At 35.1% G+C, this 40,800-nt stretch carries 40 protein-coding genes and 2 tRNA genes; 14 read left to right on the top strand and 28 right to left on the bottom strand.

Annotated features, from left to right (window positions below):
* Positions 1 to 10: 10 nt before the first annotated feature.
* The 6 genes from Q0W25_RS05220 to tgtA all read right to left on the bottom strand — a co-directional run bounded on the left by Q0W25_RS05220 (position 11) and on the right by tgtA (position 5,488).
* Positions 11 to 1,048 carry a hydroxymethylglutaryl-CoA synthase gene (locus tag Q0W25_RS05220; protein ID WP_298519751.1) on the bottom strand — a complete coding sequence of 346 codons (1,038 nt, stop codon included), beginning with the start codon at positions 1,046 to 1,048 and terminating at the stop codon, positions 11 to 13.
* Positions 1,049 to 1,192: 144 nt separating this feature from the next.
* Positions 1,193 to 1,266 (bottom strand) — tRNA-Gly (locus tag Q0W25_RS05225).
* A gap of 8 nt (positions 1,267 to 1,274) precedes the next feature.
* Positions 1,275 to 1,348, bottom strand: a tRNA-Gly gene (locus Q0W25_RS05230).
* 53 nt (positions 1,349 to 1,401) lie between these two features.
* Positions 1,402 to 2,829, bottom strand: coding sequence for a flippase (locus Q0W25_RS05235; RefSeq protein ID WP_298519756.1), 1,428 nt, complete (start codon positions 2,827 to 2,829; stop codon positions 1,402 to 1,404).
* A 9-nt stretch (positions 2,830 to 2,838) separates the two neighbouring features.
* On the bottom strand, positions 2,839 to 3,501 hold the full coding sequence (locus Q0W25_RS05240) for a class I SAM-dependent methyltransferase (protein WP_298519758.1): 663 nt from the start codon (positions 3,499 to 3,501) through the stop codon (positions 2,839 to 2,841).
* Between the two features lie 7 nt (positions 3,502 to 3,508).
* Positions 3,509 to 5,488: a tRNA guanosine(15) transglycosylase TgtA gene (gene tgtA / locus Q0W25_RS05245; RefSeq protein WP_298519761.1), complete on the bottom strand. Its 1,980-nt coding sequence runs from the start codon at positions 5,486 to 5,488 to the stop codon at positions 3,509 to 3,511.
* A gap of 236 nt (positions 5,489 to 5,724) precedes the next feature.
* Here tgtA and Q0W25_RS05250 point away from each other — a divergent pair, with 236 nt between their 5' ends.
* The gene (locus tag Q0W25_RS05250; protein ID WP_298519764.1) at positions 5,725 to 6,948 is read left to right on the top strand and encodes an MnmC family methyltransferase; all 1,224 of its coding nucleotides are present in this window, start codon (positions 5,725 to 5,727) and stop codon (positions 6,946 to 6,948) included.
* Here the strand turns inward: Q0W25_RS05250 and Q0W25_RS05255 are convergent.
* The 16 genes from Q0W25_RS05255 to aepX all read right to left on the bottom strand — a co-directional run bounded on the left by Q0W25_RS05255 (position 6,933) and on the right by aepX (position 23,256).
* Positions 6,933 to 8,930 (bottom strand): hypothetical protein, encoded by a 1,998-nt coding sequence (locus Q0W25_RS05255; RefSeq protein ID WP_298519767.1) that lies wholly within the window; start codon positions 8,928 to 8,930, stop codon positions 6,933 to 6,935. The genes Q0W25_RS05250 and Q0W25_RS05255 overlap by 16 nt on opposite strands.
* A gap of 387 nt (positions 8,931 to 9,317) precedes the next feature.
* Complete coding sequence (gene glmS / locus Q0W25_RS05260; protein WP_298519770.1) at positions 9,318 to 11,102, bottom strand: glutamine--fructose-6-phosphate transaminase (isomerizing); 1,785 nt, start codon at positions 11,100 to 11,102, stop codon at positions 9,318 to 9,320.
* A gap of 4 nt (positions 11,103 to 11,106) precedes the next feature.
* Entirely contained in the window at positions 11,107 to 11,823 is a 717-nt protein-coding gene (gene cobA / locus Q0W25_RS05265) for a uroporphyrinogen-III C-methyltransferase (protein ID WP_298519774.1), read from the bottom strand.
* Between the two features lie 9 nt (positions 11,824 to 11,832).
* Positions 11,833 to 12,477 (bottom strand): phosphoribosylformylglycinamidine synthase subunit PurQ, encoded by a 645-nt coding sequence (purQ, locus tag Q0W25_RS05270; protein ID WP_297825849.1) that lies wholly within the window; start codon positions 12,475 to 12,477, stop codon positions 11,833 to 11,835.
* A 9-nt stretch (positions 12,478 to 12,486) separates the two neighbouring features.
* Complete coding sequence (gene purS / locus Q0W25_RS05275; RefSeq protein ID WP_297825852.1) at positions 12,487 to 12,753, bottom strand: phosphoribosylformylglycinamidine synthase subunit PurS; 267 nt, start codon at positions 12,751 to 12,753, stop codon at positions 12,487 to 12,489.
* 11 nt (positions 12,754 to 12,764) lie between these two features.
* Entirely contained in the window at positions 12,765 to 13,496 is a 732-nt protein-coding gene (gene purC, locus Q0W25_RS05280; protein ID WP_297825855.1) for a phosphoribosylaminoimidazolesuccinocarboxamide synthase, read from the bottom strand.
* A gap of 118 nt (positions 13,497 to 13,614) precedes the next feature.
* Positions 13,615 to 13,899 carry a hypothetical protein gene (locus Q0W25_RS05285; protein ID WP_298519778.1) on the bottom strand — a complete coding sequence of 95 codons (285 nt, stop codon included), beginning with the start codon at positions 13,897 to 13,899 and terminating at the stop codon, positions 13,615 to 13,617.
* Between the two features lie 6 nt (positions 13,900 to 13,905).
* The gene (locus Q0W25_RS05290; RefSeq protein WP_298519781.1) at positions 13,906 to 14,277 is read right to left on the bottom strand and encodes a hypothetical protein; all 372 of its coding nucleotides are present in this window, start codon (positions 14,275 to 14,277) and stop codon (positions 13,906 to 13,908) included.
* Between the two features lie 328 nt (positions 14,278 to 14,605).
* Positions 14,606 to 16,093, bottom strand: a complete 1,488-nt coding sequence (locus Q0W25_RS05295) for a sodium-dependent transporter (protein WP_298519784.1) — start codon at positions 16,091 to 16,093, stop codon at positions 14,606 to 14,608.
* 159 nt (positions 16,094 to 16,252) lie between these two features.
* Positions 16,253 to 17,089 (bottom strand): phosphorylcholine transferase LicD, encoded by an 837-nt coding sequence (locus tag Q0W25_RS05300; protein WP_298519787.1) that lies wholly within the window; start codon positions 17,087 to 17,089, stop codon positions 16,253 to 16,255.
* A 13-nt stretch (positions 17,090 to 17,102) separates the two neighbouring features.
* Complete coding sequence (aepY, locus tag Q0W25_RS05305; RefSeq protein WP_298519790.1) at positions 17,103 to 18,221, bottom strand: phosphonopyruvate decarboxylase; 1,119 nt, start codon at positions 18,219 to 18,221, stop codon at positions 17,103 to 17,105.
* Between the two features lie 9 nt (positions 18,222 to 18,230).
* Positions 18,231 to 19,412, bottom strand: coding sequence for a saccharopine dehydrogenase NADP-binding domain-containing protein (locus Q0W25_RS05310; RefSeq protein WP_298519793.1), 1,182 nt, complete (start codon positions 19,410 to 19,412; stop codon positions 18,231 to 18,233).
* Positions 19,412 to 20,185, bottom strand: coding sequence for a DUF6564 domain-containing protein (locus Q0W25_RS05315; RefSeq protein WP_298519796.1), 774 nt, complete (start codon positions 20,183 to 20,185; stop codon positions 19,412 to 19,414). The genes Q0W25_RS05310 and Q0W25_RS05315 overlap by 1 nt, the downstream gene beginning before the upstream one ends.
* A 2-nt stretch (positions 20,186 to 20,187) precedes the next feature.
* Entirely contained in the window at positions 20,188 to 21,198 is a 1,011-nt protein-coding gene (locus Q0W25_RS05320; RefSeq protein ID WP_298519799.1) for an NAD(P)-dependent oxidoreductase, read from the bottom strand.
* Positions 21,199 to 21,209: 11 nt separating this feature from the next.
* On the bottom strand, positions 21,210 to 21,941 hold the full coding sequence (locus Q0W25_RS05325) for a metallophosphoesterase (RefSeq protein ID WP_298519803.1): 732 nt from the start codon (positions 21,939 to 21,941) through the stop codon (positions 21,210 to 21,212).
* A 7-nt stretch (positions 21,942 to 21,948) separates the two neighbouring features.
* Positions 21,949 to 23,256 carry a phosphoenolpyruvate mutase gene (aepX, locus tag Q0W25_RS05330; protein WP_298519805.1) on the bottom strand — a complete coding sequence of 436 codons (1,308 nt, stop codon included), beginning with the start codon at positions 23,254 to 23,256 and terminating at the stop codon, positions 21,949 to 21,951.
* A gap of 125 nt (positions 23,257 to 23,381) precedes the next feature.
* Here aepX and Q0W25_RS05335 point away from each other — a divergent pair, with 125 nt between their 5' ends.
* Genes Q0W25_RS05335 through Q0W25_RS05345 form a run of 3 tightly spaced genes read left to right on the top strand, consistent with a single transcriptional unit; the run spans position 23,382 to position 25,903 of the window.
* Positions 23,382 to 24,215, top strand: coding sequence for a phosphorylcholine transferase LicD (locus Q0W25_RS05335; RefSeq protein WP_298519808.1), 834 nt, complete (start codon positions 23,382 to 23,384; stop codon positions 24,213 to 24,215).
* Between the two features lie 20 nt (positions 24,216 to 24,235).
* Positions 24,236 to 25,204, top strand: a complete 969-nt coding sequence (locus Q0W25_RS05340; protein ID WP_298519811.1) for an NAD(P)H-dependent glycerol-3-phosphate dehydrogenase — start codon at positions 24,236 to 24,238, stop codon at positions 25,202 to 25,204.
* Complete coding sequence (locus Q0W25_RS05345; RefSeq protein WP_298519814.1) at positions 25,205 to 25,903, top strand: 2-C-methyl-D-erythritol 4-phosphate cytidylyltransferase; 699 nt, start codon at positions 25,205 to 25,207, stop codon at positions 25,901 to 25,903.
* A gap of 10 nt (positions 25,904 to 25,913) precedes the next feature.
* Here Q0W25_RS05345 and Q0W25_RS05350 read toward each other — a convergent pair whose 3' ends face one another.
* Positions 25,914 to 26,996: a phosphorylcholine transferase LicD gene (locus Q0W25_RS05350; protein ID WP_298519818.1), complete on the bottom strand. Its 1,083-nt coding sequence runs from the start codon at positions 26,994 to 26,996 to the stop codon at positions 25,914 to 25,916.
* A gap of 127 nt (positions 26,997 to 27,123) precedes the next feature.
* Between Q0W25_RS05350 and Q0W25_RS05355 the strand changes: the two genes are divergently transcribed.
* Positions 27,124 to 28,113, top strand: coding sequence for an acyltransferase (locus tag Q0W25_RS05355; protein WP_298519821.1), 990 nt, complete (start codon positions 27,124 to 27,126; stop codon positions 28,111 to 28,113).
* 92 nt (positions 28,114 to 28,205) lie between these two features.
* The gene (locus tag Q0W25_RS05360) at positions 28,206 to 29,711 is read left to right on the top strand and encodes a hypothetical protein (protein WP_298519824.1); all 1,506 of its coding nucleotides are present in this window, start codon (positions 28,206 to 28,208) and stop codon (positions 29,709 to 29,711) included.
* Between the two features lie 31 nt (positions 29,712 to 29,742).
* On the opposite strand, the gene Q0W25_RS05365 is transcribed toward Q0W25_RS05360, so the two are convergent.
* Complete coding sequence (locus tag Q0W25_RS05365; protein WP_298519827.1) at positions 29,743 to 30,258, bottom strand: flavodoxin family protein; 516 nt, start codon at positions 30,256 to 30,258, stop codon at positions 29,743 to 29,745.
* A gap of 5 nt (positions 30,259 to 30,263) precedes the next feature.
* Positions 30,264 to 30,725, bottom strand: a complete 462-nt coding sequence (locus Q0W25_RS05370) for a flavodoxin (RefSeq protein WP_297825906.1) — start codon at positions 30,723 to 30,725, stop codon at positions 30,264 to 30,266.
* 174 nt (positions 30,726 to 30,899) lie between these two features.
* Here Q0W25_RS05370 and Q0W25_RS05375 point away from each other — a divergent pair, with 174 nt between their 5' ends.
* From Q0W25_RS05375 to Q0W25_RS05400, 6 genes are read left to right on the top strand one after another with little or no spacing between them, the layout of a single operon-like run.
* The gene (locus Q0W25_RS05375) at positions 30,900 to 31,670 is read left to right on the top strand and encodes a uroporphyrinogen-III synthase (protein ID WP_298519830.1); all 771 of its coding nucleotides are present in this window, start codon (positions 30,900 to 30,902) and stop codon (positions 31,668 to 31,670) included.
* On the top strand, positions 31,663 to 32,766 hold the full coding sequence (locus Q0W25_RS05380) for a glycosyltransferase (RefSeq protein WP_298519833.1): 1,104 nt from the start codon (positions 31,663 to 31,665) through the stop codon (positions 32,764 to 32,766). The genes Q0W25_RS05375 and Q0W25_RS05380 overlap by 8 nt, the downstream gene beginning before the upstream one ends.
* A 5-nt stretch (positions 32,767 to 32,771) precedes the next feature.
* Positions 32,772 to 33,866, top strand: coding sequence for a UDP-galactopyranose mutase (gene glf / locus Q0W25_RS05385; RefSeq protein WP_297825914.1), 1,095 nt, complete (start codon positions 32,772 to 32,774; stop codon positions 33,864 to 33,866).
* Positions 33,867 to 33,874: 8 nt separating this feature from the next.
* The gene (locus Q0W25_RS05390) at positions 33,875 to 34,144 is read left to right on the top strand and encodes a signal recognition particle subunit SRP19/SEC65 family protein (RefSeq protein ID WP_298519837.1); all 270 of its coding nucleotides are present in this window, start codon (positions 33,875 to 33,877) and stop codon (positions 34,142 to 34,144) included.
* 5 nt (positions 34,145 to 34,149) lie between these two features.
* Complete coding sequence (gene recJ, locus Q0W25_RS05395) at positions 34,150 to 35,556, top strand: single-stranded-DNA-specific exonuclease RecJ (RefSeq protein WP_298519840.1); 1,407 nt, start codon at positions 34,150 to 34,152, stop codon at positions 35,554 to 35,556.
* A gap of 57 nt (positions 35,557 to 35,613) precedes the next feature.
* A complete protein-coding gene (locus tag Q0W25_RS05400; protein WP_297825921.1) occupies positions 35,614 to 36,417 on the top strand; it encodes a winged helix-turn-helix transcriptional regulator in 804 nt (267 codons plus the stop codon).
* Here the strand turns inward: Q0W25_RS05400 and Q0W25_RS05405 are convergent, their stop codons facing one another.
* Complete coding sequence (locus Q0W25_RS05405) at positions 36,418 to 37,698, bottom strand: DEAD/DEAH box helicase (protein ID WP_298519843.1); 1,281 nt, start codon at positions 37,696 to 37,698, stop codon at positions 36,418 to 36,420.
* 40 nt (positions 37,699 to 37,738) lie between these two features.
* Complete coding sequence (locus Q0W25_RS05410) at positions 37,739 to 38,608, bottom strand: radical SAM protein (RefSeq protein ID WP_298519848.1); 870 nt, start codon at positions 38,606 to 38,608, stop codon at positions 37,739 to 37,741.
* Between the two features lie 300 nt (positions 38,609 to 38,908).
* Between Q0W25_RS05410 and cas4 the strand changes: the two genes are divergently transcribed.
* Together cas4 and Q0W25_RS05420 are read left to right on the top strand one after the other, a co-directional pair.
* Positions 38,909 to 39,598 carry a CRISPR-associated protein Cas4 gene (gene cas4, locus Q0W25_RS05415; RefSeq protein ID WP_298519851.1) on the top strand — a complete coding sequence of 230 codons (690 nt, stop codon included), beginning with the start codon at positions 38,909 to 38,911 and terminating at the stop codon, positions 39,596 to 39,598.
* A complete protein-coding gene (locus Q0W25_RS05420) occupies positions 39,525 to 40,079 on the top strand; it encodes a thermonuclease family protein (protein WP_298519854.1) in 555 nt (184 codons plus the stop codon). The genes cas4 and Q0W25_RS05420 overlap by 74 nt, the downstream gene beginning before the upstream one ends.
* Here the strand turns inward: Q0W25_RS05420 and Q0W25_RS05425 are convergent, their stop codons facing one another.
* Entirely contained in the window at positions 40,080 to 40,718 is a 639-nt protein-coding gene (locus Q0W25_RS05425) for a hypothetical protein (RefSeq protein ID WP_298519857.1), read from the bottom strand. It lies immediately after the preceding gene.
* Positions 40,719 to 40,800 lie beyond the last annotated feature (82 nt).

Raw genomic sequence — 40,800 nt, forward strand, 5'->3', positions numbered from 1 at the left:
TTAAGCCCCCTTACATTTTAATTTTGCCTTTGAATTTAGCATAAACAGCATAATCAATATAAGTCTTTTTGTCAATGATATCCTGTGTTTTTGGAGCTAAATCTCTTCTTTCTTCAATTTCATCTTTTACAGTAATTGTGAATCCATCACTTCCTGCACCGGATCCGTATGAAACAACAAATATTTTGTCTCCAGGTTCTGCAACATCCAGGATATTGGACAATGCAAGAGGTACGGCACCGGAATAGGTATTTCCAATATTAGGAGTGAGCAATCCTTGCTTGATTTGCTCTGATGAGAAACCTAATTTTTTACCTGCCCTCAAGTAAAACTTACCGTTAGGCTGATGGAAACAAGCATAATCATAATCTTCAGGTTTTGAGCCGGTTTCTTCAAACAGCATTTTTGCTGCGCTTAAAACATGCTTGAAGTAAGCAGGTTCTCCTGTGAAACGTCCGCCGTGAGACGGATAGTTCTGGCCTTCTCTTCTGTAAAAGTCAGGAGTGTCTGTTGTAAAACTGACGGTTGTATCGATATCAGCTATTGTATTTTCCTTACCGATAATGTAAGCAGCACCACCGGCGGATGCAGTGTATTCAAGCGCATCTCCAGGGGCTCCCTGAGAAGTATCGGCACCTATAGCCAATGCATATTCAACCATTCCAGAATCGACAAGTCCCATAGACATTTGAATGCCCGCAGTTCCTGCCTTACATGCGAATTCCAAATCCGCAGCAGTTAACTTAGGAGTTGCGCAAACTGCTTCAGCTACAATGGAAGCTGTTGGCTTAACTGCATAAGGGTGTGATTCTGAACCTACATAAACAGCACCAATCTTACTTGGGTCAATTTGAGCTCTTGCTAGAGCGTATCTAGCAGCGGTTACTGCAATAGTTGCAGTATCTTCATCAGCAGAAGGAACGGATTTTTCATTAACGATTAATCCTCTTGATAAAGCTACAGGGTTATCCCCCCACACTTTAGCGATTTCCTCTACCTTTATTCTATATGATGGCACATATGCCCCATATCCTACTATTCCTACCATTAAATCACCTTAAATTTAAATATTTAAAGACATTAAAAATTAATTTAATTGCATATATTCTATTTTTATTATTATATAAAATTAACTAAAAAATAGCTATTTATTAAACAAAACAAGAATTTTAAAAAAAGTATTTTTCAAAAATGCAGTCGCCGGGATTCGAACCCGGGTTGTAGGCTTGGAAGGCCCAAGTAATAACCAGACTATACCACGACTGCATAAAAAATGCGGCGTCCGGGATTTGAACCCGGGTCTCTAACGTGGCAGGCTAGAGTCTTAACCAGGCTGGACTAACACCGCATGAAAACTAACAACAAATAAACTTATGTTTTAATGATATATAAAGGTTTGCATTATTTACCGATTATTTGTTTTATAATCAATTTATCTTCCTGATCAACCGTTTTAATCAAAAGAATGACTGCAAAGTAAACAATGATTGAAACAGGCATTGCAATCCACATGTTTAAGTTAAAGAAGTATAAAACAATACCTAAAACACCTGATGCGAAACAAATTTTTATAAGATCATATATTAAATGCTTATCTGGAAGCTGACCAATCTTTTTAATCATATACAACTCTAAAACTAAAATCAGAATTTCACTTAATACTGTTGCAATTGAAGCTCCATAAACGGAATATTTTGGAATCAATATCAAATTTAAAACAACGTTAAATATAGCAGCCAATGAATAGATTTTAGTTACTGAATACTCTTTATGTGATGCATTAAGAATTAATGTACATGCCCCATTAATAAATAAGAAACATACAGTCCAAATCAAAATTTTTATTACTCCTCCAGCTTCTATATACTGAGCACCATAGATTCCAATTATATCATAACCATATATGCAAGTAAATACAGCTATAGGTATTGTAACTAAAGACAAATATTTTATAGATTTTACAAAACTTAAATTCAATAAATCTTTTTCGTCCTTGAACAACTTACTCATAACAGGGAAAATCACTGCTGTATAAATTGTATAAAACAGAGATAACACACTTATTAATTTATATGCAGAGTTATAAAGACCTGTAGCATATGTGGTTGAAAACTGAGTAATCATCACAATATCAATAGAATAGTAAATTGTATAGAACAGACTGGATAGTGCAAAAGGAATCCCTGCCTTGAGCAATACTTTGTAAAATGAAAAGTCAAAAGCCAATTTAGGTTTAATGATATGTCTGCGCAATGCAAATAAAGCATAAGCCAATGCAGCAAGATTTGCTAAAATATAGGCAAATGTAATTCCTAACAATCCCCAATTTGTATAAATAACTGTTAGAATAAAAACAAAAGTTAATCCATTCAACACAATATTTGTAATAGCTTGAAACTTGATTTGTTCATGTGCCTGAAATGATGAAAAAATAACATCATGAAATGACTTGATTAAAAATTCAAAAGCATACAAAAGACATATGCCAATAACATACCTATTCCATCCAAGTAGTGTCACTACAACAAATACAACGAATAAATAAAAAATCGCTAAAAATATCTTTAGACCCAATGTATTATTCAGATATTTAGCTTCGTTTTCAACATCCGTTGAAATCGCCCTTACAAGATAATTAAATATACCAAAGCTAGCAAAAACACCTAACAAAGTTGAAATGGACACTGCAGCCCCAAAAATACCGTAATCTGATGGTCCCAAATATCTTGCCATCAATACTGTCCAAATAAATGCAAGTACACTGGTAAGGACTTGAGAAATCATCAACCAGCTCATATTTGCAAATATCGTTTTAACTTTACTAGCCATAGTTAAACCTTAAATCTTAATTGCAGTAACACAAATCCAATCGTTTTCATCATTTATATAAGCTTTGAAATCTTTAAAGCCTGTCTTTTCCAATGATTCTTTCAATACCTCTTCGGAGTAGATTTTCATGTCAAGCAGTTCGACCAAATCATCGTATTTTTCCATCTCGCCTTCCCTATAGACTGCTTCATTACAGAAAAACACCATTCCTCCTTTTTTAAGAACTCTATTTACTTCTTCCAGGTCATTGATAAAGTCAGGCCAGAAATATATTGTTTCAAATCCTGTTACAATATCAAATGTCTCATCATAAAACGGCATGTCTGAAACGGAACCCTGCAAAACATTGACGATTCCCTTATCAATGGCATCTTTATTCAGCTCAATTGATTTTTCAACGCTTACTTCTGAGTAATCGATACCGACAACTCTTCCGTTTTCAGATATCTGCTCAACAAATCTTTCAATGTTTCTTCCTCCGCCACAGCCGATGTCGAGAATCTTAGAGTCTTCATTTATTTCAAAATGACTTACTCCCCATTGAGCCATTGACTCATGGGACTTGTTCATTCTATCCAGAATCTTGTGGCCAAGCTCGCCAACAGGCTTTCTGGCGTTTTTAATCAGTTCCTTATCTTCCATATTATGGCCAGTATTTACCTTTTCACTCATAATATCACTATTTTTTCATTCCTTTACGTGTCTTAATAGCTTGTCCAGTTTGGAATTCCTTAATTTCACATGCCCCAAGCAATGCCTTACCATAGGCCAGGAGCTTGTCTTCCTCATTTACTATTAAAACCTCATCATTTGATCTTATATCATCATCACAGTCAACGACAAACTTGCAGAATACGCTTTTTCCATCAAGAGCAAAAGGCTCTGAATCCTTATTGACGACAACCCTATTTTGAGGATACGGCATTGCATTGTGAAGCCTTTTTGCACCTTCTTTTGATAGAACCAAAAAGGAATCTGATGCCCTCATATTTACTAAAAGCACTTTGCCGTCATAGATATGTCTTATCTTTCCGGTTTTCTTACTTTTTTCTATATTAATGTTTCCTTTAAATAACGCTTCACCGGCTCCAACGCCGAACTGGTAATCCGCAATAGCTTTAACCTTTTTGATGTCATCTTTTTGATATCTGATTTCATCTGAAGAGATGCATTTATTGTATAATCCAATTTGCAAGTCTTTAATTACTCTTGAATGAATCAATACCTGTTCATAGTATTCAACAAATTCTGAGATGAAATCCTCCACAAATTCAATGCTGTCAACATCACGAGTTTTTGGAGCGTCATTTTGGCTTAATGGGTAAACCTCATCAATTTCCAATGGAATCAAACCGAAAGGAATATCCAAAACCATGAAGTCTGTGTTGTCCAAATCGATTTCCTGTTCCGCTCCGTAAATGTAAAATTCCCCAAGCTTTCCTGAAATGAATTTGGAGTACGGCTTTCTTGTTGGGGGCAAAATAATCAAATCTCGTTTTTTAGGCATTTCACGTAATTTCTGCATGTGCCTTAAGACTTCAGACCTGCACAGGGATTCAGGACCTGTATAGAAAAACGCTGACTTTTTGCTTCTCGGGTCATATTTTTCCAAAACTTGTGAATAGTTTCCAAGCTGCCTTACTGCTTCAAGAAGTGCAGGATGAGCTCTGCATCGCTCTTCGACAAGTTCCATCAAACTTCCTTCATAGATTGCCTGTCTGATTAATCTTAACTCTGCAAATGAAACATGCAGGTTGTGTTGAGCAATCAAATCTCTTCTCTGCTCTTTCGGCATTGCCCTTAACTCATCAGGAGTGTATTTGCAGCACACTTCACATGAACACGGCATCTCCTGCAGGTTTTCCAGTTTGTAGGTTCCTCTTGTTGATAAAAGCCTGTCATCTTCAGCATACAATATGTAAGCTGCAGAATCGAACAAATCACAGCCCATTGCAACACATAACGCAAATATCATAGGGTGTCCTGCACCCATCAAATGGCGAGCTGTGCTGTCCGGCAATTCCTTCATGGAATTCATTACAACATCAACCAAATCCTTGTAGTGATATGACTCCATCAAAGGAACGACTGCACCAATCGGATACAAATCCGCATCCAGCTTTGAAAGTTCACGTGCACACTCTCTTCTCAAATCGAGAAATGTTGACCCCTGAACAACTGAATTCAGAAGCATTTCCATATTCTGGTCTTTTTTATATTCAACTGCTTCACGAGCCCTTTCAAGGGTGATTTCCAAATCGCTTTCAGCTTTCTCACGTTCAACAAAAGGAGCGGTAGGAATGTCAAGGCTTGTTCCGATGTCTGTATTGATTAATTCCTGAAACTCAATGACCTCCTTGTTTGTAATTTCCACATCACCATAGACTGAAAGCTGAAATGAACCTGAATCCGTCATGATTGGACCATCGAAATGAATCAATTCATGTAAACCCTTTTCAACAGCTTCCTTTTTTAAATCGTCATCTTTATAAATTAGATATGCATTAGTAATTACAATATCCGCACCATATTTAGCTACGTCGATTGCTTGTTTGCGCGGATGAATAACGGGCATCAATGCTGGTGTTTTTACATTTCCATGCTTGGTTTTTAAAACGCCAACCCTACCCATATTATCTTTAGCTTTAATTTCAAACATTTATTTTACCTACAAACTTTAATTAAATTAACTTTAATTTAAAAATTATATAAATTTTACTTATTTTATAAATAATAATTAAAAAACTTATGAATTAAACTATTTAAAATATAAAATTAATTTATTCTTAAAAAATAATATTTTAAACTCATTTAAGTAGAAAATAAACAATTAATTAATTTTTAAATATTTACAATATTTTATAAAATATAAACCTTATATAATTATTTGATACAATGAGTTATGAAAATGATGCAAGAATAATAAATGATGATGTCTTTGACCTAATCAACTCATGTTTCGATGAGGAAAGAAGTAGTCGAAATAATGAAGGAAGGGTCAATTTTTTTAATACTTATAATGAATACTTTGTTTTAACAGATGACGGATCTTATTCTATTAATTCTAAGGAAATAAACAATAAAATTGAAACGCTCCATACATCTACAGGAGCAATAAGTGAGTCATTTGAGAAGTTTATCAAACCAATGAAGTTTGACTACACAAAAGATATTGCCATTCTGGACATCTGCGCAGGAATGGGGTACAATTCATCAGCCGCTATTGATGACTTTTTAAAGAAGGAATCCAATTCAAATTTAAAGATAGATATGGTGGAAATATCTCATGCCACACTTGCATGTGGTCTTTTGGTTCCATCACCAATCAAGGCTCATGATATAACCAAAAAAGCCATTGAAGAGGAACTTATTCGTCAAGACTATGCAACATTAAGTTTGGAGGAATGTGAAATTCCGGAAAACATCGATATCGATGTCTATATCGAGGATGCACGCCAAACCGTACAGAAACTGGAAGACAATACATACAATGCGATATTTCTTGATCCGTTTTCACAGAACATGGCTCCAGAACTGTTTTCACTTGATTTCTTCAAGGAGTTCCGGAGAGTCATAAAGGATGACGGCATCGTTGCAACCTACACTTCAGCAGCTCCAATCAGGGCGGCATTTATCGAAGCAGGATTTTTTATCGGCCAAGGCCCTATTTTCGGTAGAAAGCAAGGCGGAACACTCGCAAGTCCAAATCCATTGATGCTAGATACTGCCCTTCCGAAAAATGATGAGATACGAATTGCATTGTCCGATGTTGGAATTCCGTTCAGGGATCCTAATCTAAACAATACAAGCGAATACATCCTTGATGCAAGGACAGAAGAAAGACATGATGCCCGCCACAACACAAAAATATCATCAGCCGTTAAAACACCAATATTTTTAGCCAGTGAAATGGATGATGAAAAGCTGAAAAGGCGTGTTGAACGTAATCTGAAAAAAATGAATATACCATCAACAACATCTCCTGAAGCTTATTATATCGTTGAGTGTGAAAATGACTACACAAAAAAACAGGACGCTGAAAACAACTCAACAAATAGAATTCTGGAAATGTCTAAAAGATTAAAAAAAGTAAAATCTGGAAATTATGGATGTACATAATTTCCGCTTTTCAATGTATATGCATCTGCTTTTGTCGAATGGATAGGATCTGATACCGGAGTTAAATCTCCTCCACTATCACCACGATTTTGTCCAAATATGGACCAATCACAGTCACAGTCGGCACAGAAAATTCCTCCTTCAGCAGAAGAACCTTCATGATGGCCTGTTGCAGGGAAAACACCAACATTAGTATATTCGTTTCCTGCCCAGAAAATGCTCCAGTAAAGATTATGTCCGCCACAGTAAGGACATTCCCTTATGAATTCTCTCTGATAGAATGTATATCCATACACATATTCTTCACCCATACCTGAAGGTCTTCCGATAGCCAGTATAGTATACCCATCACTGGAAATACCATATTTATTATATCTCATACCTTTACTATCTTTCAAAGTATGGATTTTGGTAGTCTTAGTGAATCCGGTAGTCAAATCTGTGATTACTACAGTATGATCACCATATTTCAGGTTTATTGGCACAGATGCTGTACCATATACATTGGTACTGGTTGTGTATGTCTTATCGTCAATCTTGATTTGCACTTTAGCATGACTTGCACGTTCACCCTCTAAATCTAAAAGGTCAACATAATACCTGCTGGAAATGCCTTGCCTGGTATACATGTCACCTGCCAGGATTGTCTGTGAGCAGACAATGATTTTTGCAGCACCTGAACATCCAGTATACGGATCAACAACCTTTAATGCATGGGTGCCTTTAGCCAATTTATATTTAAGGGTTGCAACACCTTTATCGTTTGTTTTAATGGTGAATGTTTTCCCATTTAAATGAATTTCAACATTTTGGTCTTTTATTAGATTTTCATTTTTGTAAAGGGTCACCTTAAAGGAAGATGTTTGGCCGGAAGGTGCATAAGAAGTTTTGGTAAAGTATATTGTGCGGAACACTTTTACAGTTTTTGTCACTTTTTCACCAGTAACCGGATTTGCGATATTGACTTTGTAAGTACCCGGATTCAATCCTATGCCCATATATGCTACCCCATTAGCATTGGTCTTTTTAGTATAAGTCTTTCCATTGATTATGAAATTGACATTATGATTAGCTAAGAGCTTATTTGACTTATCATAAAAGGTAGCTGGCAAACTTTTACTGCTTTTATAATGTTTGCTTAAGTCCTCAGACACAATAGATGAATGTATATCGATTTTATTCAGGACTTTATAACCTGTAGGATGAACAGAATATACTGAATGAGTCCCAAGGCTTAAATCAGATACGCTGAAAGATGCGACACCATTACTATTTGTTTTTGCTGAACGTTCCTTTCCGTCAACTATGAATCTGACAGCAGCATTGTTCAATGGTACACTTTTACCAATGAATTTTGCTGAAAAAGCAGCGTTTGATTTGTAAGATGCAACAAGATCCTTTGCTATTATTGGAACTAAAACATTGACTTTGTTAGTTGTTTCAACTCCACAGCAGTAGGCAGAAATAATATAAAAACCAGTGTTTATATTAAGCTGAATAGATGCCTTACCACTAGAATCTGTTACTCTTTTGTAAGTAGCACCATTAATTTTAATAGCGACAGTTTTACCGCTTAAAGGTTTTGAATCCTTAAGCAAGGTTACCTCATAACCGGAACCGTCCTTGTAATACATTTTTACATCTTTACCACTGATTGAATAAACAGGAGTGGCAGATAATATTTCATTAACATCTCCGTTATTAACGGATAATACATCATCACTAACGTTATCATCGTTAGTGGCTGATAACACATCACTAGCGTTATCGCTATTGCCGGATGAAACCTCTTGGGAGATTGAATCTTCACTAACTGAAGACAACTCTTCATTTGAAATTACTTCAATTGAATTCGAAGGAGGCTCATCCTCCACATCACTAACTGTCAAGTCGTCACTTGAATTTGTTTCAACTGCAGCAACTGCAGAAACGGACAACATGAAAATTAGAGTTATTAAAAATAAAATTTTCTTATTAAACATAACGTTAACCCCATTTAACATTTTGTTCTCACTTAATCATATTACTCTTTTTCTATAAAAAGCTTTTTATTATCTAAAAAAGCATAAATAAGTCCGATTTATAAAAATTAAGCCAAAATATGTTTATAAATAATATAAAAAGATTAAACTAATTGAAATTTAGATTAAAAGACAATATCCTATTAAAACCCAATTCATAAAAATTAACTAAAATGAATAAATAGCTTAAAGGTCCACAACGATTAAGATTAAAAAATAATTAATAATCATGATTAAAATGATAAAATACAAATTATAAAATATTTAATCAAAAAAACAATAAATTTAATATTTATAATTAAAAATTAAAGCTTAAATAATAAAAAAAGAGTAAGGTTTGAAAAAACCCTATTCCACTGTTACACATTTAGCTAAATTCTTAGGCTTGTCAGGGTCATGACCCTTTTCAAGAGTGATGTAATATGCTATCAGTTGCAGAGGTACAATATATACCAGAGGTGCAATGATTTCCTTAACATCACCGTTGATTGCAATCACATCATTTGCTTTAGCTTTCAATGATTCATCATCAGCTGATCCTATAGCCAATACATAGGCTCCACGAGATTTGACCTCTTCCAAATTACTCATTGTTTTCTTGTAATTGTCTCCAGGAGGAATTACAACAACAACTGGAATTCCTTCATCAATCAAAGCCAAAGGACCATGTTTCAGCTCACCTGCAGCATATCCTTCACCATGGATGTATGTAATTTCCTTGAGTTTGAGCGCACCTTCAAGTGCTGTCGGATAGGAATATCCTCTTCCAAGATAGAAGAAGTCATCTGCAAAGTTGTATCTTTTTGAAATGTCTTTAATGTATTCAACATCTTGCAAAGCTTCATCAATGAAATCAGGAACCTTTTCAAGCTCTTTAAGCAATTCCGCATTTTTGGAAATCAATACTGAGAACAGATAAATTGCAGTAAGCTGTGCAACATAGGTTTTTGTTGCTGCAACCCCAATTTCGGGACCTGCTTGGGTTTGAATTACATACTGGGCCCTTCTTGTTATTGATGAACCAGCCACATTAACTATTCCTAAAGTTTTGGAAGTTTCATTAGCCACATCCAATGCCTTAAGTGAATCTGCAGTTTCACCGGATTGTGATATGAATATCACCAAAGTCTTATCGTTTAATGTATTTGCGGAATATTTGAACTCTGAAGCAAGAATAACATCTGTTGGAATTCCCGCTAAGGATTCAATTAAGTATTTTCCGGTTAATGAAGCGTGATAAGATGTTCCGCAGGATACAAAGCATATCCTTTGGATATCCTCAATGTCATCAATGATTTCCTGAATATTTTCTTTTTGGGTTAATGTATTTCTGACTGCGGTTGCCTGTTCATTTATCTCTTTTATCATGAAATGGTCATATCCTTCCTTTTCAGCCATTTCTGGTGTCCAGGTGATAGTGTCGATTTCCTTGTTTACAACATTATCGAATTCATCATGAACAACAACTCCATCTTTATCCAAAATAACAATTTCCCCTCTTTCAGGATATATTATATCACGAGCATATTTTAAGATAGCCGGAGAATCTGATGCTAAGTAATATCCATCTTCTCCAAGCCCTACAATCAATGGAGAATCTTTACGGGTTGCAACAATTTTATCAGGTTCTTTTTTAGAAATAGCTGCAATTGCATATGCTCCTTCAAGAATATCGATTGTTTTTCTGACTGCATGTTCAAGATCGAATTTTTCATCCATGAATTTCTGAATCAAATGAGGAATGACCTCTGTATCAGTATCTGACTTGAAAACATGTCCTTCAAGAATTAGTTTTTCCTTGATTTCCAGATAATTTTCAATGATACCATTGTGAACAACAGCAATACTGGTATCTTCATCAACATGAGGGTGTGAATTCAATTTTGAAGGATCCCCATGTGTTGCCCAACGCACGTGTGCGATTCCGAAGTTTCCAGGCATATCCTTGAGGTCCAATTTTTTATCTACCTCTATAATCTTTCCTGCATCCTTTTTAATATGTATCTTATCATTGTCAAATGTGGCCAAACCAATTGAATCATATCCTCTGTATTCTAATTTAGAAATACAATCGAAAAGGATTGGTGCCACATCATCATCGTTTTTTAAAATGCAACCAACAATTCCACACATCTAATCACCTTTGATAATCGTAAATATCTTTATAGAGATTTACAACATCTCCAATTATTAAAATAGCCGGAGTGTTAATTTTCTTATCTGAAATATCAGCTAATGTTCCAAATACAAGATTTTCATCAGGCAATGTTCCGCTTTCAACGACACAAACAGGGGTGTCGGCCGGACGATATTTCATGATTTCAGTTGTATTTTCCTTGATATTTCCTATTCCCATTAAAATAATTAATGTATCAGCAGTATAGTCCCAATGCACTTGACTTTCAGGTTTTGTCGGATCTTCGTGGCCAGTGACAATAGTAACGGATGTTGCTACTGCCCTGTGGGTTACAGGTAGTCCTAGGGAAGTTGGTGCTCCAATAGCTGAAGTTACACCTGGAATTACTTCAAATTTGATATCATGTTCCATTAAAGCCAATATCTCTTCTCCTCCACGACCGAATACAAAAGGGTCTCCTCCTTTCAGTCTAACTACATTTTCATGACATTTGGCCTGATTGATGATTAACTCATTGATTTCATCTTGAGTTTTATAATGTTCTCCTGCTTTTTTACCGACATATATTCTTTCTGCATCTTCAGGAGCATGTGCCAATATTTCTTCATTAGCCAAATAATCATATAAAACAACATCAGCTTTATTCAATGCTTTTACTGCCTTAAGAGTTATTAAATCAGCATCTCCAGGTCCTGCACCAATTAAATAAACTACCATTTTATCACTTTATAAAAATCCTTTGAAAAAGTTTAAACCGTCATCTGAACCGAACAATTCTTCACAAGCCCTTTCAGGGTGAGGCATCATAGCGCAAACAAGGCCAGATTCATCACAAACGCTTGTAATTGCTTCCATAGAACCGTTAGGATTTTTACCTTCAAATTGTAAAACAATCTGGTCTTGGTCTTTCAATAAATCAATGTCTTCTGTATAAAACCTTCCTTCAGCATGTGCGATAGGAAGCTTGATTGTTTGATTAGTTTTAAACGCTTTGGTAAATGGAGTCCTGTTTGTGGCTACTTTCAATTCAACCCATTCGCAGTTGAATTTAGGATATTCATTGGTGATGAAAATTCCTGGAACAAGTCCTATTTCACCTAAGATTTGAGCTCCATTACAGATACCTAAAACCGGTTTTTCCTCTTTAACCAATTCTTTAATTCCATCAATAACAGGAGTGATTGAAGCCATTGCTCCTGCCCTTAAGTAATCTCCATAAGAAAATCCACCAGGAATGACAATACCGTCATAGTCAGTTAAGTTTTCTTCGCTCCACCATACGTATTCCGGTTCAAGACCTGCCAATTCGCAGGCTTTGGCAACATCCCTATCACAGTTAGTTCCCGGAAATCTAATTACACCGATTTTCATTTTCTACACCTATTTACCGCATGCCATATTCTGTGGAATAACATTTATTTTGTAATCATGGATTACAGGATTACAAAGTAATCTTTCGCACATGTCTACAACATTTTCCCTTATGACTTCTCTGTCTTCACCTTCAATTTGGAATTTGATGATTTCAACAGTTTTTACGTTTTGTACTTCGTAACCGAGCAAATCTAGAGATCTTTCGATTGTTGTAGCTTCAGGGTTTAACATACCACTTTTAAGGGAGATTTTTACTTCAATATCAAATAACATCTAAAACACACCTAAAAATCAAATTTTTCATCATCTGGAATAACTCTATTGTAAACTTCAACATAAGCGTTCATGACTTCATTATCTTTGCCTTTTCTGAACAGTTCCTTATCTAGCATGTCTAAGGTTTCGCTGTCCCATAATCTGCATCCGTCTGGAGATATTTCATCACCCAAAAGGATTTTTCCGTCTTTATCCTTACCGAATTCGACTTTGAAATCAACCAAGATTATTCCTGCATCAGCGAAGAACTTGGTTAAAACTTCATTGATTTTCAATGCCTTTTCGATTAAAATGTCGACTTCTTCCTGGGTAGCTATGCCCAATGCTTGGATAAGAGAAAAGTTAAGCATAGGATCATGATAGTCGTCATCCTTATAATCCATTTCAACAACCGGAGGCTCTAATCTGATACCTTCCTGAATCGGGTATTTTCTAACCAGACTTCCTGTTGCTATGTTTCTAACAATGACTTCGATTGGAATCATTTCAAGTTTTTTTGCAATCATGACATTAGGTTCCGGTAAATCAACGAATTGGGTTTCAATGCCGTTTTCTTCCAATACTTTAAATATTTTTGATGAAATTATGGCATTGTAGGAACCTTTCTTGTCCATTACCTCTTTTCTTGCACCGTCTCCCGCAGTCATATCGTCCCTAAACTCGATTATGACTTCGTCATCGTTATCTGTAGTGAATACACTTTTTACTTTTCCAGAATTAATTAACTCTTTTTTGTTCATGATATCAACAAAACTATTAAATTAGTATATTATAATTTTTAGTTTAAATATTATATAAAAGTAGTTAATCTTTTAATATGCAGTTAAAATTAATTTAAAAAAATAAGAAAAAAAGTAGTTATAAACCGTTGATGTATTTGACATCATCGCTGGTTTGGCCGAATTTCATCCCATTCAAAGAACCATTTGGCAGTTCTGACATCACTATGAGAGGATATTCTTCATTTGGCTTAATAAACAGCTGATGAACAACATTCTGACGTGTTTTAACCACTATTTCATATGAATCATCATTGACTTTTAAATTCCCGTCCAAAAAGACCTTATTGAATGTCTGGTCCAAAAGATATTCAGGAAATTCCTCGTCAATGTTAAAATGATCCAATAACTCGCTAAAAATCATTTAATTTCATTCCATGCTTGGAAGTTTGCTTTTGTCGGAGTCGAATGTGGAACCTATAAGCTCACCGGTGTCCTTATCATATTGGCGAATGTTTCCATCATCATAGGTTACTTCACGATATGTTAGGCCTGGTTCCTGACCGCTTTCTACCATTTTTTCGCTGACAACATTTCCAACTTTTTCAACAACAGATCCTCCGCTGCTTCCAGAGCCTTCAGAAGAAGATACGCCTGTTATTTTCTCTTTGATTTTGTTGATAACATGACCAAACTGGGAACTGTCATCGACATCCATGTTCATTACGGCGAATGCGGCTGCACCCCCTATAACCAATAATGCCACTATTAAGGCAATTATTATTGTTAAAATGCTTTCCATATTATCACCTCATCTAAGTTTTTCTAATTAAAATTAATCATTCTCATAAAAATACTTTTCTATATATATGAAAAAAAATAATATATACTATACATGAATATGAAAAATGCCACAATAATACTCATATTTTTATTATGCATATTGGGACTGATTATTGGAGTCTACTGCACCGAATCCAGCGAGAGCGTTAACGATGCGAATGAATATGAAAGTACAGTCCATGTGGAACAGAACGGAACCATAACCATCCATGTTGAAAAAAAAGATAATCCTGGGAATTCTTTAGTGAACTTTTTACATGAAAAAATAAAAAAATAGAAAAAAGAATTTAAACTCTTTCTTCGATATTGTCCCAATCAGGGTTTTTAGCAGGCAATATTGTGAATATCAAAGTTGCAATCAGCAAAATAGCCGCTACAATAACAGTGAATATCAACTGATCGGATGTTGAAGTCTTTATAACATCAATCATTCCACCAATCCATACAATTGCAATGAAAATCGGAAGAACGAATTTGACAATCACAAGCCACCATTTGCCCAATTTGATTGTTTTACTTCTTGAATTTAAGAAGTCTATTAGTCTTTCTGCCTTGAATATCCAAGCAAATATGATACACTCAAGAATTACACCTAAAAGCAATGCAATTTGGTTAATGAAAGTATCAACATATCCTAGTACTGCCCCTCCGTATGCAGTCGCATAAATCATTGAGAGAACCGCACCAACAATAATTAGAATAGTCATTGTTTTGGATCTTGAATGACCAAACTTGTTTTGAATTGAAAATGATAAAGGCTCAATTGTTGATAAGATACTTGTAAGTCCTGCAAGATAAACTGTCAGGAAGAACAATGGTCCTAAAACGTAAGCCCACTGACCCAATACATTAAATACTGTAGGATATACAACAAATACAAGACCTGTTCCCTGAGTTACAAGGTCAGCCACTGCAGTTCCTGACTGAAGTGACATATAACCTAAAATTGAAAATACACCGAGCGCTGCAAAGTTTTCAAAAATTGAATTTGCAAGGGCGATTGAAATGGTGTTTGTAATCAAATCCGCATCATCTCTTGTATAGCTGGCATAGGTAAATGCAATTGACATTCCCAAACTCAGCGAGAACACGATTTGTCCAAAAGCAGCCATCCATATTTCAAAATGTGTTAAAAGTGACCAATCAGGGTTGAATAACTCTGCCAGTCCAATTGAAGCACCAGGCAAAGTTAAGGAGAACCCTACAATAATAATCATGATAATAAATAATGCTGGCACCAAAATTTTAGATACTTTTCCAAGACCTTCCTCAAGGTCCCTGTGTGAAATAAACCAAATGATTACCCAACCGATAAGCATTGCAACGGCAATGACTGGAATAAACTGGAGTAAACCTGACATGGATTCTGAAGAGTGTAAAAGGGTGGTTGCAAAGAATGTGTCCGGATTTGCTCCCCAACCTTTAGTGAAGCTCAAAAACATGTAAATTCCATCCCAGCCCAGAATAGCTGAGTAATAAATCATAATCATAAATACAGCAACCGGCAAAAGCCAGCCTAAAAATTCCCAATTGGAGTGAATCTTTCTAATCGCCTTTGGAAAAGAAGATTTAAAATTATATCCCACACCATACTCCAAAATCAAAAATGGAATTCCCATCAAAAGAATAGCCACGATATATGGGATGTAAAATGCTCCCCCTCCGTTGGAGTAAAGTACGTAAGGATATCTCCAAATGTTTCCAAGTCCAACAGCAGAACCAATCATTGCAAGGATGAATGAAAGGTTGCTGCCCCATTCGTTTTTATCTGCCATAATTTCTAATTTCCTATAATATTATGTCAATTATTTTTGTTAATCACATAATAAATAAGTTTAGATAAATGAAAAAAGATAAAAAAAATATTATTAAAAAAAAAATGAAGAAACAATCAAAATATTAAAACAGAACACTTGAAAATATTGTGAATATCCTCAATATCTTCCAAAATCGAGGTTTTCTGTGATGTGATTATACCTATCCTCTTCGGGAGGCAATTGCATATAATCACCATAAAGACTTTTTAGGATATTGTCATAACCTTTAGGAATGTTAACTTCAATATCTTCAAATTTGATTTTAATTGTATCCTTAAAATCTTCCTTAAGAAATATTTGAGGATACTCTTCTGCGGTTGCAGATATATCGAATACGCATTTAGCATTTTCGTCCTTAAACTTATCTAAAAACTTCAAGCATCTTTTATAGATTGTAAATGGTTTAACCTTAAGTAAATTTAAAATGTAATAACCTGTATAGGTTATCAGCTTTGTAACTAATGGCAAATCGTCCAGTTTAATTTTAGACATAATTAACAGTTTATTATATAAAAAAGCTCGTTTAAGTTGATAATTCCTTTTAAGATTATTGTCACTCAAATCATCCAAAACAAAAATATCCATATTAATTCCCACATGGAAATTGACTTGGCTAACCCAATTTTCTTCAAAACGAGTGTCTTTAATCATTAATTTAGAAAGGGTGTGAAAATAATCCTCTTCGGTTTCATTAGTCAGTAATTCATATTTTTCATTTGGAGATGAGATGAAAACCTTTTTAAATTTTTCATAATCCTCCCTAAACATTATAACATCCAAATCATCATCCCATGGAATAAAACCATTATGTCTAACAGCACCCAATAAAGATCCGGCATACATATAATAAGTTAAGTCATTTTCTTCACAAATTTTGATAAAATCCTTTAAAATCATCAATTCGAGACTTTGCAAATGTTTTAAAGTTTTTTCATCATATTCAGTGTATTTCAATTTATCACACAAATTATTGTTTTAAGAATTCCATGAAGTTTTCTTTGTTTTCTAATGCTGTAGTGGTTGGTCTTCCTAAATCTTCACGAGCACCAATGGAACACATTATCTCAATAAAGCAAAGCTCATTTAAAGATTTGGCCTTTTCAAGTTCAATGTCCAAATCTTTGAAATTATCAACGGAAACCGCATAAGAATAACCGCAGGCATCAGCTATTTTAATCAAATCCATATTTGTTGCAACGGTAGGCATTCCTCCAACAGTCTCGTGAGCACCATTGTTAATGACAATATGTACCAGATTTTTTGGGTTATTACTACCTACAACAGCCATGGACCCCATATGCATCAATACGGACCCATCACCATCTATACACCAAACTTTCTTATCAGGCTTGTTTATAGCAACCCCTAAAGCTATAGAAGAAGTATGACCCATAGAACCAACAGTCAAAAAGTCATATTTATGGCTTTGATTTGAATTGGCCCTAATTTCAAAAAGTTCTCTACTAGCTTTTCCTGTAGTTGAAATAATTGGGTCTTCACCTGTTACATTAACGATGTGTTCAATGATTTCTTCACGAACCATATCATTATCATTTTCATATTTCACTTTAACATCATAAGATAATGCATTTTTACGAATGATGAAAGCGACATTCTTGCCTGCTGCAAGAACCTTTTTATAGTTTTCCATAACTGTTTCAAGCTCTTCAACAGTGGTGTCTGTGCCTATGACAAAATTTTCAATATCCATTAAATCCAGCAGTTTGCAGGTTATTTCACCCTGATAAATGTGCTGAGGTTCATCATGAACTCCAGGCTCTCCACGCCAGCCGATTACAAAAATAGCTGGAATGGCATAAACTTGGTCATTCAAAAGTGATGCGACAGGATTAATGATATTTCCTTCACCACTGTTTTGCATATAAATGACTGGAACTTTACCGGTTGCTAAATGATATCCTGCAGCAAGAGCTGTACAGCTACCTTCGTTAGCGGCAATTATGTGGTGATTTTCATCAATCCCATATGTATTCATTAAATAATTACATAATGCTTTCAGTTGTGAATCAGGAACACCTGTATAAAAATCACAACCTAAAACATTAACAAAATCTTCAACATTCATTTTAATTCCTTATTTATTTAATTGTGGAGTAATAATTTTTTCAATTAAAAAGTCTGCAGTTTTTTCAATGTCGTCGTATTTAACTTCTTTAGGAAGGTCTTCTCCAAAAGCTTCTTTTACTTTTCTGATTAAGTCATCTGTATAAATTAATGTAGCATCTTTAATGTCTTCCACACCATCTAAAGCCAATGATTCGCGGTTTGCCTTATCCATTTCCTCAAAGGAGAACACTGATTCATCAATCCATGATGAAATTTCATCATCCTTATATCCGAAAATTACAGGATATCCTCCGATGTTGCCGAATACTCCTGGAGAGAATACTTTTTGGTCTTCACCAGTACGGATTGCATCAATGACTGCACTAATAATACGATAATTACTTGAAGCATTCATCATGTTTCTTTTTTGGTCAACAGGCATACTGATGGAACATGCTTTGAAAATATCATCATGAGGAAGGTCTTTCTCTTCACCTTTATAGTAGACTTTAAGAGGTAACTCCACACCTTCAGTTTGACCTTCTTTACTTATGCAAACATCATGGAAATGTGCTGCTGCAAAATTAAAATCGACATTCCAAAAATCATCAACGCCTAACATATCCGCTACAGCAAATTTCATTCTTGGAATCAAGTGATTCAAGTTTCCGCTTCCGAAATCAGGATATGCTTTTCCTGCGCTTTTAAGCCAAGGAATGACCGCATCAGAATAGGAAGTGTTAATGACAACTGCGTTAGTGTCTGCTTTGTCACAGGCTTCCATAATATTTTTAGTGAATTTGATTGATAATGGAGTCCAGATTCCATATGCTCTAACATTATTCCAGGATATGCTTCCATATTTAAGGCCAGGATAAGCCCTACTGGAATTGACAATGAAATCAGGATTATATTTTGATATTGCTTTTTCAATGGAATCAATATCATTTAAATCCACTCCAGATTCAACGATAATCTGTGATTTGTTAACTTCACGGATAAGTCCTGCAACTCTTACGATATTTACATCAGATTGCATTTTTTCAGCATTTCTTCCAACAACAACTAATTTTATTGCAGGGTCATTTTTACTGACTAAAAAATCTAATAAATAGGTACCTACGCTACCTAAACCAATTATCATTATTGTAATTTCATCATCTTTTACATGTTTTTCAACTATTTTTAATCTTTCATCTAAAGTTTTCATTATTCTCCACTCCAATAATTTTTAATAAGTTTATAATCTTCACGAGTATTGCAGTTTACCCAATGCTTCAATCCAATAATATCAACATCAGAGTCATCATCCAACAAATCAAAATATTTTTGTATTATTCCTAAGTTAGTGTCTTCAATGAGATTTTCCTTAAAGTTGTCATTTGCGATTTTGAGTAGATTCATGTCTTTAAATTTCCAAACTTGACCTGAATTGAAAATAGCTTTGAATGGTTCACCAATACTTAACATGCCATGGCTGGTGCTGAATAGATAATGGTACTCATCATTTTCATTTTGATATAAAACAACAGCCTTATTTGAATAAATTGGATTAAAATTATATGTTAAAACATTTTTATTTGAATTTACCACATTTGAGAATGAGTCATCATCAATATCCAAGTCTCCTTCAACAAAAAGGATTTCATCAATATCGCCGAAACTGTTGAATGACACATTAATTCCAAGATACAAGCTATAACCAGAACTCAAATCACTGAAATGATCATTTTCAATGAGTAAAATCTTTTCTTGTAAATTCTGAGGAATATGTTCGTCGATATAGCTGATTAAATCTTGGTATTTGTATCCGCCAACAATCACGATTCTATCTGCGAAATCGGATTTTTTAACCATCTTGTAAATTAGAGTATCTTCAGGGTTTTCTTCATAATATAAGCATTTCAAGATTTTTTCTTCTTCGGGGATTCCTTCATTAAACCTGCTAGAAACTCCTGCTACAGTAATGATTACGATTTTCAAATTTATTCACCTGAATTAGTGTAATTTTCAACACATTCATCTAATCCTTTATCCAAATCCATTATTGGCTTCCAATTAGTTCTTGTTCTAATTTTTTCAGTTGATAATAATCTTCTCTCAGGATCAGATTCACGATAACCTTCAAATTTGATGACAGGCTCATCAATGCCCATTTTTTTAGCAATCAATTTTGTTAAATCAATGATTGATATCTCCTCATCGGTTGCAACATTATAAATTGTACCGTCCAATGCTGAATCTGTTTTAGCCAATGCCAATACAGCACTGCAGCTATCATAATTATGTAGGAAAGTCCTGCAGTTCTTTTTGGAGTTTTCCAATAAAGTCACTTCACCATCATTTATGAAACTGTTAATAATATGTGGAATGATATGTTTCGGCAATTTTTCGTTTTTACTGTAAACATTAGCAAAACGGATGGAACAGCCTTTGATTTTACCGTTATCCACCGCATCCTTCATGAAAAATTCAGTTAAAAGTTTTCCGGTGGCGTAACTTGTTCTTTGGCTATGTTCTGCATCGGCCATAGTAATGTAATCAGATTCTTTTACTCCCCCATCCTCATTCCAGGAATTCATGGAATAGATTTCAGAAGTGGAACAGTTAATGTATTTTTCAGCTCCAACTTCAATAGCTTGAGTTAAAAAATCATTCATACTGACTACATTGGTTTCATAAGTCTCATAAACATTGTAAAAGTGTTCTGTGTGAACGACAGCTGCACAATTAATGTAAATGACTTCATCAAAATCCTCTTTAAGGCTTAAAACTAATGATTTGATAGCATCCATTTGCTCTTTCTTGTTTAAATCATATTCATGGAACTCAAAGCGTTCATCATCCAAACAATCCTTTACTGTATCGATTGATGAAGCATAAAAATTATCAAAACCTATTACATATACTTCGTCTTGGTCCTGATTTAAAAGCTGGCGAACCAACTCGTTACCAGTCATTCCTGTTACACCACTAATAATATACAATATTTTCATATAAATCCCCTTTAAATACCATTTTCTAATCGTTTTCTATAAAAATCATCAACACTGCCATCAAATAAATCCATAGCATCATATTTTGGATATTTGACAGCCCTCAATTCAACGTTCATCAGATCTGTGTCCAAAATTGCATATTGTGCATTTGGATTATGGTTTCTAGGCTGTCCCACAGAACCTGGATTAATAAATAAAACTGATTTTTTGTTTCTCATTTCAGGATTATCAACTTCATAAAACTTTTGAAAAACATGAGGATAATGAGAATGGCCTGATAAAACAATATCATAATCCCTGTAATCCCCATTGAGATTATCCGGAAAAATCGCCTTCCAATAATTGTCATTCAATGAACCATGTATGGCCAATACCTTTTTTCCGTCCAAATCAAATTCATATTTCCCTTCATGATCTAATTCATTATTCAAATAATTCCTAGAATTATCATTCAACTGGGAAAATGTAAATTTTGCAGATTCCACTCCCCTTTCAGAGGAAAAGAAATTAAAATCTTCGGTTAAAATAGCTCTTTCATGATTCCCCCAGATATTACATATTATTTTAGAAGATAAATTCTTCTCAATGTATTCAACCACTTCATTTGATTGCATACCATAATCTATTAAGTCACCTAAAAGAATTAAAGAGGAAATTTCATTATTATCTATATCACCAATTACCTCTTCCAAAGCAAATAGATTTCCATGAATATCTGATAAAATCGCATATTTTGACATTTAACCACTATAATTCATCGATTAATGTAATAATATCTTTAATGGACAATAATTCTTCATCAATTTCATGTGCTCTGTGATATTTCAATATGCTTTTTGCGGCATTTTGCATTGCCGGGAATGCTGCCCTTAACAATTGATTTGCATAAATCACAATATTGACGCCATGTTGAATAAGTTCCTCTTCAGTGATAGTATTAAATGAAGATGGCACTACAACAATTGGAGTTTCTTTATCTTCAGCTCTGAACTTATCGCAGAATTCCAATATTTCATCAGGTTCTTTTCTTCTGCTGTGAATCATTATTCCATCAGCACCTGCATCCCTAAACGCGAATGCCCTTTTAAGTGCATCTTCCATACCTTGTTCAAGAATTAAACTTTCAATTCTTGCTATAATCATGAAATCATCAGATAATTGGGCGTTTTTGCCTGCAGCGATTTTTTCACAGAAATGTTCAATATCATCCTGAGTTTGTTCCACTTCAGTACCGAATAATGAATTTTTCTTTAATCCCACTTTATCTTCGATAATTACTGCTGAAACTCCCATTCTTTCAAGGGATCTGACAGTGTAAACAAAATGTTCTGCAATACCCCCTGTATCTCCATCAAAAATAATCGGTTTGGTTGTAACTTCCATGATATCGTTGATTGTCCTGAATCTAGAAGTCATATCAACTAATTCAATATCAGGCTTTCCTTTTTCAGTACTGTCACATAAACTTGATATCCACATTGCATCAAATTGGTCAATATGATTTTCATCGGCAACAACAGTTTTTTCAGCGATTAAACCTGTTAATCCGCTGTGAACCTCAATTGTTTTAACAATAGGAATCATATCCAATAACTTTCTTAACCTTCCCCTCCTAAGTTCCGGCATTGAAAGCTGCTCTTTCATTTGCCTATCAATTTTTTGAATCTTTTCATTGAAAGTATAAGGAACTTCTATTAGCTCTCCACCGTATTTATCAAGATTGTCAACGATATTTTTCCTGATGACTTTCATAGAATCTTCGGACCAGTTGTTTCCATGAATAATGTAATCTGGTTTAAGTTCACGAACAACATCATCATACATTATTTTATATTGAACAATGACCTCTTTAACATCAGGGATTTCTTTAACTAAATCCATACGTTCTTTGGTTGTTTTTAATGGGAATCTATTATATTTTACCATTTCTGAATCACAAAGAACTCCAACGACGACATCACCATATTTTTTAGCTTCATTGATTAAATTAAGATGTCCTTCATGGATTACATCAGTACAAAAACAAGTATATACAATCGGATTATCAGCTTTCATAAAATTACCTTTAATTATTAAAATTACATAATATAGTATATTATAAGTTTTAAAAAAAGAAATATTTAAAAATTTCCAACACAAAAATAAAAATAACTTAATAAAATAATTAATGGGAAAAAACTATGTTTAAATCAAAAAGATATGATGATGAAACATTGAAACATTTACAACAAGTTCAAATGAAAATCTTCAAATATTTCCTTGAAATTTGTGAAGAAAATGATTTAACTTATTTTATTTATGGGGGTAGTTTGCTTGGAACTATCAGACATAAAGGATTCATACCATGGGACGATGACATTGATGTAATCATGTTTAGAAAAGAGTATGATAAGCTAAATGAAATTTTAAAGAACAATTTAGATGAAAAATATAATTTTATCAATGTTTTAAATGAAGAAACATATCATTATACCTGGGCAAGATTAACCTTAAAGAACACCCTTTTCAAAGAATGGTGGGGCGATCAGGTAGATTACACTCCAAACATATTCATTGACATATTTATTTTAGACAATATTCCCAACAACAGAATTAAAAGATTTTTCCATATGAAAACAAGTTTCATCCTTAATCAGTTGACAATGTATGCTTATCTCAAATATGATAATTTTTCTACTTTAAAAAAGATTTTCCAACAATCCATATATTATCTATTAAAAATACTACCAACAAAACCGTCAACTATTAAAAGAAAATGTGTGGAAACATATGAAAAATACAAAAATGAAGATTGTGAGCAGGTTTGTGATTTTCCAGCGATATGTCAAATGCCAGTATACGATAAAAAAGATTGGTTACCTGCTAAAAAAGCAAAATTTGAAGATATTGAAGTGAACATCCCAAATAATTATGATAAAGTTCTAACAAGAACATATGGAAACTACATGGAGTTGCCACCTGAAGAATCTAGATTCCGTCCAGCTCCTGATGAAATTGATTTTGGAGAGTACTAAATAAAATAATAGGTGAAAAAATGACATTAAATATTGGTGTTGTCGGTGCAGGTGCTATGGGAACTGCGATTTCCCAATCAATAGCTGAAAATGCAAATAAATTATTCTTATATGCTAGGAAAAAAGAAGTTTCTGAAGAAATTAACACTAAACATTACAATTCACAATATTATCCTAATCTAAAATTAAAAGAGAATATAATAGGCATAAACGATTTCAGTAAATTAAATGAAGTGGACATTGTTTTTTTATGCATTCCATCCTCTACTGTTCGTGAAGTAACTTCTGAATTAAAAGAAATAATATCAGAAGAATGTATAGTAGTTACAACTGCAAAAGGAATGGAATCTAAAACAAATAAGCGTATGACTGAAGTGATAGAAGAAATTATCGAAAGACCCGCTGTTGCATTATCCGGGCCAAACATTGCTTCTGAAATGGCTAAAAATTTATCCACCGCAACAACTATCGCATGTTCTGATGAAAACTACCTGAAAAAAGTTAAAAAAGCATTAGAAACTAAAAAATTCAAAGTAAACGCCAATACAGATGTTGTTGGAACTGAATATTGTGGAATCCTCAAAAATATTCTTGCAATCAGCCAAGGAATATGTGAAGGCTTGGACATTAACGATAATGCGAGATTTGCTTTATTTACCAAAAGTTATTCTGAAACAAAAGAAATTATAGAAAAATTGGGTGGAAAAAGAGATACTGTCGATGATTACTGTGGATTCGGAGATATCATCACTGCATCTACCCTATCAGTAAGTAGAAATCATACCCTAGGAGTATTATACGGACAAGGAATCGTCATCGATGAGCAATCTTCCGGAATATTATTCGAAGGGAAAAATACTGCAGTTATATTGAAAAACCTTTGTGAAAAGAACAACATTAAAAGTCTAACCGCGGATTTTGTTTATGATGTAATTGTGGAGAAAAATAATCCAAAATTGGCATTTAATAAGTTTTGGGATGGGTTATGAATGATATTTGCAGCAATGCTTGCAGGTGGAATTGGAACTAGAATGGGGTTAAATAAGCCAAAACAGTTTGAAATTGTTGGTGATAAACCAATTCTTGCTCATTCAATAGGAAACTTTTTAGAAGTTGAAGAAATTGATAAGATTATTGTTTCATCCCCTAAAGAATACATTGATACTACAAAGGAATTAGTTGAAAAATATTTTGAAAACAATTCCAGAATAGTTGTTATTCAAGGTGGAAAAACCAGAAATGATACTATATTAAATTCCATTGATTACGTCAAATCTAATTTTAATGATGAAGATCCGATTTTGATAACCCATGATGCTGCTAGAATATTCGCAAGCCCTGCTTTAATTGAAAAAAGTATTGTAAATGTGATAAATCATGACGCAGCAAGTCCTGTGATTCCTGCAATTGATGTGATATTTGAAAGCAAAAAAGAAGGAAAATTAACCGATATTCCACTTCGTGAAAATCTAGTGCATTCACAAACTCCCCAAAGTTTCAAAATTAATAAATTTCTAGAAATTTATAAAGATTTGACTGAAGATGAGATTGCTAAATTAGATGAAGCGATGATGCTCTTCTTTTTAAGAGATGGAGATGTGAAATTGTTTGAAGGGGAATCATCAAATTTCAAGATTACCAGAAATATTGATTTAAAAATTGCTGAAGCATATTTAAAAGAGAATTAAATAATTACTCTTATTTAAATTCATCATTAATTTTTTTTAATTCATAAATAGCATTTTCAAAAGCATTTTTCATTTCTTCATTAGATTTGAAAAAACTAGAATTGTATTCTGAATAGCCATGCATTTCAAGATTAATAGGAATATCCATATAATTTTCACCATACCATCTTTTAAGTAATTCTTCAGATTTATTTGGGCATTTCAAATAGTATCCTTCAAATTTTTGAGTTTTAACCGGGAAAAATATATTTTTATCATATACTCCTAAATCATCATCAGATGCATCAATACCTTCACCAATGAAGTTTGTTTCATCTAAAGTTAAACCTAATTTATCAAAACGCACATTAAATTCTTTATCAAAATTAAAATCATTTTCAGCAAAAGAATTTCTGAATAAAATTTTACTAGCACTATAATATTTTTTATAATGATTTACAGAATCTTCTTTAATAAAATCATGGGGAAAAATATCTAATCTAACCATAGGTTTTAACCAGCCGATTTGTAAAAATAATGATTTACATATTCTAGGTAAAAAAGGATTATCAATATCCGTTAATTTACCCGGTGCCTTATTATAATCATAAAAATAAACATCATGCCCCAAATCTTCGTCATAAAGAGTTTTAACACTTTCAAAATAGTTCTCTTTAAAAGTAAGTAATTTTGTCAAACCAATATTTTCTTTTAAAATAATGTGATTATTAATTTCATATGGTAATACTTCAATTAATTTATCATAATCTTTTCTCATCATTATAATATCGCAATCATCATCCCATGGAATAAATCCCTCATGACGAATTGCACCTAATAAAGTCCCATAAGCTAAAAAATATTCCAAGTTATATTTATTACAAATATTATCAATAAACCTCAATAATTCAACATATAATAATTGTATATTTCTTAAAGTACCCTCAATTTTTATATCAGATGATTTAAACAAATAATTTACAGTATAACGAGATGTTGATGCTGGTTTTTTTTCCATGTGTAATGTTTTAACTAATTTCTTACAAAAAATTATAAAATTTTCTGAATAACGAATTTTTTTTGGTAATTTATAATACAATTCATCAAAATTCATAATATTCCCCTATCAAATGAAATATAACTTATTTTTAAAGGCATTAATAATTATTTTCTTTTTAATTGTTAAATTTTCTTATGAAAATCCAATAATATATATTTAAAGATAAATCAAAATAGTAATAATGAAAACCAAAGAAAGAATATTTTACTACGATTTCCTGAGGGCTTTTGCAATCATTGCAGTTATTATCTGCCATATCATGATTTTCTTCGGCCCTGCAACTACACTGGCAGAAAAAATATTCCAACTTACAATACATGATATTGGAAGGATGGGCGTTCCTATCTTTTTAATGATCAGCGGTGCTCTTCTTTTAACCAAAGACTATGATTTGAAAACATTTCTAAAAAAGAGATTTGCCAGAATCATTTATCCGTTCATATTTTGGATGATTCTGATACTTTTAACAATCCATTTATACGGTGGAAACAGCAAATACCTCTGGAACATATTCATAGGTAACCAGTCAGTTACCTGGTACTTCTGGACTTTAATCGGAATTTATCTCTTCATTCCACTCATCAGGTCATTCATCAAGGACCATGGCGATGAGGGTCTGAAATATTTCCTCGTAATCTGGTTTATAACAATTATCCTGAACACTTTCCACTCATATCCGCTATGGCCGTTTTTCGATTTAAACCTGTTTGCAGGATATGTCGGCTATCCGATTTTGGGATATTATCTCAACACCAGAGAATTTTCACTTTCAAATAGGAAAGTCTCACTAATTGCACTTGCAGTTACCGTAATATCCATGATTGCCTATGTCATATTTACATATCATACCAACCTTTCAACATTGACAATAACTTATCTTAATGTCCCAATGGTATTTTTAGCAAGCGGAATGTTCATGTTCGCTAAACACTTTGACGGCCTGAATTCAATCAATTCAAAAATCAAAGATGGAATTACCTCAATCAGCGTATGCAGCTACGGAATGTATTTCTCACATGTTATCGTTCTTAAATGGATTACCGCATACAACCCTCATTCCGATTTGATGGTTCCGGTATTCCTCATATTGACAGTGTTCCTGTCATGGCTGCCTGTTTACGTAATGAGCAAAATCCCATACCTGAAGAAAGTTTCAGGGGGTCTGATTTGAAATAAATCCTAATGATTGCAGTCAAATAATTTTTAAAATTTGTATAGTGTATTGTACATAGTTTTAAATATTACTTGCGAGTTATTACTTTTATGAAAAAAAAGCTAATACTTGCAATTATTGCAGTCCTTATTATCTTTGCTGCATTGTTTGCATTCACAAATAATGGTTCATCCGGCGCCACAGAGGTTAGCGTTGACGCCAATGCGCTGGAAGATAGGGGAAACCTTGTTGTTGACTCTAAAAGTTTAGATGAAAATAAAGGATTATATCATACTGCCGCAGCAGACACCAATGCAATTCTCGTTAAGAATGGTGGTGCATTGAAATTAGCCGATTCCATTTTAAACAAAACAGGTGATACTGCCACAAGCGGCGATGATGCTGATTTTTATGGAGTAAATTCCGCTGTTTTAGTTAACACCAACGGAACTTTGGACATTTCAAACGTTGAAATCAATACAAACTCCAAAGGATCAAACGGTATCTTTGTAACCAATGCCGAATCTTCAGGAAACAGCTCTTCCGGAGATGCTCAAGGTGGCGAGGGAGGACAACCTCCAGAAGCTACAGGCAACGGCGGAGGAGAAGGAGGACAGCCTCCTGAAATGCTTGAAGGTTCAGGTGAAGGTGGACAAGCCTCTGGTGGAAACGGCGGAGGACCTGGTGAAACCACCGTTTCAGGAACAACCGAAGCAAACATCAAAAACGTGAAAATCACAACCCATTCCGACAAATCAAGAGGATTGGATGCTACCTACAATGGCCTGATCAATGCTGAAAACGTGATAATCAATACCGACGGTCAAAGCTGTGCTGCACTAGCAACAGACAGGGGAGACGGACAGGTACACGTTAAAAATTCAGATATCAACACTGGAGTAAGCAAATCAAGCGGAAGAGGCTCACCATTAATTTATTCAACCGGAAACATTACCCTTGAAAACTCAAAAGGTACATCCTACGTATCACAAATAGCCTGTATTGAAGGTAAAAACTCAATCGAACTTACCAATTGTGACTTGAAAGGTTACGCAGAAGGTAACAGAAAAGACGGTGATGCATACGTTGATTTAGGTGGAGTGTTCATCTATCAAAGCATGAGTGGAGATGCAGATGTCGGAACATCCCTCTTTACAGCCAAAAACTCAAAGTTAGCTATTCCTGAAGACTCATCAGTCTATTCACAGGCTCCAATGTTCCATGTAACCAACACAGCTTGTGTAATCAACTTGGAAAATACCGAAATGAGCTTTGGAAGCGGAACCTTCCTTGAAGTTTCAAGCCAGAACCAATGGGGAACAAACGGTTCCAACGGTGGAAAAGCTGAATTAAACACAAATAACGAAAAAATAGATGGAAACGTTACTGTTGATTCAATCAGTTCACTCAACTGGACAATGAAAAACACCGAATTCAAAGGTGCAATCAATTCTACAGGCAATGCTACAGTAAATGTGGCTGACGATTCAACCTGGACTTTAACCGGTGACAGTACAGTCTCAAGCCTAAGCGTTTCCGGAAATATTGAATACGGTGACTATTCAATAACAGTGAATGGTCAAAAATACAACAGTTCAAATCCTTTTAAAGGATAGGAAAGATTAATTCTTTCCTAATTTTTTATTTTTAGCAGTCAAATCCTGCTCCATATACTTCTTTTAACAATTCAGGTTGGGATTTTGCATCTCCAATTACTGTAAATACAGCCTTTTCTGTTGGATTTTTTGAAAAGCTAATGAAATCCCTGATTCCTGTCAATGCGTTTCCGTTTGAAGAACCTGCAGAAGTTATGATATAGTAATCTTTATCTTCTAATTGGTTGAATATCGGATAGCATCTGTCAAAGAATCTTTTTAGGGTTCCACACATGGAATAATAGTAAATCGGAGTTGCATATACAATCACGTCAGCTTCCATCATCTTGTCGAGGACCTCTTCAAGCCCGTCTTCCTGGAAACATTTCATTTCAGGAGTTTTGCACTTCATGCATGCCTTGCATGAGTGGAATCTGATATTTTCCAGATTGTACTTTACAGCTGCATTGTCAGCATCCAATGCTCCTCTTACAAATTCATCGCATAAAGTGTCGGAATTTCCACCGATTCTAGGTGAAGAGCTAATTACAATTACCTTTTTTGACATATTACCTATCCCTCAATCCATTCTTTTGCCTTTGAGACATCTCCTCTGAACCTCATTCCTTTTGCGAAATTGAGTTCAGGGTATGTGTCCTGCAAGTCGCTTACACATTTATCAACACCAGATCCTCCTGATGTGCAGAACACCTTGATTGTTTTTCCGCTTAAATCAACGCTTTCAATGAAGGTGTTGATGATTGTAGGTGCTGTATACCACCATACCGGAAAACCGATGACTACAGTATCATATGAGCTTACATCACATGATTCGACTATAGGAGGTCTGAATTCCTTGTCGTTCATTTCAATAGTGGACCTGGAGTCTTTGTTGGTATAATCCAAGTCTTCTGAAGTGTAGATTTCTGTTGGAACTATTTCAAAAATATCATAATCGTTTTCGTCAGCTATTTTTTCGGCCACTCCTTTTGTAACGCCGCTAGCTGAAAAATATGTAACCAAAACATTACTCATTATTATCACCAGTTAAAAATATGGCATTTTTATTATATAATTGTTTATATTCGCAACAATTAATTTGAGAAATTCCGATTAAAATCAATTTTAAAAAATAAATCAAATTAACAAATAATATAAACCAATGAAAACAAAATATATAACATTATAAATTAATGAAGGTAATATAAAATGTCAAAACCTGTTGTTGCAATTACAAGGCCAAAAGATAGGGCAAAAAAGGCTTGTGAGATTGTGGAAAACCTGGGAGGAAGTGCAATCCTTGCACCTACCCTTGACCTGCAGCCAGTGAACAGCGAATCCCTAAAGGAGCTAGTGTCAAAAAAGGATGAACTTGACTGGATTGTATTTACATCTCCAACCACAATAGTTTCCCTGAATAAATTCTATCCGGATTTTATTAAAAGCCTCAACTGCAAATTGGCAGTCATTGGAAATAAGACCGGAAAACTAGCTGAAAAAAATGGATTAACTGTTGATTTGATGCCTGAAGACTTTACTGCTGAAGGCCTTATCGAAGAGTTTAAAAAACGTGAAATCACTGGAAAAACCATAGGAATTCCTAGAACAGCTTCTGCAAGACCCGTTTTACCTGAAGAATTGGAAAAGCTTGGAAATACTGTAATATTGGCTGAAGCATACAAATCCCTGTTCCCAATGGATGAAAAGGCAGTTCAAGACCTGATTCAAAAAATCGAAAACAAGGAAATTGATGCAATCACCTTTACAAGCCCCCTTACAGTTGAAAACTTCTTCAAGATAGCTGACGATAAAGCCAAACTTGCACAATTGTTAAACGATAACCTCTTGACCGTTTGCATTGGCCCAATCACCGCAAAGGTTTTGGAAAAATATGATATTGCCTACATTTATCCTGACACTTACACCGTTCCAGACATGATGGAATTATTATTCAAGACATGGAGAGAAAACAATGGATGATAAAATAAGCATTATTTTACCAATTTTTAATGTTGGACCTCATTTAAGAGGAGGTATAGACTCTCTTATAAACCAGACAATCGGAAATGAAAATCTAGAAATCATTATGGTCAACGACTGTTCTACAGACGGATCCGACAAAATCATCGACGAATATGCTGAAAAATATGATTGCTGCCGTGCAATACATCACGAAACCAACAGTGGAGGAGCACATACTCCCCGCAACACAGGTATTGAAGCATCGACAGGAGATTACATAATGTTTCTGGATCCTGATGACAGATACACCCCAGATGCATGTGAAACATTATACAACGCTGCCAAAAAGTATGATGCACAGCTTGCATTCGGCAGATTCAGAAGGATATTCGAATACGGAGGATACGTTCAAAAGTCATACTCCCCTTATATGGATGACTTGGAAAGCGCATATCCCGATGAAACATTTGAAAGCGCAAACTTCCTGGACATCCCTGACGTAATATGGGACAACGTTGTGGAAAGGGTGGTTTACGGAAAGACCCTTGAAGTTACCTATCCCCGTGACAAGCCGATAGATGTCATTCATGTCGACAACATCGAACAGGAACCTGACCTATTGAAAATGCAGCCTTCCGTATGGTGTAAAATCTACAAAAGAGAGTTGATAATGGACAACAATATCCGTTTCCAACCATTCGTTTCCGGAGACGACATGGCATTCACCCTGGAAGGGCTTTTGAATGCTAAAGGAATCGTATACCTGAATAATTTCATCAGTTATGACTATTACATACGCGACTTGCCTGAAGACAAGTCCATTACAAATACCGTTAACGTAAGGCTTCTCGATGAACTTATGGAGTCCTACATTTACTGCAGAAAGTGTACAGAAGGATTTTCTAAAGAGGTTCAGATAGTTTCACTAAATCCTCACCTGCTTCACTGGATGCATACATGGAAAAACTCTCCATTTACAAAGGAAGAAAACAGATTATTGCTTAAAAAAGTCAACAGGCTTAAAAAGATTCACCAGCCTGACATGAAAACCAAAATGCTTTTGAGTTCAATGACAACAGCAATCGAATCTTCAATATACACTTCAAAGGAGTAAGGATTATGGCTGATTATAAATATGTAATTGTTGGAGCAGGCCTTTCCGGTTTGACAATAGCTGAAAGGATTGCAACAGAACTTGATGAAGAGGTTCTGATTATCGAAAAGCGTAACCACATCGGAGGAAACGTCTATGACTTTTATCAGGACGGCATCCTAATTCAAAAATACGGACCTCACATCTACCATACAAATGAAAAGAAGGTCCACGATTACCTGTCACAGTTTACCGAATGGATTGATTACGAACATAAGGTATTGAGCTGCGTTGACGGCAAGCTAGTGCCTATGCCTATCTGCATCGACACATTAAATGCATTGTACGGCCTTGATTTGGATGAAAATTCCATGAAGGAATGGATTGACGAGCATAAGGAAGACATTGATGAGGTGAAATCTTCAGAAGACGTCGTTTTAAAGAATGCTGGCCGTGACATTTACGAGAAGCTGTTTAAAAATTACACAGAAAAGCAATGGGGAACATCAGCGGCCAACCTGAGCCCAAGCGTAATTTCAAGAATCCCGTTCAGGTTCAATCATGACACAAGATACTTCGCAGACACCTACCAAGGAATGCCGAAGGAAGGATTTACCAAAATGTGTGAGAACATGATCAAATCCGACAAGATTCATGTTGGACTCAATTCCGACTATAAGGATTATATCGACAGGATCAACTATGAGAAATTAATCTACACAGGTCCAATCGATTACTTCTACAATTACAAATACGGAGAATTGCTATACAGATGCCTGAATTTCGTATATGAAATTCTGGACCAGGATTCATATCAGGAAGTTGGTGTCGTCAACTATCCGAACCATCCTTACTTTACAAGGATAACCGAATTCAAAAAGCTGACCCATCAGAAAGTGGATGGAAAAACAGCAATCATGAAGGAATATCCTGGATTCAATGGCGAAAAATGCTATCCGTATCCAACTCAAGAGTATTTAGATAAATTCAAACTATACGAAAGTGAAATGAAAAAAGAGGAAAATGTAATCTTTGCAGGCAGACTAGCCAAATACAAATACTACAATATGGACCTGGTTGTGAAAGATGCATTGGAAATTTTTGAAAATGAAATCAAATAGGTGTTTATATGATTACAGTCTGGCCACAATATTTAAACAAAAATCTAAGCCTTTCTCAAGGTCGTAAAATTGCAAAGGAATATGCAGTATCCGACCCTTCAATTAATGACATAGAAAAAGCGCTTAAAAGATTAAACTTAAAGTATTCCCTTCAAAAAGAAGCCAAATATCCTGGAAAATGGTATGAAAAATCAGGAAGGATTCTCGTTGAATGGGAAGGAACAAAACTCGAATTGATTAAAGAAATTAGCTTAAAGATAAAGGAATTTAAAAACTGATTACTATGGAAATGCCACAATTAATGCATGAGCAGTACCTCGAAGCCAAAGGGATTATAGAAAACTCAAAGGACATCAAAATATATTCCCACATTGACTGCGACGGAATCTGTTCAGGCGCAATACTATCAACCATCTTAGACAGACAAGAAAAACCTCATGAAATAGAATTTGTTAACTTGGATGTTCTGGACGACATTGAACTTGACCATGAACTTACAATATTTTCAGATTTAGGTTCAGGCCAAAGAATTGATACAAACGCAAAGAAAGGTCAAAAGATAATCATTCTGGACCACCACCCTCCGTTAAGGGACCTCGATTATAAAAACGACAAGGATTACACTTATCTTGAAATCAATCCCATGCACCATGGAATTGACGGGTCTTACTATGTCTGCGGTGGAGGATTATGCTATTTTCTAGCAAAGGAATTCGGATACACTGATTTAAGTTGGATTGGAGTCCTGTCAGCTATTGGAGACATGCAAAATACAAAATCAGGTCATTTTGAAGGCCTGAACGAAATCATCCAGCAGGACGCAATCGACGGAGGTTATCTGAAACTTACCAAAAGCGACATCAACATTTACGGAAGGAATACACGACCACTGTTTGTAGCCCTTTCCTATTTCAGTGACGTGAAGCTGCCGATTACAAACAATACCACAGAAACAATGGCCGTTTTAGAGGAGCTAGGTATTGATGAAAAAAACAACAGAAAAACTTTAAATCAGCTCACAATGGAAGAAAAAGGAAAGCTATACCAAAAGCTCAACGAAATGATATCAAAAGTAGTGCCTGGAAGATATGTTCAATACATTCCACGATTAATCATTGGAGACTCATATACTTTCATGAAGGAAGATGAAACAAGCTTTTTAAGGGACGGCTCAGAATTTTCAACAGCAATGAATGCATGTGGAAGAAACCATCAGGAAGAAATTGCAATGGAAGTTCTCAAGGGCGACAGGATTGAAGCGTTTGATCAACTTGAAGCGGTAAGTCTTGAACATAGACGCAATTTAGCTCAAGCAATATCAAAGGTTACAGAGGATGAAAATACAAATATAATTGAATTGGAAAATCTTCAATACTTCGACGGAACTGGAATCAAACCCGAAATAGTTGGAACTGTAACCGGCATGATACTTGGAAGCTGCAATTGGAAAAAACCAATTATTGGATTTACACAAACTGATGACAAAGGTCTTAAAATATCCCTTAGATGTTCTAGATTGCTTTCATATGATGGAATTCATTTTGGAAATATAATACGCGAGATTGCCTCTAAAGTTGGAGGTACTGGCGGAGGACACGCAATGGCATGCGGTGCTTATATACCTATAGACAAAAAGAATGAATTTCTTGAACTGTTCAATAACAAATTGAATAATAAACTTACAAATTAAGTATATATACTATAAAGATAATAATACTAATTAATCAAGTATAATTGAGGAATGAATATGAAGGCATTTAAAAAGAGAGGGGCACTTACACATTTTCAAATTCTTAGTGAAATTTCAAAACAAGACCCTCATCTCAAACAAAAAGATTTGGCTAAAAAATTAGGAATTACTATTCAGGCTGTTTCTGAAAACATCAAAACCTTAATCGAGTTAGGTTATATAACCTCTAAAGATGGAAGATCACCTTATAAAATTACCCAAGCAGGTATCGATAAAGTAAAAAGGGATGCAATCAGTTTAAGAAAATACAGCGATTCTGTTTTGGAAACCATGAACCATTACAAAACCATCTGGCCTGCAATAGCTAAAGAAGACTTAGAAAAAGAAGACATCGTTGGTCTTTTTATGGATAATGGAGTATTATATGCTCATAAAAAAGAAGAGGCCGCAACAGGTGTCGTTCTTGATTCAGCAAAAGCAGGAACTGACGTGTCATTGACTAATCTTACCGGAATTATTGATATGAGTGTTGGTGAAGTTACAGTCATTAACGTTCCGACCATTAAAGACGGAGGATCCAAAGCCTGTGATTTAGACTTAATCAAGCATATCTTTGAAAATGGGACAAACAGCGGTGAAAAAATAGATAAAGTCGCTGTTGCCGGAACTGTCGCACGTGCCGTAACAAGCATCCTTGACATTCCAATCGACATTGAATTTGCAGCTCCACAAGCAACCGCTAATGCTGCACGTAAAGGATTGAATGTTATTGCAATCTGCGTTGGTGACATGAGCAAAGCATTCATCCGTGAACTTGAAAACGAAAAAATCAAATTTAATATCATTGACGGGGCAAAATAACTAATTTTGCCTTACCATCTTTAATAACGCCGCAGCCATTTCCACACAATCCTCACCGGAAGATGAATTTTTCCTGATTACCTTAATATAATCATCCAAATCCTCATTTCTGATTATGCTTTTAACCTCATCCAAAACAAGCTTATTCTTAATGTCTTCAACTTCCCTTAGCGTGGGAATGCTTTTTTGAGTAATCTTAACTTTATAGTTCTTTTTGATGTTGACCAGATAAGGTGCATCATAGCTGGACACTAAAGTAAATGCATAACCTTTGTTTCCAGCCCTCGCTGTTCTTCCAATCCTGTGAATATAATATTCGGGGTTTTGCGGAACATCGAAATTGATTACAACACTTATATTATCCACATCGATTCCACGGGCCGCCACATCAGTTGCAACCAGAATGCTGATGTTGCCGTTTCGAAACTTGTTCATCACCTTGTAACGGACCTTCTGAGTCATGTCCCCATGAAGCGCATCTGCCTTATATCCTCTGCTCTTCAATTGCCTTACAACATAATCAACCCTCTTTTTGGTATTGCAGAAAATTAATGACAGCTTCACATCATACGCATCAATCAAACGAGCCATGTCTTCGACCTTATGCTTTTCATCTGTTTTAAAGGAATATTGAGTTATTTTCGGAATGGTTTTCTTTGTGGAAGCTATTTTTATGAACTTAGGTTTCTTCTGATACATTTTAGCAATTCTTTTAATTTCATCAGGCATTGTGGCAGAGAAAAGCAAAGTCTGCCTTTGGTGGGGAGTGTTCCTTAAAATCCGTTCTATATCTTCCCTGAAGCCCATGTCCAACATTTCATCAGCTTCATCCAAAACAACGCTTTCGATACCAATCAAATCAAGGGATCCCCTTTCAATGTGATCAATGACACGGCCAGGTGTTCCAACAACAATGTGGACACCCTTATTCAGAACCCGTAGCTGTTTTCCAATAGGTTGGCCCCCATAAACCGCCAATACCTTCAGTTTCTTTATATTGGAACCTACCTTTTCTATTTCACCGGCTACCTGAATGCATAGCTCCCTTGTAGGGCATAAAATGATAGCCTGAGGGGACCTGTCGGGAATGAAAACCTTTTCAAGTATCGGAATTACAAATGCGACTGTTTTGCCGGAACCTGTTTGAGCCTGGCCAATGATGTCCTGGCCTTTCAATGCGGCAGGTATCGCCATTTCCTGAATAGGTGTTGTCTTTTCAAAGCCCATCTCCTTTATGGCCTTTTTAATATTATCTGAAATGTTAAAATCATCAAAATTCATTATTTAAATATATAAAAAACAAGATATTTAAGAATATTCATTAAAATAAGGTGCTCTGTTGGGTATTATCCTTAACCGGAAAATCGTTGAGATATTCAAAAATGTCCTCGACTCCATTCAGGATATTGTTTGAATTGGTCTTTTTGTAGAATACCTCCATTAATCTGTCATTGTTCGGACTTGGAATTGAATAGCTGTTCCCATACTTTTTAATGTATTTGTCCTTCAAACCCGGAAAATGCTCATCTAACTTTTTATAGAAATACTGCCTGTTGCCATCCCTAAGCGTAAGGCCCATTCCAAAGCACAATATGCCTTTAACATCTGCATCAATGCACATGTCAAGGATGCTTGTGATGTTTTCCTCCGTATCATTGATGTATGGCAAAATTGGGCACAGCCAGACAACTGTGGGGATTCCTTCCTCTTTTAGGATATTCAGGACTTCAACACGCCTTTTTGTGGTGCAGACATTAGGCTCCAGAATGCGGCACAAATCATCATCTGCAGTTGTCAAGGTCATCTGAACAACAACTTTTGTCTTTTCATTTATCTTTTTGAGCAAATCAAGGTCCCTTAAAATCAAATCTGACTTGGTGATGCAGGTAAATCCAAAACCGTATTTGCATATCAGTTCCAAAGACTTGTGAAGATACTTCAAGTCCTTTTCCAAAGGAATATAAGGGTCGCACATCGCTCCGGTTCCTATCATTGCCTTTTTGCGCCGGGATTTCAATGCCTTTTTAAGCAGTTCCAGGCTGTTGGCCTTGACTTCTATGTCTTCAAACTTGTGATTCATGTTATATACATCGCTTCTTGAATCGCAGTATATGCAGCCATGGGTACAGCCCCTATAGAGATTCATCCCGTTTTTGGCGGACAGGATGCTTTTGGAATTAACATAGTGCATGCATTAAAGTTGGCTCTGAAGTCTTTTAAAGATTTCTAAAATACATTGAAAACAAAGCTCAAATGAGAAAATGTGGCATGCCATACCCATCCACTTATTAAAACATTCCCTATAACATTAGCCATTCAAATAGAATAGAGTTATGCACAATATTTGATATGGCAGATGAAGTTAGTATCGAATATATTGACCGCAAAATTGATTTAAGCATGATCTGTAACTTTCCCCCACATGAGAATGAATCCGTCTAGACAATATCCGAAGATAAATAATTATACTAAAAATAACAGACAATAGATTATGCAGCAAAAGAACATTACTGGATTTGAAAAGGAATATGAAACTAAAGACCACCCAAACATAAAGGGCGTTCAGATTATTGATGGGAAAAACAATTTCCAGATAAGCTGGCTGAATCAACAGGGATACTGCGAATACCAGATATATCTCGAGTATATGAAAGGCATAGAAACACCAGCCACACCGGAAATGACCCATGGAAGCGACATCCACAACCAGCTTGAAACCATCTTCAAGCAGGATGCCACACCCTCAACATTTGAAGAGGCCGTTGAAGTATCAAAAAGCGAAGCAAGCATGTCCAGGGAATGCTTTGTAATCTCTCCCAAATACGGAATAAGAGGATACATTGACGAAATCTGGATGACACCTGAAGAAATCGTGATTATCGATGACAAGCCAGGACGCACCCCCTACTTTTCAACAATGAACCAGGTTAGGGCATATTGCCTTGCATTCAAGGACATGACAAATGATGAAAGGCCAATCAAAGCGGCATTGAGAGAAAGAGGAACTAACAATCTGTTCTGGATTGAAATATTTACAGAAGACGTTGAAAAACAAATCGAATTCACTATAAACAGGATGCACGGTTTGCTTGAAGGGTCCAGGCCGTTTGTTCCAACCAAAAACCCAAACAAATGCAGATCATGCAGATACAAACGCTACTGTGATCATTATAAAAATTAATAGGAAAAAAATATCAATAATATTACTTGCAATCATTGTCGTGAGTGCAGGCCTCGGCCTAATCAACTCACTTACAGGCAGCTCCGAGAGCATATCAAATGATTCCGGAACATTGGAAATCAAAGATTCAAAAACAAACCTGACAGAAACGGTCAAATACGAATCATCAGGCGAATGCCTGAGGGTTATTGACGGAGATACAATTTGGGTGTACGGTATTGGAGACGTCCGTCTGGTTCAAGTCGACACTCCAGAAAAAGGCGAATCAGGATATGATGATGCAAAGAAGTTTGTTGAAGACCACTGCCGTGGAAAAACCGTTTATCTTGATATTGATGATAAGGAACCTGCCGACAAATACGGACGGACATTGGCCATTGTCTACACTGACAGCGAAGACATTAACAGAGAACTTTTAAACAACGGACTTGCAAAGGAGCTGTACATACCACCAAGCGAATTTGAAAAAGGAGAAATCTGATTAAACAACTCTGTTCAATCCAAGATATATCTTATTTTTCTTATAAACCTTATCAAGTATATCATTCCATTCTTCTGGAGTGATTCTGCCTTTATTTGGAATAAGATTATCCAGTGATGATTCGTTCAGATTTAAAATATCCGCTAAAATGAATGACAGTGTCTTTCCTGTCAGGGACAGGTCATAAGGGTCATAGCCTGTTACTGCCAAAACCCAAAGATTATTCTTGGTTGCTGTTTTATATTCCTTTTTAAGAGCATCAAACCAGCTTGCAACCTTATTATCCTCGCATCCGATTCCTGAACCTATTGAAATATAATAATCTTCACCATCAAATTCTATGGATTCTATTGCATTGTCGATTTTAGCCTTGAGTTCGGGGGAATCCAGACTAAGCTCATATTCATTGTTTGTAATGAAATCAGTGATGTGATTTTCAATTTCCTTTTTGTTTTTAAAATAGCCGACAGACTCTATCCTGTCGCAGTCAACATCACACAAATCAAAAATAAGGTCTTCATCGACGTCACAAATTTCATATCCTTCAAGCTTATGTGATTTGTATTCCTTAAAGTCGATGCAATAGTTTTCCAAATCTTCCTTATTCAAATACCACAAAACCTGAACCTTTTTAATCATAATATCTTAAAAAAATAAAAAAAGAAGAGAGCTTATCTAAGCTCATCGATAACAACTGTTCTAGTGAAATCTGAAAAAATCC

Source organism: uncultured Methanobrevibacter sp., from assembly GCF_947166415.1.
In the GTDB taxonomy this organism is placed as follows: domain Archaea; phylum Methanobacteriota; class Methanobacteria; order Methanobacteriales; family Methanobacteriaceae; genus Methanocatella.

What these genes read in the sequence shown, in the direction of transcription:
- Q0W25_RS05220 (WP_298519751.1), bottom strand. Translation starts at nt 1,048, where the DNA reads ATGGTAGGAATAGTAGGATATGGGGCATATGTGCCATCATATAGAATA.
- Q0W25_RS05235 (WP_298519756.1), bottom strand. Translation starts at nt 2,829, where the DNA reads ATGGCTAGTAAAGTTAAAACGATATTTGCAAATATGAGCTGGTTGATG.
- Q0W25_RS05240 (WP_298519758.1), bottom strand. Translation starts at nt 3,501, where the DNA reads ATGAGTGAAAAGGTAAATACTGGCCATAATATGGAAGATAAGGAACTG.
- tgtA (WP_298519761.1), bottom strand. Translation starts at nt 5,488, where the DNA reads ATGTTTGAAATTAAAGCTAAAGATAATATGGGTAGGGTTGGCGTTTTA.
- Q0W25_RS05250 (WP_298519764.1), top strand. Translation starts at nt 5,725, where the DNA reads ATGAGTTATGAAAATGATGCAAGAATAATAAATGATGATGTCTTTGAC.
- Q0W25_RS05255 (WP_298519767.1), bottom strand. Translation starts at nt 8,930, where the DNA reads ATGTTTAATAAGAAAATTTTATTTTTAATAACTCTAATTTTCATGTTG.
- glmS (WP_298519770.1), bottom strand. Translation starts at nt 11,102, where the DNA reads ATGTGTGGAATTGTTGGTTGCATTTTAAAAAACGATGATGATGTGGCA.
- cobA (WP_298519774.1), bottom strand. Translation starts at nt 11,823, where the DNA reads ATGGTAGTTTATTTAATTGGTGCAGGACCTGGAGATGCTGATTTAATA.
- purQ (WP_297825849.1), bottom strand. Translation starts at nt 12,477, where the DNA reads ATGAAAATCGGTGTAATTAGATTTCCGGGAACTAACTGTGATAGGGAT.
- purS (WP_297825852.1), bottom strand. Translation starts at nt 12,753, where the DNA reads ATGTTATTTGATATTGAAGTAAAAATCTCCCTTAAAAGTGGTATGTTA.
- purC (WP_297825855.1), bottom strand. Translation starts at nt 13,496, where the DNA reads ATGAACAAAAAAGAGTTAATTAATTCTGGAAAAGTAAAAAGTGTATTC.
- Q0W25_RS05285 (WP_298519778.1), bottom strand. Translation starts at nt 13,899, where the DNA reads ATGATTTTTAGCGAGTTATTGGATCATTTTAACATTGACGAGGAATTT.
- Q0W25_RS05290 (WP_298519781.1), bottom strand. Translation starts at nt 14,277, where the DNA reads ATGGAAAGCATTTTAACAATAATAATTGCCTTAATAGTGGCATTATTG.
- Q0W25_RS05295 (WP_298519784.1), bottom strand. Translation starts at nt 16,093, where the DNA reads ATGGCAGATAAAAACGAATGGGGCAGCAACCTTTCATTCATCCTTGCA.
- aepY (WP_298519790.1), bottom strand. Translation starts at nt 18,221, where the DNA reads ATGAATGTTGAAGATTTTGTTAATGTTTTAGGTTGTGATTTTTATACA.
- Q0W25_RS05310 (WP_298519793.1), bottom strand. Translation starts at nt 19,412, where the DNA reads ATGAAAACTTTAGATGAAAGATTAAAAATAGTTGAAAAACATGTAAAA.
- Q0W25_RS05320 (WP_298519799.1), bottom strand. Translation starts at nt 21,198, where the DNA reads ATGAAAATATTGTATATTATTAGTGGTGTAACAGGAATGACTGGTAAC.
- Q0W25_RS05325 (WP_298519803.1), bottom strand. Translation starts at nt 21,941, where the DNA reads ATGTCAAAATATGCGATTTTATCAGATATTCATGGAAATCTATTTGCT.
- aepX (WP_298519805.1), bottom strand. Translation starts at nt 23,256, where the DNA reads ATGAAAGCTGATAATCCGATTGTATATACTTGTTTTTGTACTGATGTA.
- Q0W25_RS05335 (WP_298519808.1), top strand. Translation starts at nt 23,382, where the DNA reads ATGTTTAAATCAAAAAGATATGATGATGAAACATTGAAACATTTACAA.
- Q0W25_RS05340 (WP_298519811.1), top strand. Translation starts at nt 24,236, where the DNA reads ATGACATTAAATATTGGTGTTGTCGGTGCAGGTGCTATGGGAACTGCG.
- Q0W25_RS05345 (WP_298519814.1), top strand. Translation starts at nt 25,205, where the DNA reads ATGATATTTGCAGCAATGCTTGCAGGTGGAATTGGAACTAGAATGGGG.
- Q0W25_RS05350 (WP_298519818.1), bottom strand. Translation starts at nt 26,996, where the DNA reads ATGAATTTTGATGAATTGTATTATAAATTACCAAAAAAAATTCGTTAT.
- Q0W25_RS05355 (WP_298519821.1), top strand. Translation starts at nt 27,124, where the DNA reads ATGAAAACCAAAGAAAGAATATTTTACTACGATTTCCTGAGGGCTTTT.
- Q0W25_RS05360 (WP_298519824.1), top strand. Translation starts at nt 28,206, where the DNA reads ATGAAAAAAAAGCTAATACTTGCAATTATTGCAGTCCTTATTATCTTT.
- Q0W25_RS05365 (WP_298519827.1), bottom strand. Translation starts at nt 30,258, where the DNA reads ATGTCAAAAAAGGTAATTGTAATTAGCTCTTCACCTAGAATCGGTGGA.
- Q0W25_RS05370 (WP_297825906.1), bottom strand. Translation starts at nt 30,725, where the DNA reads ATGAGTAATGTTTTGGTTACATATTTTTCAGCTAGCGGCGTTACAAAA.
- Q0W25_RS05375 (WP_298519830.1), top strand. Translation starts at nt 30,900, where the DNA reads ATGTCAAAACCTGTTGTTGCAATTACAAGGCCAAAAGATAGGGCAAAA.
- Q0W25_RS05380 (WP_298519833.1), top strand. Translation starts at nt 31,663, where the DNA reads ATGGATGATAAAATAAGCATTATTTTACCAATTTTTAATGTTGGACCT.
- glf (WP_297825914.1), top strand. Translation starts at nt 32,772, where the DNA reads ATGGCTGATTATAAATATGTAATTGTTGGAGCAGGCCTTTCCGGTTTG.
- Q0W25_RS05390 (WP_298519837.1), top strand. Translation starts at nt 33,875, where the DNA reads ATGATTACAGTCTGGCCACAATATTTAAACAAAAATCTAAGCCTTTCT.
- recJ (WP_298519840.1), top strand. Translation starts at nt 34,150, where the DNA reads ATGGAAATGCCACAATTAATGCATGAGCAGTACCTCGAAGCCAAAGGG.
- Q0W25_RS05400 (WP_297825921.1), top strand. Translation starts at nt 35,614, where the DNA reads ATGAAGGCATTTAAAAAGAGAGGGGCACTTACACATTTTCAAATTCTT.
- Q0W25_RS05405 (WP_298519843.1), bottom strand. Translation starts at nt 37,698, where the DNA reads ATGAATTTTGATGATTTTAACATTTCAGATAATATTAAAAAGGCCATA.
- Q0W25_RS05410 (WP_298519848.1), bottom strand. Translation starts at nt 38,608, where the DNA reads ATGCACTATGTTAATTCCAAAAGCATCCTGTCCGCCAAAAACGGGATG.
- cas4 (WP_298519851.1), top strand. Translation starts at nt 38,909, where the DNA reads ATGCAGCAAAAGAACATTACTGGATTTGAAAAGGAATATGAAACTAAA.
- Q0W25_RS05425 (WP_298519857.1), bottom strand. Translation starts at nt 40,718, where the DNA reads ATGATTAAAAAGGTTCAGGTTTTGTGGTATTTGAATAAGGAAGATTTG.